General features: G+C 72.4%; 44 protein-coding genes and 1 riboswitch (1 of these 45 running past the window's edge). Of the genes, 13 read left to right on the forward strand and 31 right to left on the reverse strand.

What is annotated here, in order from left to right; genetic code table 11:
* Both M5362_RS04910 and M5362_RS04915 read right to left on the reverse strand, forming a co-directional pair.
* Positions 1–269 carry the 5' end (the start) of an inositol monophosphatase family protein gene (locus M5362_RS04910; protein ID WP_260226052.1) on the reverse strand. It extends 556 nt beyond the left edge of the window, so only the first 269 of its 825 coding nucleotides appear in the window; it begins with the start codon at positions 267–269; its stop codon lies off the left edge, out of view.
* Positions 270–278: 9 nt separating this feature from the next.
* Positions 279–1,406 (reverse strand): ferrochelatase, encoded by a 1,128-nt coding sequence (locus M5362_RS04915; RefSeq protein WP_260226053.1) that lies wholly within the window; start codon positions 1,404–1,406, stop codon positions 279–281.
* 132 nt (positions 1,407–1,538) lie between these two features.
* Between M5362_RS04915 and M5362_RS04920 the strand changes: the two genes are divergently transcribed.
* Entirely contained in the window at positions 1,539–2,801 is a 1,263-nt protein-coding gene (locus M5362_RS04920; RefSeq protein WP_260226054.1) for an MFS transporter, read from the forward strand.
* Entirely contained in the window at positions 2,740–4,080 is a 1,341-nt protein-coding gene (locus tag M5362_RS04925; RefSeq protein WP_260226055.1) for a D-arabinono-1,4-lactone oxidase, read from the forward strand. Before M5362_RS04920 ends, M5362_RS04925 begins: the two co-directional genes overlap by 62 nt.
* A 3-nt stretch (positions 4,081–4,083) precedes the next feature.
* On the opposite strand, the gene M5362_RS04930 is transcribed toward M5362_RS04925, so the two are convergent.
* Entirely contained in the window at positions 4,084–4,938 is an 855-nt protein-coding gene (locus M5362_RS04930) for a hypothetical protein (protein WP_260226056.1), read from the reverse strand.
* A gap of 450 nt (positions 4,939–5,388) precedes the next feature.
* Between M5362_RS04930 and sepH the strand changes: the two genes are divergently transcribed.
* Entirely contained in the window at positions 5,389–6,420 is a 1,032-nt protein-coding gene (sepH, locus tag M5362_RS04935; protein WP_260226057.1) for a septation protein SepH, read from the forward strand.
* Positions 6,421–6,691: 271 nt separating this feature from the next.
* Here sepH and M5362_RS04940 read toward each other — a convergent pair whose 3' ends face one another.
* A complete protein-coding gene (locus M5362_RS04940) occupies positions 6,692–7,540 on the reverse strand; it encodes a sulfurtransferase (RefSeq protein ID WP_260226058.1) in 849 nt (282 codons plus the stop codon).
* A 258-nt stretch (positions 7,541–7,798) separates the two neighbouring features.
* Between M5362_RS04940 and M5362_RS04945 the strand changes: the two genes are divergently transcribed.
* Positions 7,799–8,572 (forward strand): VOC family protein, encoded by a 774-nt coding sequence (locus M5362_RS04945; protein WP_260226059.1) that lies wholly within the window; start codon positions 7,799–7,801, stop codon positions 8,570–8,572.
* Positions 8,573–8,633: 61 nt separating this feature from the next.
* Here M5362_RS04945 and M5362_RS04950 read toward each other — a convergent pair whose 3' ends face one another.
* The 3 genes from M5362_RS04950 to M5362_RS04960 all read right to left on the reverse strand — a co-directional run bounded on the left by M5362_RS04950 (position 8,634) and on the right by M5362_RS04960 (position 13,777).
* Complete coding sequence (locus M5362_RS04950) at positions 8,634–10,037, reverse strand: alpha-2,8-polysialyltransferase family protein (RefSeq protein WP_260226060.1); 1,404 nt, start codon at positions 10,035–10,037, stop codon at positions 8,634–8,636.
* 2 nt (positions 10,038–10,039) lie between these two features.
* Positions 10,040–11,005 (reverse strand): glycosyltransferase family 2 protein, encoded by a 966-nt coding sequence (locus M5362_RS04955; protein WP_260226061.1) that lies wholly within the window; start codon positions 11,003–11,005, stop codon positions 10,040–10,042.
* Positions 11,006–11,116: 111 nt separating this feature from the next.
* Positions 11,117–13,777 carry a YfhO family protein gene (locus tag M5362_RS04960; protein WP_260226062.1) on the reverse strand — a complete coding sequence of 887 codons (2,661 nt, stop codon included), beginning with the start codon at positions 13,775–13,777 and terminating at the stop codon, positions 11,117–11,119.
* Between the two features lie 285 nt (positions 13,778–14,062).
* Here M5362_RS04960 and M5362_RS04965 point away from each other — a divergent pair, with 285 nt between their 5' ends.
* Together M5362_RS04965 and M5362_RS04970 are read left to right on the forward strand one after the other, a co-directional pair.
* Positions 14,063–15,361: an MFS transporter gene (locus tag M5362_RS04965; protein ID WP_260226063.1), complete on the forward strand. Its 1,299-nt coding sequence runs from the start codon at positions 14,063–14,065 to the stop codon at positions 15,359–15,361.
* Between the two features lie 55 nt (positions 15,362–15,416).
* Entirely contained in the window at positions 15,417–15,851 is a 435-nt protein-coding gene (locus tag M5362_RS04970; RefSeq protein ID WP_260226064.1) for a heme-binding protein, read from the forward strand.
* 44 nt (positions 15,852–15,895) lie between these two features.
* Here M5362_RS04970 and M5362_RS04975 read toward each other — a convergent pair whose 3' ends face one another.
* The 4 genes from M5362_RS04975 to M5362_RS04990 form a co-directional block, all read right to left on the reverse strand.
* Complete coding sequence (locus tag M5362_RS04975) at positions 15,896–16,543, reverse strand: thymidine kinase (protein ID WP_260226065.1); 648 nt, start codon at positions 16,541–16,543, stop codon at positions 15,896–15,898.
* A 56-nt stretch (positions 16,544–16,599) separates the two neighbouring features.
* The gene (locus M5362_RS04980; protein WP_260226066.1) at positions 16,600–17,805 is read right to left on the reverse strand and encodes an alkaline phosphatase family protein; all 1,206 of its coding nucleotides are present in this window, start codon (positions 17,803–17,805) and stop codon (positions 16,600–16,602) included.
* A complete protein-coding gene (locus M5362_RS04985) occupies positions 17,805–18,389 on the reverse strand; it encodes a DUF5998 family protein (protein ID WP_260226067.1) in 585 nt (194 codons plus the stop codon). The genes M5362_RS04980 and M5362_RS04985 overlap by 1 nt, the downstream gene beginning before the upstream one ends.
* 65 nt (positions 18,390–18,454) lie before the next feature.
* Positions 18,455–21,526: a GNAT family N-acetyltransferase gene (locus M5362_RS04990; protein ID WP_260226068.1), complete on the reverse strand. Its 3,072-nt coding sequence runs from the start codon at positions 21,524–21,526 to the stop codon at positions 18,455–18,457.
* A gap of 174 nt (positions 21,527–21,700) precedes the next feature.
* Between M5362_RS04990 and M5362_RS04995 the strand changes: the two genes are divergently transcribed.
* A complete protein-coding gene (locus M5362_RS04995; protein WP_260226069.1) occupies positions 21,701–21,982 on the forward strand; it encodes an HPr family phosphocarrier protein in 282 nt (93 codons plus the stop codon).
* Between the two features lie 123 nt (positions 21,983–22,105).
* On the opposite strand, the gene M5362_RS05000 is transcribed toward M5362_RS04995, so the two are convergent.
* From M5362_RS05000 to M5362_RS05015, 4 genes are all read right to left on the reverse strand, one after another.
* Entirely contained in the window at positions 22,106–22,798 is a 693-nt protein-coding gene (locus tag M5362_RS05000; RefSeq protein ID WP_260226070.1) for a GntR family transcriptional regulator, read from the reverse strand.
* A 169-nt stretch (positions 22,799–22,967) separates the two neighbouring features.
* On the reverse strand, positions 22,968–23,738 hold the full coding sequence (locus M5362_RS05005; protein ID WP_260226071.1) for a M23 family metallopeptidase: 771 nt from the start codon (positions 23,736–23,738) through the stop codon (positions 22,968–22,970).
* Between the two features lie 12 nt (positions 23,739–23,750).
* A riboswitch (cyclic di-AMP (ydaO/yuaA leader) is annotated at positions 23,751–23,917 on the reverse strand.
* A 234-nt stretch (positions 23,918–24,151) separates the two neighbouring features.
* Positions 24,152–25,519, reverse strand: coding sequence for a pitrilysin family protein (locus M5362_RS05010; protein ID WP_260226172.1), 1,368 nt, complete (start codon positions 25,517–25,519; stop codon positions 24,152–24,154).
* 26 nt (positions 25,520–25,545) lie between these two features.
* Positions 25,546–26,907: a pitrilysin family protein gene (locus M5362_RS05015; protein WP_260226072.1), complete on the reverse strand. Its 1,362-nt coding sequence runs from the start codon at positions 26,905–26,907 to the stop codon at positions 25,546–25,548.
* Positions 26,908–27,222: 315 nt separating this feature from the next.
* On the opposite strand from M5362_RS05015, the gene M5362_RS05020 reads away from it, so the two are divergent.
* Entirely contained in the window at positions 27,223–29,679 is a 2,457-nt protein-coding gene (locus M5362_RS05020; RefSeq protein WP_260226073.1) for a DNA topoisomerase (ATP-hydrolyzing) subunit A, read from the forward strand.
* On the opposite strand, the gene M5362_RS05025 is transcribed toward M5362_RS05020, so the two are convergent.
* Complete coding sequence (locus M5362_RS05025) at positions 29,676–30,725, reverse strand: GTP-binding protein (protein WP_260226074.1); 1,050 nt, start codon at positions 30,723–30,725, stop codon at positions 29,676–29,678. The genes M5362_RS05020 and M5362_RS05025 overlap by 4 nt on opposite strands.
* A gap of 317 nt (positions 30,726–31,042) precedes the next feature.
* Here M5362_RS05025 and M5362_RS05030 point away from each other — a divergent pair, with 317 nt between their 5' ends.
* Complete coding sequence (locus M5362_RS05030) at positions 31,043–32,707, forward strand: sensor histidine kinase (protein WP_260226075.1); 1,665 nt, start codon at positions 31,043–31,045, stop codon at positions 32,705–32,707.
* Entirely contained in the window at positions 32,704–33,387 is a 684-nt protein-coding gene (locus tag M5362_RS05035; protein ID WP_260226076.1) for a response regulator, read from the forward strand. The genes M5362_RS05030 and M5362_RS05035 overlap by 4 nt, the downstream gene beginning before the upstream one ends.
* Before the next feature lie 43 nt (positions 33,388–33,430).
* Here the strand turns inward: M5362_RS05035 and M5362_RS05040 are convergent, their stop codons facing one another.
* The 5 genes from M5362_RS05040 to M5362_RS05060 form a co-directional block, all read right to left on the reverse strand.
* Complete coding sequence (locus tag M5362_RS05040; RefSeq protein ID WP_260226077.1) at positions 33,431–35,029, reverse strand: cation acetate symporter; 1,599 nt, start codon at positions 35,027–35,029, stop codon at positions 33,431–33,433.
* Positions 35,026–35,538 (reverse strand): DUF485 domain-containing protein, encoded by a 513-nt coding sequence (locus M5362_RS05045; protein WP_374214406.1) that lies wholly within the window; start codon positions 35,536–35,538, stop codon positions 35,026–35,028. The genes M5362_RS05040 and M5362_RS05045 overlap by 4 nt, the downstream gene beginning before the upstream one ends.
* Before the next feature lie 98 nt (positions 35,539–35,636).
* Positions 35,637–36,374: a response regulator transcription factor gene (locus M5362_RS05050; RefSeq protein ID WP_260226078.1), complete on the reverse strand. Its 738-nt coding sequence runs from the start codon at positions 36,372–36,374 to the stop codon at positions 35,637–35,639.
* Positions 36,371–37,582, reverse strand: a complete 1,212-nt coding sequence (locus M5362_RS05055; protein WP_260226079.1) for a sensor histidine kinase — start codon at positions 37,580–37,582, stop codon at positions 36,371–36,373. Before M5362_RS05055 ends, M5362_RS05050 begins: the two co-directional genes overlap by 4 nt.
* A gap of 99 nt (positions 37,583–37,681) precedes the next feature.
* The gene (locus M5362_RS05060) at positions 37,682–39,799 is read right to left on the reverse strand and encodes a type IIA DNA topoisomerase subunit B (RefSeq protein WP_260226080.1); all 2,118 of its coding nucleotides are present in this window, start codon (positions 39,797–39,799) and stop codon (positions 37,682–37,684) included.
* A gap of 432 nt (positions 39,800–40,231) precedes the next feature.
* On the opposite strand from M5362_RS05060, the gene M5362_RS05065 reads away from it, so the two are divergent.
* Positions 40,232–40,462 carry a hypothetical protein gene (locus M5362_RS05065; RefSeq protein WP_137992866.1) on the forward strand — a complete coding sequence of 77 codons (231 nt, stop codon included), beginning with the start codon at positions 40,232–40,234 and terminating at the stop codon, positions 40,460–40,462.
* A 101-nt stretch (positions 40,463–40,563) separates the two neighbouring features.
* Here M5362_RS05065 and M5362_RS05070 read toward each other — a convergent pair whose 3' ends face one another.
* From M5362_RS05070 to M5362_RS05100, 7 genes are all read right to left on the reverse strand, one after another.
* Positions 40,564–41,382: a serine protease gene (locus M5362_RS05070; protein WP_260226081.1), complete on the reverse strand. Its 819-nt coding sequence runs from the start codon at positions 41,380–41,382 to the stop codon at positions 40,564–40,566.
* Positions 41,383–41,514: 132 nt separating this feature from the next.
* Positions 41,515–43,062, reverse strand: a complete 1,548-nt coding sequence (locus M5362_RS05075) for an RNA polymerase sigma factor (RefSeq protein WP_260226082.1) — start codon at positions 43,060–43,062, stop codon at positions 41,515–41,517.
* Between the two features lie 376 nt (positions 43,063–43,438).
* Positions 43,439–44,326 (reverse strand): FadR/GntR family transcriptional regulator, encoded by an 888-nt coding sequence (locus M5362_RS05080; protein WP_260226083.1) that lies wholly within the window; start codon positions 44,324–44,326, stop codon positions 43,439–43,441.
* Positions 44,327–44,486: 160 nt separating this feature from the next.
* A complete protein-coding gene (locus tag M5362_RS05085; protein ID WP_260226084.1) occupies positions 44,487–46,244 on the reverse strand; it encodes an ATP-binding cassette domain-containing protein in 1,758 nt (585 codons plus the stop codon).
* Between the two features lie 119 nt (positions 46,245–46,363).
* Positions 46,364–47,131, reverse strand: a complete 768-nt coding sequence (locus M5362_RS05090) for an NUDIX hydrolase (protein WP_260226085.1) — start codon at positions 47,129–47,131, stop codon at positions 46,364–46,366.
* Between the two features lie 109 nt (positions 47,132–47,240).
* Positions 47,241–49,292 carry a glycogen debranching N-terminal domain-containing protein gene (locus tag M5362_RS05095; protein WP_260226086.1) on the reverse strand — a complete coding sequence of 684 codons (2,052 nt, stop codon included), beginning with the start codon at positions 49,290–49,292 and terminating at the stop codon, positions 47,241–47,243.
* A 115-nt stretch (positions 49,293–49,407) separates the two neighbouring features.
* Positions 49,408–50,814 carry a DUF4192 domain-containing protein gene (locus M5362_RS05100; RefSeq protein WP_260226087.1) on the reverse strand — a complete coding sequence of 469 codons (1,407 nt, stop codon included), beginning with the start codon at positions 50,812–50,814 and terminating at the stop codon, positions 49,408–49,410.
* A 134-nt stretch (positions 50,815–50,948) separates the two neighbouring features.
* Between M5362_RS05100 and M5362_RS05105 the strand changes: the two genes are divergently transcribed.
* Complete coding sequence (locus tag M5362_RS05105; RefSeq protein ID WP_260226088.1) at positions 50,949–53,132, forward strand: RecQ family ATP-dependent DNA helicase; 2,184 nt, start codon at positions 50,949–50,951, stop codon at positions 53,130–53,132.
* A gap of 216 nt (positions 53,133–53,348) precedes the next feature.
* Positions 53,349–53,978, forward strand: coding sequence for a hypothetical protein (locus M5362_RS05110; RefSeq protein WP_260226089.1), 630 nt, complete (start codon positions 53,349–53,351; stop codon positions 53,976–53,978).
* A gap of 81 nt (positions 53,979–54,059) precedes the next feature.
* Here the strand turns inward: M5362_RS05110 and M5362_RS05115 are convergent, their stop codons facing one another.
* The 3 genes from M5362_RS05115 to M5362_RS05125 all read right to left on the reverse strand — a co-directional run bounded on the left by M5362_RS05115 (position 54,060) and on the right by M5362_RS05125 (position 57,510).
* Positions 54,060–54,689 carry a hypothetical protein gene (locus M5362_RS05115; protein ID WP_260226090.1) on the reverse strand — a complete coding sequence of 210 codons (630 nt, stop codon included), beginning with the start codon at positions 54,687–54,689 and terminating at the stop codon, positions 54,060–54,062.
* 91 nt (positions 54,690–54,780) lie between these two features.
* Entirely contained in the window at positions 54,781–55,491 is a 711-nt protein-coding gene (locus M5362_RS05120) for a ribonuclease HII (RefSeq protein ID WP_260226091.1), read from the reverse strand.
* Between the two features lie 249 nt (positions 55,492–55,740).
* On the reverse strand, positions 55,741–57,510 hold the full coding sequence (locus tag M5362_RS05125; protein ID WP_260226092.1) for a DUF4173 domain-containing protein: 1,770 nt from the start codon (positions 57,508–57,510) through the stop codon (positions 55,741–55,743).
* Between the last annotated feature and the right edge of the window lie 161 nt (positions 57,511–57,671).

Consider the following 57,671-nt stretch of genomic DNA (forward strand, 5'->3'; position numbering starts at 1 on the left):
CCGCTGGTGCCGGGGGTGGCGGCGCCCTCCTCGCCGAGGAGGCCGTCGTCCGGCCGGTGCTCGCCGAGGAAGCCGGTGATCAGCTTCTCCGCGGCGATGTCCATCTCGGTGACGACGTCGATGGGGCTGGACTTGGTCCTGGCCACCGTCAGGTCGTCCGGTCGGCCGTCACGCAGCAGCGCGCCGGCCCGGCGTCCGGCCTCCAGGGCGAGGTCGAGCAGTTCGGTCAGCAGGGCGTCGGACGGCTCGGGGTTCACGGAGTGGGTCACGGGGGCTCCTCAGGCGTACGGGCTGTCGGCGCCGGCCGCCGCGGGCCGCTCCGCCCGGGCGGGGCAGCAGCCGATCGGGCAGAGGTCGTGGGAGGGGCCGAGGGCGCCGAGGGCGCATCGCTCGGCCCGGGCACCGCGCTCGCTCGCCGCGCGCTCCAGGACGAGGTCCCGCACGGCCGCGGCGAAGCGGGGGTCGGCCCCGACGGTCGCGGAGCGGCGCACCGGGAGGCCCAGCTCGGCGGCCTTGGCGGCGGCCTCGGTGTCGAGGTCGTAGAGGACCTCCATGTGGTCCGAGACGAAGCCGATCGGCACCATCACGGCGGCCGGGACCCCGGCGCCGTGCAGCTCCTCCAGGTGCTCGCAGATGTCCGGTTCCAGCCACGGGATGTGGGGGGCGCCGCTGCGGGACTGGTAGACGAGCTGCCAGGGGTGCTCGACGCCGGTCTTCCTGCGGACCTCCTCGACGATCACCCGGGCCACGTCCAGGTGCTGCTTCACGTACGCCCCGCCCTCGCCGTGCTCGCCGAGGGGCCCCGAGGAGTCGGCGGCCGAGTCGGGGATGGAGTGGGTCGTGAAGGCGAGGTGGGCGCCGGCGCGGACGGACTCGTCGAACTCGGCCAGCGAGGCGAGCACCCCCTCGACCATGGGCTCGACGAAACCGGGGTGGTTGAAGTAGTGCCGGAGCTTGTCGACCCGGGGCAGCGGGAGCCCTTCCGCCTCCAGCTCGGAGAGCGCGTCGGCGAGGTTCTCGCGGTACTGCCGGCAGCCGGAGTACGAGGCGTAGGCGCTGGTGGTGAGGACGGCGATGTGACGCCTGCCGTCGGTGACCATCTCCCGCAGGGTGTCGGTGAGGTACGGCGCCCAGTTCCGGTTGCCCCAGTAGACCGGCAGGTCGAGGCCGGTCTCCGCGAAGTCCCTGCGCAGGGCGTCGAGCAGCGCGCGGTTCTGGTCGTTGATCGGGCTGACACCGCCGAAGAGGAAGTAGTGCTGCCCCACCTCCTTCAGCCGCTCCTTGGGGATGCCTCGGCCGCGGGTGACGTTCTCCAGGAACGGGACGACGTCGTCCGGGCCCTCGGGGCCGCCGAAGGAGAGCAGCAGAAGGGCGTCGTACGGTGCGGGATCGTGCTGATCGGACATGGCACCGATCCTCCCACCCGCCCCTGACGGCCGACGGCCCGCCCCGACCGGAAAAGATGCTGCGGCATTCAGTTCAACACCGTAGGCTTTAGCTATTAATTACACGTGTTGAGCAGACGCCCGGAGATCCCCTTGCCCAGTCCCTATCGCGCGATCTTCGCGGCACCCGGCACCCGGTCGTTCTCGGTCGCCGGCTTCATCGGCCGGATGCCGCTGTCCATGATGGGCATCGGCATCGTCACGATGATCTCCCAGGTCACGGGGCGGTACGGCCTCGCGGGCGCGCTCTCGGCGACGATGGCCATGGCGGCCGCGGTGCTGGGCCCCCAGGTCTCCCGGCTGGTCGACCGGTACGGCCAGCGCCGCGTGCTGCGTCCGGTGACCCTCGTCTCGGTGGCGGCCGCGGCCGGGCTGCTGATCTGCGTCCAGCAGGGCCTCCCGGACTGGACCCTCTTCGTCTTCACCGCCGTCATCGGCTGTGTGCCGAGCCTCGGCGCGATGACCCGGGCCCGCTGGGCGCAGATCTACCACGGCGAGGCCCGCCGGCTGCACACCGCGTACTCCTGGGAGTCGATCGTCGACGAGGTGTGCTTCATCTTCGGCCCGATCATCTCGATCGGTCTGTCGACGATCTGGTTCCCCGAGGCGGGACCGCTCTTCGCCGCCGTCTTCCTCGCCGTCGGCGTCTTCTGGCTGACCTCGCTGACCGCCACCGAGCCGACGCCGCATCCGCACGACGGGAACTCCGGCGGCTCGGCGCTCCGCTCCCCCGGGCTGCAGGTCCTGGCCCTGGCCTTCGTCGCCACCGGCGCGATCTTCGGCTCCATCGACGTGGTGACCGTGGCCTTCGCCGAGGAGCAGGGCAGCAAGGCCGCCGCCAGCCTGGTCCTCGCGGTCTACGCGCTGGGCTCCTGCCTGGCCGGCGCGGTCTTCGGTCTGCTGCACCTCAAGGGCGAGCCGTCGCGCACCTGGCTGGTGGGTGTCTGCGCGATGGCCGTGAGTATGATCCCCCTCCTACTGGCCGGGAACCTGCCGTTGCTGGCCGTGGCGCTCTTTGTCGCGGGCCTCTCCATCGCACCGACGATGGTGACCACCATGGCCCTCGTCGAAGCGCACGTACCTCGCACCAAGCTGACCGAGGGCATGACCTGGACAGGGACCGGGCTGGCCGTCGGGGTGGCGCTCGGCTCCTCGGCCGCCGGCTGGGTGGTCGACGCGTCGGGCGCGGAAGCGGCGTACGTGGTGCCCGTCGTCTCGGGCGCGCTCGCGGTGGCGGTGGGTCTCCTGGGGTATCGCCGGCTGCGCAGGCCGGTGCCGACACGGGAGGGGCAGCGTGAGCAGTACGCCGACGAAGCGGTGGACGAGCACGAGGGCGGCGAGCAGCCCGTGGCGTAACTGGGCGGGGAACGTCACCTCCCGTCCCGCGCGGGAGGTGAGCCCCGCCTCGGCCGAGGAGCTGGCCGACGCGGTCAGGAGCGCGGCCGCGGACGGCCTGCGGGTGAAGACGGTCGGCACCGGTCACTCCTTCACCTCGATCGCCGCCACGGACGGCGTGCTGATCCGCCCCGATCTGCTGACGGGCATCCGGCGGATCGACCGCGACGCGATGACCGTGACCGTGGAGTCCGGCACTCCGCTCAAGCGGCTCAACCTGGCGCTCGCCCGCGAGGGGCTCTCGCTCACGAACATGGGCGACATCATGGAGCAGACGGTCGCCGGGGCCACCTCCACCGGAACGCACGGCACCGGACGCGACTCGGCGTCGATCGCCGCGCAGATCCGGGAGCTGGAGCTGGTCACCGCGGACGGACAGCTGCTGACCTGTTCGGAGAAGGAGAATCCCGAGGTCTTCGCGGCCGCCCGGATAGGCCTGGGCGCGCTCGGCGTGGTCACGGCGATCACCTTCGCCGTGGAGCCGATCTTCCTGCTCACCGCGCGGGAGGAGCCGATGACCTTCGACAAGGTCACCTCGGAGTTCGACGCGCTGCACGCGGAGAACGAGCACTTCGAGTTCTACTGGTTCCCCCACACGGACAACTGCAACACCAAGCGCAACAACCGGAGCGCCGGCCCCGCCGCCCCGCCCGGGAAGGTCAGCGCCTGGATCGACGACGAGCTGCTCTCCAACGGGGTCTTCCAGCTCGCCTGTTCGCTGGGCCGCGCGGTCCCTCCGGTGATCCCGTCGATCGCCAAGGTCTCCAGCCGCGCGCTGTCGGCCCGTACGTACACCGACATCCCGTACCAGGTCTTCACCTCCCCGCGCCGGGTCCGCTTCCTGGAGATGGAGTACGCCCTGCCGCGCGAGGCCGCCGTCGCGGCGCTGCGCGAGGTGAAGGCGATGGTCGAACGCTCGCCGCTGAAGGTGAGCTTCCCGGTGGAGGTGCGGACGGCGCCCGCCGACGACATCGCGCTCTCCACGGCCTCGGGCCGCGAGACGGCGTACATCGCCGTGCACCTCTACAAGGGCACGCCCCACCGCGCGTACTTCACCGCGGTGGAGCGCATCATGACCGCGCACGGCGGCCGGCCGCACTGGGGCAAGGTGCACACCCGGGACGCCGCGTACTTCTCCGAGGTCTATCCGCGCTTCGCGGAGTTCACGGCGCTGCGCGACCGGCTCGACCCCGGCCGGCTGTTCGCCAACGACTATCTGCGGCGTGTGCTGGGCGACTGACGGTCATTCGGCGGGCGGGTCCTCCTGCCCGCCGGCACCGGCGTCCGTTCCGGTCGACGGGGTGCCCGTGGGGGGCGTCGGTGTCGGCGTCCCGCCGGAAGGCGTGGTCGTCGGGGGCGAGGTGGGGGTCGGCGTCGGTGTGGGCGCCGGATCTCCGCCACCGGACCGCGAGGGGGTCGGAGCGGGGTCGGGGGTGTTCCCGCCCGTCCCCGGGGAGTTCCCCTCGGACGGGTCGCCGCCCTGCTGTCCGCGTCGCTCCTGCTGTTCCTGCTGTTCCTGCTGCCGCGAGGGCTCGTCCTCGGCCGGCGGACGCTCGCTCTTCGCCTCGCCGCCGCGGACGACCGAGCCGAAGGTCGTGCTCCCCTTGGTGCCGCTGAAGTCCTGATCCGAGATCAGTTCGTAGGAGGTGATGCCTCCCATGGCCACCAGGAAGACGAGCGCGGCACCGACGGCGGAGCGCTTCCAGCCCCGGACGCGCGTGCCGTGCGTGGTGGCCGCGCCGAACTCCGCGCCGAACTCCTCGCCGGACTCCGCTCCGTACGGCGGTGGGGCGGGCGGCCCGCCGACGGTGGTGAGCACCTGGGTGCGTTCGGGGGCGCGCCGCCCGGCCGGCCCCTTCGACGGCTCGGTGTGGACGGTGACTTCCCGTATCTGCTCTCCCGTGCGCGTGAAGAGGTGGTGGAAGATCGAGCCGCCGCAGGTCGCGATGACGCTGATCACACCCGCGCCCAGGATCGTGCCGTACACACCGAGCGTGGAGGCGAGTTTGGCCGCCACGACGGCGGCGACCGCGGAGCCCGACACCTGAGCGATGCTCAGATCGAGCTTCTTCTTCTCACCGTTCTTCTCGTGATCCATACCCACAAGGGACAGATGGGCGAAGTGAAAAGTTCCGTTTCTGCTGTTTCTGTGAAGAGCGACACGCGGCGGCGGAGATCGTGGAGACTCAACTCCCGTACCCCCGGTGAAGTTGGGCGGCGCGCCGGTCCACCCAGGTGGCCCGAATGGAGTACTGTGGCGATCCCTGGGTCCGGGCTCCCTCATGGGTGCCGGGGCGCGGGGAGGGGGCCGAAAGCGGCACTCCAACCGGCGGCGCCAAGGCATCGCGCGGTCGCCCGCTGCGGAGCGTGACCGTCGGTCACTCTGCGTCGCAGACAGGTAACCGTGCCATAACGGCGTTCCAGGGTCCAGGCCCGACACGCCGGGCAACTCGGCAAGGTTGTGGCAGGCTGCACCCGGGCAGGCCACACTCGACTAGCGGAAGCAGCGACGCACGTGACGTCGGCAGGCACCACCCGGGAGGTTCCCATGCCCGAACTGCGTGTCGTGGCCGTCTCCAACGACGGCACACGACTGGTGCTGAAGGCTGCTGACAGCACGGAGTACACGCTTCCGATCGACGAGCGCCTGCGCGCCGCCGTGCGCAACGACCGCGCGCGGCTCGGTCAGATCGAGATCGAGGTGGAGAGCCACCTCCGCCCGCGCGACATCCAGGCGCGGATACGAGCCGGTGCCTCCGCGGAGGAGGTCGCCCAGCTCGCCGGGATCCCCGTCGACCGCGTACGGCGCTTCGAGGGTCCCGTGCTCGCGGAGCGGGCGTTCATGGCCGAGCGGGCCCGCAAGACACCCGTACGCCGCCCCGGCGAGAACACCGGACCGCAGCTCGGCGAGGCGGTGCAGGAGCGGCTGCTGCTGCGCGGCGCCGAGAAGGACACCGTGCAGTGGGACTCCTGGCGCCGTGACGACGGCACCTGGGAGGTGCTGCTCGTCTACCGGGTGGCGGGCGAGGTGCACACCGCGAGCTGGACGTACGACCCGCCCCGGCGGCTCGTCCAGGCCGTGGACGACGAGGCGCGCGCGCTGATCGGCGAGACGGACGACACGATCGCCGCCGCGCCCGAGCCGAGCTTCCCGTTCGTGCCCCGGATCGCCCGGCTGCCGCGGGACCGCCCGCTGGACCGCGCGCTCGACCGCCAGATGGAGCGGCCGGCGCCGGTCGTCGAGCCGGAGGAGGAGCGGGACTCGCTGACCAGCCTGCTGGAGGCGGTGCCGAGCTTCCGCGGCGACATGGTCGTCCCGGACCGGAACTCCGAGCCGTCCTCCACGGAGCCGGGCGAGGAGCCCGAAGCCGAGGAGCCTCCGGCCCCCGCGGCCTCGGCCGGCGCGGGCTCGGCGTACGCCGACGTCCTGATGCCCCGGGCCGTCTCGGGCCACCGCGACCGGCTGACCGGCACGACGGACCGCCAGGCAGAGGCGGACGGCGTCCGCCCGGGCCGCCGTGCGGCGGTCCCGAGCTGGGACGAGATCGTCTTCGGCACGCGAAGGAAGAAGCAGGACTGACGCCCGTACGAAGAGGGGGCCCGCACCGGGAACGGTACGGGCCCCCTTTCATGTGCCGGGGCGGGCGCGAGCCGCTGGGTGGCGCTTCTGGCGGAGCGCCCGGCGGGTCGGTCACGCGCCGCTGGGTGCCGCCTCCGACGGAGCGGCCGGGGGACGGCGGCGAGCCGGCTGCGTGCCGCCCCCCGGCGGGACGGGCCCGGTGGGCGCGAGCCGCTGGGTGCCGCCTCCGACGGGGCGGCCGGCGGCGTGCGTGCCCGCGGGGCGGGCGCGGCTACTGCGGGTCCGGGCCCTTGGCGACCGGGCGGGCGGGGTCGTTCGACCATTCGGACCAGGAGCCGGCGTAGAGCGCGGACGGGATGCCCGCGATCGCCAGGGCGAGGATCTCGTGCGCGCCCGAGACGCCCGAGCCGCAGTAGACACCGACCGCGCCGTCCTCGTGGGCACCCAGCGCGGCGAAGCGGGCCGCCAGCGCGGGCGCCGGGAGGAAGCGGCCGTCCTCGTCCACGTTCTCCGTCGTCGGGGCCGAGACCGCGCCCGGGATGTGGCCGCCGACCGGGTCGATCGGCTCCACGTCGCCCCGGTAGCGCTCCGCCGCCCGCGCGTCGAGCAGCAGGCCGGTGCGGGCCAGGGCCGCCGCCCCGTCCGCGTCCAGCAGCCCGACCTCGCTGGGGTGCGGGGCGAAGTCGCCCGGCTCCGGGCTCGGGATCTCCTTCGACAGCTCGTACCCGGCCGCCGTCCACGCCGCGAGGCCCCCGTCCAGGACCCGTACGTCCGTGTGCCCCGTCCAGCGAAGCAGCCACCACGCCCGGGCGGCACCCCACCCGAGGCCGCCGTCGTGGACGACGACCGGCGTGTCCGCCGAGACACCCGCCCGGCGCATCGCCGCTCCGAAGAGTTCCGGGTCCGGCAGCGGATGCCGGCCGCCACGACCGGGCGGACCCGCCAGTTCCGTGTCCAGGTCGACGTAGACCGCTCCGGGGATGTGCCCGGCCTCGTACTCGGGCAGCCCCGGCGGGCCGCCGAGCTGCCAGCGGACGTCCAGGAGGACCGGGCGACGGGCGCCGGCCGGCTCGCGCGCGAGTTCGCCCGCGAGTTCGCTTGCGGTGATGATGGGCTTCATGGGTGCCATCCTCGCGCAGTCGGCGCCGGAGGGGACAACGCCGTAGCGGCGGAGGACGGCGCGGCCGGGGCGCACGAAGCGCCCGGTGGTGCGAGCATCTGCACGGGGCGCGCGACCGAGGCGCGTGTACGGCAGGTGGACGGCGGGCAGGTACCCGCTGCGGAACCCGAGGGCGCCGCTCCCACCCGTCCGTACGAGCTCGTGCGCACGCTCAGTCCCCCCGCACGGCCACGACGATGGTCCGAGGAGAGAGTGACGATGACCGAGGCGACTCGGCGCACACCCGGCACGCCCAGTTGGGTGAGCCTGATGGTGCATGGACTTGACGCGACGCAGGAGTTCTACGGCGCGCTCTTCGGCTGGGAGTTCGCCCCCGGCCCGCAGCAGCTCGGGCCGTACGTCCGCGCCCTCCTCGACGGCCAGGAGGTGGCGGGCATCGGCCAGCTGCCGCCCGACCGGCACCTGCCGGTCGCGTGGACCACCTACCTGGCCACCGACGACGCCGACGAGACCGCGGAGGCCATCCGCTGCTGCGGCGGCACGGTCGCCGTCGGCCCGCTCGACGCGGGCGACGCGGGCCGGCTGGCGATCTGCTCGGACCCGGTCGGGGCGGTGTTCGGCGTCTGGCAGGCCGGGATCCACCACGGTACGGCGGCCGCGGGCCCGCCCGGGACGCCGGTCTGGAACGAACTCCTGACGTACGAGACGTCGGCGGTCGGCAAGTTCTACCGGACGGTGTTCCGGTACGAGGCCGAGCCGGTCGTCTCCGCCGACTTCGACTATCTGACCCTCCACCTGGACGGACGACCGGTGGCCGCCTTGCAGGGCCTCGGCACCGCGCTCCCCCGCGACCGGGGCGCGCACTGGCTGACGTACTTCGAGGTCACCGACACCGACGCCGCGGCCCGGCTCGTCACCGAGCTGGGCGGCCACGTCCTGCGACCGCCCCGGGAGGGCTCGGCGGGCCGGGTCGCGCTGGTGGCGGACCCGGAGGGAGCGGTCTTCTCCATCGTCCACTCCACGACCGGCTGACCGGCGGCTCCCCGCCTGCCCGATCGTCCGGCGGCACTCGTGCCGCCCCTCCCGACAGGGCCTAGCTCCTGCCGCTCCGGGTCAGGGTCCGGCGCAGCCGGGAGCCGCCGGCGCGGGGGGCCGCCTGGCCGCCCGGCAGTCCGAGCCGCCCCAGCCGCTCCACGTCGAAGTACCGCGCCATGTCCACGTCCCCCTGGTACTCCTCCAGGAACCGGACGGTCTCCTCGCGCAGCAGCGGGTGGAGCTTGGCCTGCATGCAGAAGCCCACGGCGCGGACCAGCGGGGTCAGGGTCTGCGGCCCGGCTCCCGGTACGGCCGGGCCGGTGCCGGTCTCCAGGTCGGGCACGATGTGGTCGACGACGGTCAGCGGCACGCGGTTGCTGTTCTCGTACGGCGTGAGCCGCGCCAGGACCGCGTCGGTGCCCACCCGGGCGACGGGGACACCGTAGTAGACGGACGCGGTGACCATCGCGGTCGAGAAGCAGCCGACCACGAGCGTGGGCCGGCAGCGCTCGTAGAAGGTCTCGGCGAGCAGCGGGCCGTCCAGGACCGTCAGCCGTACGCCGGCCTGGTCGGCCGCCTCGTTCAGCGCGGTCGAGTAGCGGGCGGGCGCGGTCGGGTGCGGCTTGAAGATCACCGACGTGTGTCCGGCCGCCGCGGCTCCGCGCAGCATCCGGATGTGCAGCTCCTCCTCCTCGTCGGCGGTGAGGATGCCGAGCGAGGCGAGGTACTGCCCGAGGAGAAGGGCCGTCGGCTCGGCGTCGACCGCCGCCGTGACCTGCCGGTCGCCCTCGGCGGCCTCGGCGATCTCCGTCAGGACGGCGCGGAACGCGTCGTCGGGTACGAGCTCGGGCTCGACGCCGTACTCGGAGAGCAGCAGGGGGCGCAGGCCGGGCACCAGGTCGAGGTGGAGCAGGCGTCCGACCCGGCAGGCGATCGACTGGGGCAGCTCCTCGCGCGTCGGACCGTAGCTCATCAGGCCGTCGGCGTAGACGTCGACGGTGCTCTCGGCGAAGACCGCCGCGAGCGCCCTGGCCGGGTTGACCTGGATGGATTCGACGACCAACTCGACCGGGGCGGTGCCCAGTGCCCACGCCGTCCGGAACACCCGCTGCCACAGCGGGGCCTCCTCCGGGCGCGGGGCCCAGGTCGCGGGGTGGTGCGGGTGGATGGCCTCGTTCCAGTCGATCACGTCGTGGAAGCGGGTGGCGATCCGGTCGTAGCCGGTCATCGCGTCCAGGCGCAGCGAGGTCTCCGGGATGGCGGCGTTGTTCGACACCAGCAGGATCCGGCGGGCGTCCTCGGGGGCGCCGAACTGTCCGGCGTCGATCGCCGCCGCGAGCGTGGCCGCGCCGTAGAGCGTGGACACCTCGAAGATCTGGACACGTGCGTGGCCGGTCGGCCTGCCGGTGGCGGTGGGCGCGGTCGTCGCGGTGGGCGCGGTCTTCGCGGTCTTCGCGGTCATGGTCAGGCGGTCCTTCCGGTGGCGCGCAGGCGGCGGAGCAGGGTGCTGCGCGCGGTGTCCATGGTCGCCAGCGTCTCGTCGAGCACCTGCTGCGGCATGCGGCGCAGGGCGTCCGTCACGTTCTGCTTGAGGCGCCTGGTGACGGCCGGCTCGTACTGGTCGGCCTTGCCCATGTGGAAGGCGATCATGGCGCAGTAGGTGCGCACCGCCTTGGGCAGGAAGCGGTCGGCGTCGCGGTCGGCGGACACCTCGTCGAGCAGGAGGTCGTACGACGGGATGAAGTCGAGCTGGCGGTTGTCGGTGATCTGGGTGAGCGAGGTGGTGACGCCGCGCCGGTAGAAGACTCCGTGCAGGTTGAGGGCCGCGTAGCTGGTGGCGTTCAGGTGGAGGCGCCAGATCCAGAGGCGGTCCTCGGCGGTGCGCAGCCTGGTCTCGAAGCGCGAGCCGCCGTTCTCGAAGAGCCGGCCGCTGTAGATGCCGAAGGGGACGAAGGGGTAGTCGACCATCGTGACCATGCTGGCGGGCGCGATGCCGTCGCGCGGGTCCATGACCGTCTCGCGTCGCTTGGCGGGCGCGTACCGGATGGCGCGCTTCGTGCCGGTCGACAGCACGTGGTCGGTGCGGGCGAAGTCGCAGCCGAGGGACTCGATGCCGCGGACCATGCTGTGCAGATGGCCCGGGGCGTACCAGTCGTCGCCGTCGAGGAAGGTGACGTAGTCACCGATGGCCGCGTCCAGTCCGGTGTTGCGCGCCTGGGCCACGCCCAGGTTGGTCTCGTGACGGATGACCGTGGCGTTCGGGATCCGGCTCCGCCAGCGGTCGAGGACATGGGGCGTCTCGTCCGTCGAGCAGTCGTCGATCAGCAGGAACTCGAAATCGGGGTCCGCGTTGTTCGCGAGGCTGCGCATGGTGTCGGACGCGTAGACCCCGACGTTGTGGAACGGCACGATGACGGACAACTTCGGCACTCGGAATTCCCATCCCAACCAGACGTACAGACAGGCGATCGATCACTCGGGCGAGAGTGCTCGCGGCGTTCACAGGGGCGGACGCCGGCCAGGCGGGCAGCGTATCCACCGTCATCTCCCGCCGGACGAGGCCGATGCGGACTCCAGATGAACTCTTGTCACCCTGCGCGCGAACCGGCGCCGGAAGACCGGCGCGAGCAGCACGATCAGCGCTACGGCGGCGATCGCGCCGCCGAGGCGCAGCCCCGGCGGCCGGAAGGTGCAGCGGACCGAGGCCGTGGTGGAGTCGATCGGGACGGCCAGGAGGCCGAGGTACCGCTGGGCGGGGGCCGGATCGTCGTCCCCGGCGGCGCAGTGCCAGCCGGAGATGCGCGGTGCGGCGACGACGGCGGTTCCCGTGCTCCCGGCGGGGAGTTCGGCGGTGAGCGTGTGGCCGGAGACGTGTACGGAGGTGGCGCCGGTCGCCGTCAGCTGCCGTACGGCGGTGTCGAGGCGCTCCCGTTCCAGACAGCCGACGGGCTGCCGGGGCAGGTCGGGCAGGGGCCCGGACTGGCTTGCGGAGCCGTGCAGTTCGATCCGTACGGCGCCGGAGGCCGGGACGGTGCCGAGCGTTTGCATCGGTCCCTGGACGGACGGCAGCCCGCCGAAGAAGGACACGGGCGGCCCGCCGTCCAGGCTCGCGGTGCCCTTGAGTTCGGGCGCCCAGAGCCAGAGCTGCGTGCCCGCGGGGCAGGAGGCCGTCAGCGTGGTGACTCCCCCGGGGCCGTCCGTACGCCGGAGCCGGTCCGGGATCGCGTACACGGTCGTGCCGAGCAGCAACTCCTGGTTGGCGAAAGGGGAATCGCCGAAGGCGGTCGCGCGCGCGGGCAGCCGGACGTCCGGGCGGACGGTGACGAGCGGCGGGACGGGGGTGCCGGTGACGGTGATCGCGGCCTCGGGCGGGGTGTCCGTCGTGAGGGGCGCGGTGGGCGTGGACCGCATCCGGGTGCCGATGGAGAAGATCGCGTCGGTGACCGGGTTGTCCAGGGTGACCGGGTGGCGGCCCTTGGCCCAGTAGCCGAAGCCGAGGGCGGACAGGGTGCGTGAGTACGTCTCCGAGGTGAGGCTGGAGTAGTACTCGGCGCCTTGGCCGCCGACGAGCAGGACGTCGTTGCCGCCCGGCAGCTCGCCGGGGTCCGTACGCTGCCGTGGCCAGGCGTTCTTCGCCTCGACGGCGCGTGCCATGTCCTCCTGCCAGGGCCCGAGGCGCGGGTTCCACTGGACCTTGGTCAGCTCCTGCTCGGCGATCCTGCCGCCCGTGACGGCGGTCTCCCCCGCCTGGGCCAGGACGAGGAGGACGACGGCCAGGGCGGGCAGGGCCCGGGCGCCGACCGCGTACCGCCGAGCGATCAGGACGGCCGTGGCGGCGAGCACCGCGAGGGCGAGGGCGGCGGCGAAGGCGGGGTAGGTCCAGCGGTCGACGACGAGGCTGCCCCGGGCGCCGAAGGCCAGGGCGGCGAGGAGCGCCGCGGCGCCGAGGAGCGCGGGCAGCGGGGGCAGTCCGCGGGCCGTGGAGAGCCAGGCCGCGATCAGCAGCAGCCCGCAGAGTACGAAGGTCTGACGGTACGGGAGCCCGTTGGGCGAGCTGCCGGCGTGCCAGAGCAGATGGGTGGGCCCCCACTGGAGCGAGAGGGCGACCAGGCAGACCGCGGCCGTCCAGGCGATGCGGATGCGGGGGGCCACGGCCGAGTTGAACGGCAGCGTCAGCGCGAGCGCGAGCGCCGGGGTGCCGATGAAGAGGGCCGGGGTGGCGACGCTCGCCGTGGCGGGGAGCAGCCGGGCGAACACCTCGGTCCAGGGGACGGCGGTGAACGTCACCTCGGGGGTCGGGTCGGCGACCCGGGTCGCCAGGAAGATCACCAGGACGAGCGGGGTCGCGAGACCGATGCCGAGGAGTACGGAACGGGCGGCGCGCAGCAGTCCGGCCAGACGCCGCCGGGCCGTCGTGCCGGCCGTGAGCAGACGGACCGTCAGGACGACGGCCGCGCCGAGGGTCGCCATGTACGCGGTGTAGAAGTTGGCGAACCAGGCCAGGGCGACGACGAGCGGTCCGAGGAGGGGGCGGCGGGCGGTGCGCGCCCACTCCCCCACCAGGCAGAGCAGCGGGAAGGCGAGCAGCCCGTCGAGCCACATCGGCACGGTGGCGCCGTAGTTGAGGGTCCATCCGCACAGCGCGTACGCGGCGCCCAGGACGGCGGCCACCTGCCAGGGGCCGCGGCGCAGCCTCAGGAGCAGCACCGCCATCGCCGCACCGGCGGTGGTGATCTTGGCCGCGGTGACGACGTAGAGGGCGAGCTCGATCCGGTCGGCCGGGAAGAGGACGACCATCAGGTCGAAGGGGCTGCTCAGGTACGTGCCGTAGTCGCCGAGGAAGTTCGACCCGAAGCCCGCGCTCCAGTTGAGGAACAGGTCGCCGTCGGCCCGGCCGAGCAGGAGCCTGCGCCAGTGGGCGTGGTACGGCAGGTACTGCTGGCCGAGGTCGACGGTGTTGCGGGTGGTGGGCCCGAACGGATGACTGCCGGCGAACATCCCCACCGCGCAGAGGACGAGGCAGGTCAGCAGGGCCGCCGCTCCGGCCGCGCGCACACGGACGCTGCGCCGGGCCCGGGCCAGGAGCCGCGCCGGACCGCCCTCCGGCCCGTCCGCCGCGCCGGGCCGCTCGCCCTCGGGGCGGTCACCCTCGGCGTGCGCGCCTTCGCCCTGGTCGGGCACGGTCTCGGCAGCAGGGGGCACACGTCCTCCGGGGTCTGTCGTGCGGCGCGCGGTTGCGCGTAGGCCCGGTGTTCACGTCCACGTCACGGGCAGAGCCCCATTACCCCCGAGGCGGGCGTCTCGCATCCGATCAGCAGACGGTCTTCCGGCACACCGGAGGTGAACACGAGGTGCCCCCGCCCCAGGTCGCTGCAGGCAGGGGTAGCCGCCGCACGCAATATCCACCGTTTGCACTTAGCCAGCGTGTGCAACTATTGTCGAAGCCAGCAAGACCCCCCTGCAATCATTTCTGGAAGGTGCTTCGCCATGCCTCTCGCGCTCCTGGCCCTGGCCATCGGGGCCTTCGGGATCGGCACCACCGAGTTCGTGATCATGGGCGTGCTGCCCCAGGTCGCCGGCGACTTCGGTGTCACCATCCCCACGGCCGGCTGGCTGGTGACCGGCTACGCCCTCGGTGTCGTCTTCGGCGCCCCGCTCCTGACGGTGCTCGGCACCAAGGTGTCCCGGAAGAAGATGCTCCTCTTCCTGATGGGCCTGTTCATCGTCGGCAACCTGCTCTCCGCCGTCGCCCCGTCCTTCGGCATGATGCTGATAGGCCGGATCGTGGCCTCCCTCGCCCACGGCGCGTTCTTCGGCATCGGCTCGGTCGTCGCCGCGGGCCTGGTCGCCCCGGAGAAGAAGGCCTCCGCGATCTCGCTGATGTTCATGGGGCTGACCGTCGCCAACATCGTCGGAGTCCCGCTCGGCACCTCCATCGGCCAGTCGGCCGGCTGGCGCGTCACCTTCACCCTCGTCGCCGCTCTCGGTGTCATCGGCTTCCTCGGCGTGGCCAGGCTCGTGCCCGAGACGGGCCGGGCCGGGACACAGAACGTCCGCACCGAGTTCGCCGCGTTCAAGAACGTCCAGGTCTGGCTCGCCATGGCGATGACCGTCCTCGGCTACGGAGGCGTGTTCGCGGCCGTCACGTACATCACCCCGATGATGACCGAGGTCGCCGGCTACAGCGAGGGGGCCGTGACCTGGCTGCTCGTCCTCTTCGGCATCGGGATGTTCCTCGGGAACCTGCTCGGCGGAAAGTTCGCCGACCGCGCCCTGATGCCCATGCTCTTCGTGTCGCTCGGCGCCCTGTCGCTCGCCCTGCTGGCCTTCACGGCCACCGCCCACCACAAGGTGCTCGCCGCGATCACGCTCACCCTGATCGGCGCGCTCGGCTTCGCCACCGTGCCCCCGCTCCAGAAGTGGGTGCTGGACCAGGCGAAGCATGCCCCGACGCTCGCCTCGGCCGCCAACATCGGCGCCTTCAACCTCGGCAACGCGCTGGCCGCCTGGCTCGGCGGGGTCGTCATCGCGACGGGCCTCGGCTTCACCGCCCCGAACTGGGTCGGCGCGCTGCTCTCCGGAACCGCCCTGCTCCTGGCCTTCCTGGCCGCGTTCCTGGACCGGCGCACCAGGGCCGCCGCGTCGGCCGGGAGCGAGGCCGCGGAAGCCGGGGCCGGGGGCGGAGGCGAAGCAGGGGCCGGAGCCCCCGAGGCCACCGAAGCCGCCGGGAACGCCGGGACCGACCGGGTCCCCGCCTCCCCGCCCGTCCCGGCCGGGCTGCGCTGACTCCCGTAACCCCTCTGTGCCCCGGACCCCACCCCCGACGAAGGAAGACACCACCGTGAGCACCACCACGACCGCCACCGCCGTCACCCCGCTGAGCACTCAGGACGCCGAGACGCTGCTCACCGCGGCCCGGCGCGCCGCCGAGGCCGCCGGAGTCACCGTCAGCGTCACCGTCCTGGACGCGGGCGGCCACCCGCTGGCCTTCCGCCGCGACGACCGCGCCGTCCTGATCTCCGGCGAGACCAGCACCCGCAAGGCGTACACGGCCCTCCAGCTGAACGCCCCGACCGCCGACCTCGTCGACCTGGTCAAGCCCGACGGCCCGTTCCACACCCTCACCACGGCCCTCGACCGTCCGCTGCTCTTCATCGCCGGTGGACTCCCGGTGCACCGGGAGGGCCGGCTGATCGGTGCCATCGGGGTCGGCGGCGGCGCCCCTGAGCAGGACCATTCCTTCGCCACCGCGGCCGTCGAGACCCTCCGCCCCTGAGGCCGACGCGAGGCTGACCCGCGAGGCCCGAGCTCCGCGAAACCTCAGCCCTGGCTGACCGGCAGCACGTCGGGGGACAGAGCCGCCGCGTGCGCCGCCGCCGCCGTCATACGACGGCGGTGGTGGCGTCGGCACAGCACTTCGTAACCGATCTCGTCACCGGCGTTCACATCGCCCACCACGACCTGCGCACCCTCGACGACCATCGCGCCGCCGACGGTGCGCGCGTTGTGTGTCGCCCGGGCCCCGCACCAGCACAGCGCCTCGACCTGGAGCACCTCGACCCGGTCGGCGAGCTCCACCAGCCGCTGCGAGCCGGGGAACAGCTTGGAGCGGAAGTCGGTGGTGATCCCGAAGGCGAAGACGTCGAGTTCGAGATCGTCCACGACCCGGGCGAGCTGGTCGATCTGCTCGGGCGACAGGAACTGCGCCTCGTCCGCGATGACGTAGTCGCAACGGCCGCCCTTGGAGAGATGGGCGACGAGGTACGCGTAGAAGTCGAAGCCCTCGGCCGCCTCCACGGCGTCCGTGACGAGCCCCAGCCGCGAGGAGAGCTTGCCCTCGCCCGCCCGGTCGTCCCGCGTGAAGATCATGCCCTGGAGCCCGCGGGTGGAGCGGTTGTGCTCGATCTGAAGAGCGAGGGTGCTCTTTCCGCAGTCCATCGTTCCGGAGAAGAACACCAGCTCGGGCATGGGAGGTCGAGGACCTTTCAGGTCGTGGGTGAGTGAACGGAGTACGGAGTGCCGGGTCAGGAACGGACTTCGAGGAGCGGTACGAGCTGCTCCGCGGGCGTCATCGATCCGTGCATGCCGACCATCGCCGACTCGTGGGGCTCGTTGACCGAGGCGGTGATGACGACGTCGTCGTGGGCCGCGGCGACGACATCGCCGATCCTGCCGTACACCCGCTCGTCGATCTCGTCGCCGAACCAGCCGAGTTCGAGGGCCTCGTCCCGGCTCGCCACCCAGAACTGCTCGCCGAGCACCTCGCGCCAGCACGTCAGCACGTCGGCCTCGGCTCCCGGCACCGCGTAGACGTGGCGGGCCCGGCCCTCGCCGCCGAGGAGGGCGACACCGGCGCGCAGCTCCCAGTCCTCGTCGAAGTCGATCCGGTGCCGGTCGTCGAAGGGGATGTCGACCATGCCGTGGTCGGCCGTGACGTACAGCGCCGAGCGGGGCGGCAGCTGCTCGGCGAGGCGCTGGACGAGCCGGTCGACGAACATCAGCTGGCCGCGCCAGGCGTCTGAGTCGATGCCGAAGCGGTGTCCGGCCCCGTCGAGCTCGCTGTAGTACGTGTAGACCAGCGAGCGGTCGCCCGCGGCGAGCTGCTCGGCGGCGAAGTCCATCCTCTCCTCACCGGAGAGCCGGCCGTGGAACGTTCCGCCGCTCAGCGCGATCTTGGTGAGCGGGGTGTCCTGGAAGATCGGCGAGGAGACCTGGGCGGTGTGGACTCCCGCCTCGTGGGCGAGCTGGAAGACGGTGGGGTACGGCTGCCAGACCTGCGGCGACGTCCACGGCTTCCAGCGGAGCTGGTTCATCAGCTCGCCGGTCTCGGGGTTGCGGACGGTGTAGCCGGGCAGGCCGTGCGCGCCGGGAAAGAGCCCGGTGCCCACGGAGGCGAGCGAGGTCGCGGTGGTGGCGGGGAAGCCGGCGGTGATCGGACGTCCCGTGCCGCCGCGCGAGCTGCCGAGCAGCGAGGTGAGGTACGGGGCCTCGTCGGGATGGGCCTTGATCTGCTCCCAGCCGAGCCCGTCGACCAGGAAGACGCAGTTCCGGTCGGCGGGGGTCAGCTCGGCGATCCGGGCTTCGAAACCGGGGGCGCCCTGTGCCGCGACGAGCGTCGGCAGCAGGTCGGCGAGCGAACCGGTGCCGTACTGGGGGACCGGGGCCGTCGCGAGGTCGAGCGGGACGGGGTCGTCCGGCCAGCCGGAGGTGACTGCCGTGGGCTGGACCATCAGCGGGTCGCCGCGGTGGCTTCGGAGAGCGACTGCGCGAAGGCGAGGGTCTGGCGCACGGTGTCCGGACCGTCCCCGGCGTCGCTGACGCGCAGGCTCAGATCGTCGGCGGTGGCGTTACCGGTGTAGCCGTGGTCGGCGTCGCAGTTGGGGTCGCCGCAGGCGGCCGGCTCCAGGTCGATCCGCGAGACCGCGCCCCAGCCGATGGTGAGGACGACCTCGCGGGGCAGGGTGCCCGGGGTGTACGACTCGGGGTTGGCGACGACGCGGCTGACGACGACGGAGGAGATCCGGTCGAGCTTGACCGACTCGGTGGACGTCGTGGCGTACGGCGTCGGAGAGCTGTTGTCCGCGGTCTGCTCGTCCGTGTGGCTGACGATGAAACGGTTGGCCGTCAGGACGAGCACCGTGACATGCCGACGGACCTCGTTGGAGTCGAAGGTGGTCTCCTGGTGCACCAGGTACGACGCGATCGCCTCGCCACCGACGGCGGCCTCCACCGCCTCGGCCACGAGGGCCGGGTAGTAGCCGCTGCGCTCGATCGCCGCGCGCAGCCCCTGGGTCGTCGTACCGGTCTTCGCCATGGACTCCATCCTAATCCGTCCAGGAGGGCGCTCCGGGCCGCTCCCGGGCCGGGTCGGGGGTGGCTTCAGTAGCTCGGAAGGCTGCGGGGACCGAGGTCCGTACGGGGCGGGGGCGGGGCGAGGCGGACCGTCGCCCCGAGCACGGAGAGACCGTGGGGGGCGACGACGACGGGCTCCAGCGTGATCGCCACGACCTCGGGGTGGTCGTCGACCAGCCGGGACACCCGCAGCAGCAGCTCCTCCAGGGCGGGGGTGTCGACGGGGGCGGAGCCGCGCCAGCCGAAGAGGAGAGGGGCGGTGCGGATGGAGCGGACGAGCTCGGAGGCGTCGCGGTCGGTGGCCGGGACGAGCCGGTGTGACATGTCCCCGAGCAGCTCGGAGGCGGCGCCGGCGAGCCCGAAGGAGAGTACGGCGCCGACGGCCGGGTCGATGGCCGAGCGGACGACGGTGTCGACTCCGCGCGGCACCATCGCCTGGACCACCGGCAGGAGCTCGGCGGGTTTCCCGAGAGCCTCGGTCAGTTCGGCGTACGCGGTACGGAGTTGTTCCTCGCCGGCCAGGTCGAGCCGTACGCCTCCGAGGTCGGGGCGGTGGCGCAGGTGGGGGGCGGTCGTCTTGAGGGCGACGGGGTAGCCGAGCCGGGCGGCGGCGAGGACGGCGTCGTCGGGGGTGGGCGCGGGCAGGGTGGGCCGCACGTCGATCCCGTACCGGGCGAGCAGCTCGCGTGCGGCGTCGGCGTCGAGGGTCGCTCCCCGGGCGTCCACGTCCTCGCCGAGCACGCGCTCGATCTGCGCGGCCGCCCCGCCCTCGTCGATGTCCTCGAACTCGGGCACGCGCCCGGGCTCGGCGGCCTGCCGCCGCCACTGCCCGTACCGCACGGCCTCGGCCAGTGCCCGCACGGCCCGCTCGGCGGCGGGGTAGGCGGGAATGCCTCCGGCGGGGGAGGTCGCGGCGGGAGGGGTGCCGGCGGAGCCGGGAGGGGTGCCGGCGGAGCCGGGAGGGGTGCCGGCGGGCGAGGCGCCGCCTTCGGGCGCCTGCCCGGGGGCGGGCGCCTGCCCGGGGGCCGGGTGGCCCCTGCCGGGGCCGGACGGTCCGGCGGCGGTTGTCGGCTCGGGCGCGCCCAGCGGGGCGGCGGAGGCCACGGGCGCGGGTGGTGAGCCGGCGGCCGGGGTGTCCGGGGCCGGGGGCGCGACGGGGGCGGCGTCGCGCAGTGGGCGGCGCGAGGGCGGGCGTGTGCTGGTCGCCGCCGAGAGGGCTTCCGCCAGGCCGCCCATCTCCACGTGGACGACGACCACCGGCTTCGCCGGGGCGGGGGCGGAGGCGACGGCCTCGCGGAGGTGGGTCGCGAGGACCTCGCCGTCGCCGGATTCGACCGCGCCGTTCTCGCCGACCCAGGGGATCGCGGTGACGACGACCGCGTCGCACGCGTCGTCGGCGAGCGCCGCCGTCAGCGCGGCGCGGAACTCCGCGGGGGTCGCGCCCGTCGTGAGGTCCAGCGGGCGGTGCGGGCGGAGCCCCTCCGTCAGGCAGGCGTCGTACGTCAGCAGCCCGAGCGACTCGGAGTTGCCGAGGATCGCCACGCGCGGCCCGGCCGGCAGCGGCTGGCCCGCCAGGAGGAGCCCCGCGTCGACGAGTTCGGTCACCGTGTCGACGCGGATGACTCCGGACTGCCGGAGCAGCGCGGAGACCGTGGCGTGCGGGATCCGGGTGACCGGCACCCGATGTCCGGGCGGCGCGCTTCCGCTGTGCCGGGCGCCCTTGACCACCACGACCGGCTTGACGGCCGCCGTGCGCCGGGCGAGCCGGGTGAACTTCCGCGGGTTGCCGATGGACTCCAGGTACAGCAGGACGACGTCCGTCTCCGGGTCGTCGTACCAGTGCTGGAGGAAGTCGTTGCCCGAGACGTCCGCCCGGTTGCCCGCCGAGATGAAGGAGGAGATCCCGGCGCCGTGCCGGTGCAGTCCGGCGAGGAGCGCGATTCCGATCGCGCCGGACTGGGTGAAGAGCCCGATCCGGCCGGCGGCCGGGGTCTGCGGCGCGAGCGAGGCGTTCAGCCGGACGTCCGCCGAGGTGTTGATGATCCCGAAGGCGTTGGGTCCGATGATCCGCATCCCGTACGAGCGGGCCTGCCGCACCAGCTCACGCTGCCGGTCCCGCCCCTCCTCCGACCCCGTCTCCGCGTAGCCCGCGGAGAGCACGACGAGCCCGCGCACGCCGCTCTGCCCGCAGTCGGCGACCGCCTCCGGCACCCGCTCGGCGGGCACGGCGACGACCGCGAGGTCCACCGGCTCCCCGATGTCCCCGACGGAGCGGAAGGCCGGTACTCCGTCGAGCGTCCCGGTCTCCTCGGGCAGCGCGCGGTTCACCGCGTACGTACGCCCGCTGAAACCGCCGTCCAGGAGGTTGCGCAGGACCGTGCGGCCGACCCCGCCCGGGTGGCGTCCGGCCCCGACGACGGCGACCGAGCCGGGTGTGAGGAGCCGCTGCACCGAGCGGGCCTCGGCCCGCTGCTCCCGCGCGCGCTGCACGGCGAGCGAGCGGTCGGTGGGCTCCAGGTCGAGGTGGAGGCGGACGGAGCCGTCCTCGAAGCTCCGCTTCTGGGTGTACCCGGCGTCGGTGAAGACCTTGATCATCTTGGTGTTCGCGGGCAGCACCTCCGCCGCGAAACGCCGGATGTCCCGCTCACGGGCGACCGCCGCGATGTGCTCGAGCAGCGCGGAGGCGACGCCCCGGCCCTGGTGGGCGTCCTGGACCAGGAAGGCGACCTCGGCCTCGTCGGCCGGCGCGGAGGCCGGCATGCCCCGGTCGTCGATGCGGTCGTACCGCACGGTGGCGATGAACTCTCCGCCGACCGTCGCGGCGAGCCCCACCCGGTCCACGAAGTCGTGGTGGGTGAAGCGGTGCACGTCCTTGGCGGAGAGCCGCGGGTACGGCGCGAAGAAGCGGTAGTACTTCGACTCGTCCGAGACCTGCTCGTAGAAGCTGACCAGCCGTTCGGCGTCGTCGGCGGTGATCGGCCTGATGCGCGCGGTGCCGCCGTCACGGAGGACCACGTCCGCTTCCCAGTGGTCGGGGTAGGCGTGTTCCGGCTGCTCCGACCGCTGCGACTGCTCCGGCTGTTCCGACGGGCTCTGCATGGGGCAAGCGTAAGGCCGGGGTCCGACAGGAGCACCGGTCGCGCGGCGCTTGTGCACCATGCAAGGTAAGGAGGACCGACGGCCCCGCCAGGGGGCCGGAGGTCGGCCACGAGCACCCCGGCACCCGTGAGAGACTGGTCTAGACAACCCGCTTGAGACTTGAAGGGCAACACCATGGCTGAGCGCCGCGTCAACGTCGGCTGGGCCGAGGGCCTGCACGCCCGCCCCGCCTCCATCTTCGTCCGTGCCACCACGGCCTCCGGCGTCCCCGTGACGATCGCCAAGGCCGATGGCAACCCGGTGAACGCCGCGTCGATGCTCGCGGTGCTCGGTCTGGGCGCGCAGGGCGGCGAGGAGATCGTGCTCGCGTCGGACGCCGAGGGCGCCGAGGTCGCGCTCGACCGTCTCGCGAAGCTGGTTGCCGAGGGGCTCGACGAACTCCCCGAGACCGTCTGACCCGTATTCGAATAAAGCCGCGCACGCCGGAATGACGGCGGGGCGCGGCTTTTTCGTTCTCCTCGATTTCGAGCAGCGCGAAGAAGGCCCCGCAATTCTCTTTCTTTGTATACGGCCCGCTCGTTAATTCCGGCCGCTCACGGTGTTTACGACGTGTTGCGAAACCCTCACACGCCCCCGCTCGGGACGGCCCGGGCGCTTCAGCCGGTGCAGCTCGAGAGAGCGCTCGGCGTGCATCACGGTCAGGGCGCGGGCGCGCTCGGCGTCCCCGCGCGCCACGGCGTCCACGATCGCCCCGTGCTCGGCCCACGCCTCGACCGGCTGGGCGGGGAGCTCGACCGCGTACATCCAGGCGATCTTGTGCCGCAGCTGGGTGAGCAGGGCGGTGAGGGCCGGGCTGCCCGAGGCCTGCGCCAGCGTCTCGTGGAACCAGCCGTCCAGCGAGCGCAGGTCCTCGCCCTGACCGCGCCTGGCCCGGTCCTGCCCCAGCCTGACCAGACCCCGCAGCACTTTGAGGTGCGCCTCGGTGCGGCGCTGCGCGGCGCGCGCCGCGCCCAGTGGCTCCAGCAGCGACCGGACGTCCAGCAGGTCCGCCGCCTCCTGCTCGGTGGGTTCGGCGACCTGGGCGCCCGCGTGGCGGCGGGTGATCACGAAGCCCTCGGACTCCAGGGTGCGCAGCGCCTCGCGGACGGGGACGCGGGAGACTCCGTAACGGCGGGCCAGCTGTTCTTCGGTCAGCCGGCTGCCGCACTCGAAGATCCCCGTCACGATGTCGTCCCGGATCGCCGTGCATACAGAGTGCGCGGGAATGCGCATGTTCGACCTCCGCCTTAATCCGCGCGAAACCGGTTGTCCGGCGACTCTATTGCAGCAGGGCGCTATTTCCGACAGGTCTCCTGGAACGATGGATATATTTTGGCCAGCGAAAAGCCCCGGCTCAGTACGAGCCGGGGCTTTTCTGACGTGCTGTGGGAGACCGGGAAGGTCAGACGTTCACGCCGCGGGCGCGCAGGTACGCGACCGGGTTGATGTCGGAGCCGTACTCGGCGGTGGTGCGGGCCTCGAAGTGGAGGTGGGGGCCGGTCGAGTTGCCCGTCGAGCCCGAGACGCCTATCTGCTGGCCCGGGGTGACGGACTGGCCGACCGAGACACTGATGGACGAGAGGTGACCGTACTGGGTGTACGTGCCGTCGTTCATCCGGATGACGATGTTGTTGCCGTACGCACCGCCCCAGCCGGCCTCGACGACGGTGCCGGAACCGACGGAGACGACCTTGCTGCCGTAGGCGGCGTGGAAGTCGACGCCGGAGTGGCTGCCGGAGGACCAGAGGGAGCCGCCGGTCTGGTAGCCGGTGCTGACGTACGAGCCGGCGACGGGGAGCTGGAAGGAGTTCAGGCGCTTGCGCTCGGCCTCGCGGGCGGCACGCTCCTTGGCCTCGCGGATCTCCTTGGCGCGGGCCTCGGCCTTGCGCTTCGCCTCCGCCTTCGCGCGGGCCTGGGCCTCTGCCTCGGCGGCCTCGCGCTCCTGGGCCGCGGCCTGGGCGTCGACGGTGTCCGCGAGGGAGTCGGCGGCGACGACCTGGGTCAGCCCGGTGTCCTCGAAGGAGGGGGCGTCCGTGTCGGCGGCGAGTGCCGGGGAGGCGAGGGTTCCGATGACGCCGGCGGTGGCGAAGGTCGCGACGCCTGCGATGCCCGCGCTGCGGCGCGCCAGACGGCTCGGACCACGATGCTTCCCGGTGGCACGGGTGAACGCCATGTAGGGGCTGTTCCTTTCCTTCCTTCTCGCCTACCGGGTTAGCTGACGGGTTCGGAGCAGGAAGGTCTCCTACGGGCCCCTCCGCACGGGTGCGAAGGCGTCCGATTCACCCCAGGGACTTCGTGTGGGTCCCCGGCTCCCCAGGCTCGCGCCTGACGGGGACTCGGCGATGACTGTCCGATGCCGCGGGCGCGGCGGGTGCAACTGGCGAACAGCCGGACCGACGCTAAGCGGACCGTCTTTCAATCACCAAACAGACACGCCAGTTTGTAAGACATGCCACAGGTCATACAGTCACCCTCCGCTGCAATACGGACAAAGAGGAGGACCCCGACGTACTGTGACGTCGGGGTCCTCAAGCGGTTCCGATACCGCCGGACGCGGTGGCGGCGGGTCCGGTCAGGTCGGCTCAATCAGCCGGTGACGACGGTCACTTCACCGATGCCGAGGGCGCGCACCGGCTCCTCGATCTCCGACGCGTCACCGACGAGGACGGTGACGAGACGGTCCACGGGGAAGGCGTTGACGACCGCGGCCGTCGCCTCCACCGTGCCGGTCTCGGCGAGCCGCGCGTACAACTGCGCCTGGAAGTCGTCCGGCAGGTGCTGCTCGACCTGGTCGGCGAGCGTCCCGGCGACCGAGGCGGCCGTCTCGTACTTGAGCGGCGCCACGCCGACCAGGTTCTGCACGGCCACATCGCGCTCGGCGTCCGTCAGACCCTCCGCGGCGAGGGTGCGCAGCACCTTCCACAGGTCGTCAAGTGCCGGGCCGGTGTTGGGCGTGTCGATGGAGCCGCTGATGGCGAGCATCGAGGCGCCGTTGCCCTTGCCGTCGGAGCGCAGCACCTGACCGAAGGCCCTGACACCGTAGGTGTAGCCCTTCTCCTCGCGCAGGACGCGGTCCAGCCGCGAGGTGAGCGTGCCGCCGAGGCAGTACGTGCCGAGGACCTGGGCCGGCCAGACGCGGTCGTGCCGGTCGGCGCCGACCCGGCCGATCAGGAGCTGGGTCTGGACGGCACCGGGGCGGTCGACGATGACCACGCGGCCGGTGTCGTCCGCCGTGATCGGCGGGACGGGGCGGGGGTCCGCGGTGTTCCCCGTCCAGGCCCCCAGCGTCTCGGCGAGGATCTTGTCGAGGTCCACGTCGGTCAGGTCGCCGACGACCACGGCCGTGGCCGTGGCGGGCCGCACGTGCGCCTCGAAGAAGGCGCGGACGGCGGCGGCGTCGATCGCCTCCACCGTCTCCTCGGTGCCCTGGCGCGGCCGGGACATGCGCGAGTCGGCCGGGAAGAGCTCCTTGGAGAGCTGCTTGGCCGCCCGGCGGGCCGGGTTGGCCGTCTCGTGCGGGATCTCGTCCAGCCGGTTGCGCACCAGGCGCTCGACCTCGGTGTCGAGGAAGGCCGGCGCGATCAGCGCCTCGGAGAGCAGCCCGAGCGCCTTGGGCAGCCGGGAGACGGGGACCTCGAGGGAGACCCGTACGCCCGGGTGGTCGGCGTGCGCGTCGAGCGTGGCGCCGCAGCGCTCCAGCTCGGCCGCGAACTCCTCGGCGGTGTGCTGGTCCGTGCCCTCGGAGAGCGCGCGGGCCATGATCGTGGCGACCCCGTCGAGGCCCGCGGGCTCGGCCTCCAGCGGGGCCTCCAGGAAGATCTCGACGGCGACGACCTGCTGGCCGGGGCGGTGGCAGCGCAGCACGGTCAGGCCGTTGTCCAGCGCTCCCCGGTCCGGGGCCGGGAACGCCCAGGGCCGGGCCGTGCCCGGCTCCGGCTGCGGGTGGAAGTCCATGCTCGTCAAAGACGCGGCAGCGTCGGTCACTGGTCCGCTCCCTCTTCCTCGTCGCTGTCGCCCTGCTCGGCGTCGTTCTGTTCGGTGCCGACCGGCTCGTAGACCAGCACCGCGCGGTTGTCCGGGCGCAGCCGCGCCTCGGCGACCGCCCGCACCTCCTCGGCGGTGACGTCCAGGACACGGTTGACGGCGGTCAGGGCGAGCTGCGGGTCGCCGAACAGCACCGCGTAGCGGCAGAGTTCGTCGGCGCGGCCCGCGACCGTGCCGAGCCGGTCCAGCCACTCGCGCTCCAACTGGGCCTGGGCGCGCTCCATCTCCTCGGGCGTCGGGCCCTCGGCGGCGAACCGGGCCAGCTCCTCGTCGACGGCGGACTCGATCCCGGGCACCTCGACCCCGCCGGACGTCTTGACGTCCAGCCAGCCCAGCGAAGGTGCGCCGGCCAGGCGGAGCAGGCCGAAACCGGCGGCCACGGCCGTGCGGTCGCGGCGGACCAGACGGTTGTGGAGCCGGGAGGACTCGCCGCCGCCGAGGACGGTCAGGGCGAGGTCGGCGGCGTCGCACTCGCGCGTGCCGTCGTGCGGGAGGCGGTAGGCGGCCATCAGCGCGCGGGCCGGGACCTCCTCCTCGACGACCTCGCGCAGCTGCTCCCCGATGGTGTCGGGCAGCGTGCCGTCGCGCGGCGGCAGCTTGCCGTCGTGGGACGGGATCGAGCCGAAGTACTTCTCGATCCAGGCCAGGGTCTGCGCGGGGTCGATGTCGCCGACGACCGAGAGCACCGCGTTGTTCGGCGCGTAGTACGTGCGGAAGAAGGCCCGCGCGTCCTCCAGCGTCGCCGCGTCCAGGTCGGCCATGGAGCCGATCGGCGTGTGGTGGTAGGGGTGGCCGTCGGGGTAGGCCAGCGCGGTGAGCCTCTCGAAGGCAGTGCCGTACGGCACGTTGTCGTACCGCTGGCGGCGCTCGTTCTTGACGACGTCCCGCTGGTTCTCCATGGACTCGTCGTCCAGGGCGGCGAGCAGCGAGCCCATGCGGTCCGCCTCCAGCCAGAGCGCGAGCTCCAGCTGGTGCGTGGGCATCGTCTCGAAGTAGTTGGTGCGCTCGAAGCTCGTCGTGCCGTTGAGCGAACCGCCCGCGCCCTGCACCAGCTCGAAGTGGCCGTTGCCGTGGACCTGCTTCGAGCCCTGGAACATCAGGTGCTCGAAGAGGTGGGCGAGGCCCGTGCGACCCGCGACCTCGTGACGGGAACCGACGTCGTACCAGAGGCACACCGCGGCGACCGGGGTCAGGTGGTCCTCGGAGAGCACCACACGCAGGCCGTTGGCCAGCCGGTGCTCGGTCGCTGTCAGGCCGCCGGAGCCGGCCTCTGCCGTGGCCGTGTGACCCATGGGCATGTACGTCCCTTCGATCGCGATATGGAAAAGTCCTGCCACCCTATGCAAGCGCACTGACACCTGGCGAAGTTCCCGCAGGTTCCGGGCGTCCCTCTTCCGGGTCGCTCGGTGTCGCGTACGGCTGACGCAGGGTCCGGCACACGACCGCGGTACGGCCGGAGGACGGTCCGGCGAGGGGCTCCCGGGCGGTTCGGCGTACGGCTCCCGTACGGTCCTCGGCGGGCCAGTACCCGGGTCGCGGTCGGCGTTGTCGGTGGGACGGTCCACAATGGTCCGCGTCAGATCAACCTTGTTGGTGAAGGAGCCGCAGCCGCGATGGCCCGCCGCAGCACGAAGACACCGCCGCCGGACGACGCGTTCGAGGAGAGGATCCTCGACATCGACGTCGTCGACGAGATGCAGGGCTCCTTCCTCGAGTACGCGTACTCGGTGATCTACTCCCGCGCGCTGCCGGACGCCCGCGACGGCATGAAGCCCGTCCAGCGCCGCATCGTCTACCAGATGAACGAGATGGGACTGCGCCCCGACCGCGGCTATGTGAAGTGCGCGCGCGTCGTCGGCGAGGTCATGGGCAAGCTGCACCCGCACGGCGACGCGTCGATCTACGACGCGATGGTGCGCATGGCCCAGCCGTTCTCCATGCGCCTCCCGCTGGTCGACGGCCACGGCAACTTCGGCTCGCTGGGCAACGACGACCCGCCGGCCGCCATGCGGTACACCGAGTCCAAGATGGCCGCCGCGGCGCTGATGATGACGGAGTCGATCGACGAGGACACGGTCGACTTCTCGCCGAACTACGACGGCCAGGAGCAGGAGCCGGTCGCCCTGCCCGCCGCCTATCCGAACCTGCTGGTGAACGGCGCGTCCGGCATCGCCGTCGGCATGGCGACGAACATGCCCCCGCACAACCTGGGCGAGGTCATCGCCGCCGCCCGGCATCTGATCCGGTACCCGAACGCGGACCTCGAGGCGCTGATGCGCTTCGTTCCCGGTCCCGACCTGCCCACCGGCGGCCGGATCGTCGGCCTGTCCGGCATCAAGGACGCGTACGAGAACGGCCGCGGCACGTTCAAGATCCGCGCCACGGCCACCGTGGAGAACGTGACGGCCCGCCGCAAGGGCATCGTCGTCACCGAGCTGCCCTTCACCGTCGGCCCCGAGAAGGTCATCTCCAAGATCAAGGACCTGGTCGGTTCCAAGAAGCTGCAGGGCATCGCCGACGTCAAGGACCTCACCGACCGCAACCACGGTCTGCGCCTGGTCATCGAGGTCAAGAACGGCTTCGTGCCGGAGGCGGTCCTGGAGCAGCTCTACAAGCTGACGCCGATGGAGGAGTCCTTCGGCATCAACAACGTGGCGCTGGTCGACGGCCAGCCGCTCACGCTGGGCCTCAAGGAGCTCCTGGAGGTCTATCTCGACCACCGCTTCAACGTCGTACGCCGGCGCTCCGAGTTCCGCCGCGGCAAGAAGCGCGACCGGCTGCACCTGGTCGAGGGCCTGCTCGTCGCCCTGATCGACATCGACGAGGTCATCCGCCTCATCCGCTCCAGCGAGAACTCGGCGCAGGCCAAGGAGCGGCTCATCGAGCGTTTCTCGCTGAGTGAGGTCCAGACGCAGTACATCCTGGACACCCCGCTGCGCCGGCTCACCAAGTTCGACCGGATCGAGCTGGAGACCGAGCGCGACCGGCTCAACGGCGAGATCGACGAGCTGACCGGGATCCTGGACTCCGACAGCGAGCTGCGCAAGCTGGTCTCGGCGGAACTGGCCGCGGTGGCCAAGAAGTTCGGCACCGACCGGCGTACGGTCCTGCTGGAGTCGGCGGGCGCGCCGGTCGCCGCCGTCTCCCTGGAGGTCGCGGACGACCCGTGCCGGGTCCTGCTGTCCTCGACGGGCCTGCTGGCCCGTACGGCGACGGCCGAGGTCCCGGCCGCGGAGGAGGGCCGGCGGGCCAAGCACGACGTGATCGTCTCGGCGGTCCCGGCGACGCAGCGCGGCGACATCGGCGCCGTGACCTCGTCCGGACGGCTCCTGCGCCTCGCGGTGATCGACCTGCCCCAGCTGCCCGACACCGCCGCCGCGCCGAACCTGGCGGGCGGGGCGCCGCTGGCGGAGTTCCTCACCCTGGAGGACGGCGAGACGGTGGTCTGTCTGACCACGCTCGACGAGTCCTCGCCGGGGCTGGCCCTCGGCACGCTCCAGGGCGTGGTGAAGCGCGTGGTGCCGGACTACCCGGCGAACAAGGACGAGCTGGAGGTCATCACCCTCAGGGAGGGCGACCGGATCGTCGGCGCGACCGAGCTGCGGACGGGCGAGGAGGACCTGGTCTTCATCACCTCCGACGCCCAGCTGCTGCGCTACCAGGCCGCGCAGGTACGGCCCCAGGGCCGCCCCGCGGGCGGTATGGCGGGCATCAAGCTCACCGACGGCGCCGAGGTGATCTCGTTCACGGCGGTGGACCCGGCGGCGGACGCGGTGGTGTTCACCATCGCGGGCTCCACGGGCACCCTGGACGACTCGGCCGGTACGTCGGCGAAGCTGACGCCGTTCGACCAGTACCCCCGCAAGGGGCGTGCGACCGGCGGCGTGCGCTGCCAGCGGTTCCTGAAGGGCGAGGACGTGCTGATCCTGGCCTGGGCGGGCGTGACCCCGGCGTACGCGGCGCAGAAGACCGGCCTGCCGGTGGAGCTGCCCGAGGTCGACCCGCGGCGCGACGGCTCGGGGACCCCGCTGCCGAAGCCCGTCGCGGTCGTGGCGGGCCCGGCGAGCTAGGACTCCTCGGCCGGCTCGTCCGGCTGCTGTACGTACCGCAGGACGCCCCACATGCTGTGCTCGTCGGGGGCGTCCTGCGGGCCGTTCGCGCGGCAGCCGTCGAGCTCCTTGCGCAGCTTGCCGCCGTCGACGCCGGAGCCGATGAGGACGAGCTGGGTGAGCCGCTCCTGGCCGGGCGCCCAGGGCTCGGGGTAGAAGCGCAGGAACCTTCCGACGGCGTGCACGCCGTAGCGGTTGGCGGGGTCCGCGGCGCCGAAGTCGACGAATCCCTTGATCCGGTAGAGCCCGTCGGGGCGGGAGTCCAGGAACTCCATGAGCCTGCGCGGATGCAGCGCGGTGTCCGAGGCCAGGGAGAGGGTCTCGTAGGAGGCGTGCGGATGGTCGTGCGCGTCGGGGTCCCCGTACAGCAGGTCCTCGATCGACATCTGCCCCTCGATCTCCCCGTCGGGGACGACCCGGTCGAAGAGGAGCTCGGGATCGATCCGGCCGTAGGCGGCACGGACCACCGCGGCGGGACCCGCGAGCCCGGCCACCGCCTCGTGGACGGCGTCCAGCTCCGGCTCCGCCACCCGGTCGGCCTTGTTGAGGACGACCAGGTCGGCGAGGGCGAGGTGCCGGTCGGTCTCGGGGTGCCGGGCCCTGGTGCCTGCGAACTCCGCGGCGTCGACGACCTGCACGAGCCCGCCGTAGACGATCCGCTCGTTGTCGCTGGCGAGCACCATCCGGACCAGCTCCTGGGGCTCGGCGAGGCCGCTCGCCTCGATGACGATCACATCGAGACGCAGCTCGGGCCGGGTGAGCACCTCCAGGTACTCGTCCAGCTCGCTCGCGTCGACGGCGCAGCACAGGCAGCCGTTGCCGAGCGAGACGGTGGAGCCGACCTGTCCGGCGACGGTCATGGCGTCGATCCCGATGTCGCCGAAGTCGTTGACCATGACACCGATCCGGGTGCCCCGGGCGCTGCGCAGCAGGTGGTTGAGCAGCGTCGTCTTGCCCGATCCGAGGAACCCGGAGAGGACGACGACGGGGATCTGCTGCTTGGTCAAGGGAAACCCCTCCGACGACTCGACACCGATCAAAGCCCCCAGAATAGGCAGTCCCTCCAGGAACCCCCCACACGCCCGCGCCGCGCACCGGACCCGCAGCCGCCGGCGGCGACGGCGACGGCGACGGCGACGGGGGCAGGCGGCAGGCGGCGGCCGGCCGCGGCGGCGAGCCTCCCGCGGGTGGACCTGCATCGCCGCCGCCACCTGCAGACCGACCCGCCCACCACGTGCTCGCCCCACTCGCCCCCACCGCCGCCGCCCGCCCCAGGGCCCCGCACATTTCCGGTCCCCGCCCCCGCCCCCGTACCGTTCCTGCCATGTCCCCCGCACCGACCACCCCCACGCCGCCCGCCGCGCGACGCAGGCGGTTCGGCTGGCCGCGCCGGGTCTTCGCCCAGGTCCTCCTGATGCAGCTGGCCATCGCCACCGGCGTCACCGTGCTGGCCACCGGCCTCTTCCTCGCCCCGCTGAGCGACCAGCTCGACGACCAGGCCATGCGGCAGGCCCTCGCCATCGCCGAGACGACCGCCTCCCCGCAGGTCGCCACCGCGCTGCGGACCTCCGTCCCGTCCGCCCGGGGGCCCGTGCAGGCCGAGGCCGAGCGGATCCGCCGGTCCACCGGCGCCGAGTACGTCGTCGTCATGGACACCTGGGGCGTGCGCTGGTCCCACACCGACCCCGCCCAGATCGGCAGGACCGTCTCCACGGACCCCAGCGCCGCGCTCTCCGGGCAGGAGGTCATGGAGATCGACAGCGGCACCCTCGGCCGCTCCGCGCGCGGCAAGGCCCCGCTACGGGACGCGGAAGGGGCCATCATCGGCGCGGTCTCCGTCGGCATCGAGTACGACAGCGTCCACGACCGGCTCCTCGGGGCGATCCCCGGCCTCCTCGCGTACGCCGGTGGAGCCCTGGCCGCCGGCGCCCTCGCCGCCTACCTCATCTCCCGCAGGCTCCAGCGACAGACCCACGACCTGGCGTTCTCGGACATCTCCGCTCTGCTCGCCGAACGCGAGGCCATGCTCCACGGCATCCGCGAGGGCGTGGTGGCCCTCGACCGCACCGGGCGCATCCGGCTCCTGAACGACGAGGCCCAGCGTCTGCTCGGGATAGGCCCCGAGGCCACCGGGAGCCCCCTGGAGGAGGCGCTCGGCGCCGGGCGGACAGCCGATGTGCTGGCAGGCCGTGTCACGGGCGAGGACCTGGTGACCGTCCGTGGCCATCGTGTGCTGATCGCCAACCGGATGCCGACCGACGACGGCGGTGCCGTCGCCACCCTGCGTGACCGTACCGAACTGGAGCGGCTCGGCCGTGAGCTCGACTCCACCCGCGGACTCATCGACGCCCTCCGCGCCCAGGACCACGAACACGCCAACCGGCTCCACACCCTCCTGGGCCTGCTCGAACTGGAGATGCACGACGAGGCGGTGGAGTTCGTCACCGAGGTCGTCGGCGTCCACCGGGCCACCGCCGAGCAGGTCACCGAGAAGATCCACGACCCGCTGGTCGCGGCGCTCCTGGTCGGCAAGGCCACGGTCGCCGCCGAGCGGGGCGTGTCCCTGCGGATCTCGGCCGGCTCGCTGCTCCCCGACCGGCTGGTCGACCCCCGCGAGCTGGTCACCGTCGTCGGCAACCTCGTCGACAACGCTCTGGACGCCACCGCCGGCACTCTCGACGCGCGGGTCGAGATCGCCCTGCGGGCCGAGGGCCGCACCGCCGTCCTGCGGGTCACCGACAGCGGCCCCGGCGTCCCGGACGAGAGCCGCGAACTCATCTTCACCGAGGGGTGGACGACCAAGGAGCTGCCCTCCCACGGCAAGCGGGGCCTGGGACTGGCTCTGGTACGCCGGCTCGCCGAACGCCAGGGCGGCAGCGCCCGGGTCGGCACGGGCCCGGACGGCGGCGCCGAGTTCGCGGTCGTCCTCCCGGAGGCGCTGGACGAGCCCGAACCGGCGGTGCGCGCGACCGTGGGAGAGCCCCGGTGATCGACGTCCTGGTCGTGGAGGACGACCGACGCGTCGCTCAGATCAACGCGGCCTATGTGACGAAGGTGCCCGGCTTCCGGGTCGTCGCCACCGCCCACTCGACGGCGGAGGCGCTCGCCCGGCTCGCCGAGGTCCCGGTCGACCTGATCCTCCTCGACCACTATCTGCCGGACGAGAACGGACTCGCGGTCGTACGGGAGCTGCGCCGGCTGGGCCACCAGACCGACGTGATCATGGTGACCGCGGCCCGCGACGTGGCGACCGTGCAGGCGGCGATGCGCCACGGAGCCCTGCAGTACCTGGTCAAGCCCTTCGCCTTCGCCGGGCTCCGCGCCAGACTGGAGGCGTACGCCGCCCTGCGCCACACCCTCGACGGCGGCGGCGAGGCGGAACAGGCCGAGGTCGACCGCTTCTTCGGCGCCCTCTCCGCGGGCGCGGTGGCACCCGACCTGCCCAAGGGGCACTCCCCCACCACCGCGGAGCTGGTGCGCCAAGTGCTGCTCGCCGCCGACGGAGCCCTGTCCGCGCACGAGATCGCCGAGCGGGCGGGGGTCAGCCGGCAGACCGCCCAGCGCTACCTCAAGCTGCTCGAACGCGCCGGGCGGGTGCGGCTGTCGCTGAAGTACGGCGAGACGGGCCGCCCCGAGCACCGGTACGTCTGGGCGAAGTCCGGGAGCTGAGCGCTCCTCAGACCGGGCCCCAAGCCCGGGAGCTGAGCGCTCCTCAGACCGCCCCGGCCCCGGTGAGGGCCCTGACCTCCGTCTCGGCGTGCTTGGCCTCGTCGGCCGGCTCGGAGGAGGTGACGGTACCGATCCAGCCGGCCAGGAAGCCGAGCGGAATGGAGACCACCCCCGGGTTCTGGAGCGGGAAGACGTGGAAGTCGACACCCGGGAAGAGCGCGTCGGGGCTGCCGGAGACGACCGGTGAGACCACGACGAGCAGCACCGAGGGGACGAGCCCTCCGTAGACCGACCACACGGCGCCGCGCGTGGTGAAGTTCCGCCAGAACAGCGAGTACAGCAGCACCGGAAGGTTGGCCGAGGCGGCGACCGCGAAGGCGAGCCCGACCAGGAACGCCACGTTGAGATCGCGGGCGAGCAGCCCGAGTCCGATCGCGGCCACGCCGATCCCGGCCGCCGCGATCCGCGCCACGGTGACCTCGCTGTACGGCTTCGCTCGCTTGCCCCGGCGGCGCAGCGAGGCGTACAGGTCGTGGGCGACGGAGGCGGAGGAGGCGAGGGTGATGCCGGCGACGACGGCCAGGATCGTCGCGAAGGCGACGGCGGCGACGATCGCGAAGAGCACCGTGCCTCCGGTCGAGCCCGCTCCCCCGCCGAGATCGAGGGCGAGCAGCGGTACGGCCGTGTTCCCGGAGGCGTTGGAGGAGCGGACGGCGTCGGGGCCGATGATCGCGGCGGCGCCGAAGCCGAGGACGATCGTCATCAGGTAGAAGCCGCCGATGAGCCCGATGGCCCAGACGACGGACCGGCGGGCGGCCCGCGCGGTCGGCACGGTGTAGAACCGCGACAGGATGTGCGGCAGGCCCGCGGTGCCCAGGACGAGCGCGATTCCCAGGCTGATGAAGTCGAGGCGCGAGGTCCACTCGCCGCCGTAGCGCAGCCCGGGTGCGAGGAAGTCCCGCCCGTGGCCGCTGCGTTCCGCGGCTGCCGCGAGCAGCTGGTCGAAGTCGCCGTGGAAGCGGAGCAGGACGAGCACGGTGAGGGTGATCGTGCCGGCCATCAGCAGCACGGCCTTCACGATCTGGATCCAGGTCGTGGCCCGCATGCCGCCGAGCGACACGTAGATCACCATCAGGGCGCCGACACCGATCACGGTCCATGAGCGGGCGGCTTCGCTGGTTCCCCCGAGGAGCAGGGCGACGAGACTGCCGGCCCCGACCATCTGGGCCACCAGATAGAGCACGGAGACGGTGACGGAGGACGTTCCGGCGGCGATCCGGACGGGGCGCTCCGCCATCCTGGCCGCGACGACGTCGGCGAGTGTGAACCGTCCGCAGTTGCGCACCAGTTCGGCGACCAGGAGGAGGACGACCAGCCAGGCGACGAGGAATCCGACGGAGTACAGCATGCCGTCGTAGCCGAAGAGGGCGATGAGGCCGGAGATGCCGAGGAAGGAAGCGGCGGACATGTAGTCGCCCGCGATGGCGAAACCGTTCTCCAGTGGGGAGAAGAGCCGTCCGCCGGCGTAGAACTCCTCTGCCGAGCCATGCCGGTTGCGGCTCACCCAGGTGGTGATCGCGAGCGTCACCGCGATGAACGCGCTGAACAGCAGCAGCGCGAGCGTCTGATGGTCGCCGGTCACCGTCGGCCTCCCCGCGAGATCTCCTGTGCCCGCGTCTCGTCGAACACCGTCCAGCGCAGCTCCAGGGCCGCCCGGTCCCGCCGCAGCCGGGCATGCCGGGCATAGGCCCAGGTCAGCAGGAAGGTGGTGAGGAACTGCCCGAGCCCGGCGAGCAACGCCACGTTCACCATCCCGAAGACGGGCCGGGCCATGAGCCCGGGCGCCGCCGTCGCCGCGACGACGTAGGCGAGGTACCAGGCGAGGAAGGCGAGGGCCGCGGGGATGACGAACCGCCGGTAGCGGCTGCGCACCTCCTGGAAGGCAGCGCTCCGCTGGACCTCCAGATAGATGTCGGCGGCGCCGCGGCCCGGCTGCTGCCGCGGTACGGCTCCGGCCGTCGGAACGCCCTGCCCGGCCTCGGCGGCCGCCGTCTCCGGGTCGGCCGACTCGCCCCAGCCGGAGGCGAGTGCGTCGTACCACGGGTCGTCGATCCGCATCGCGGGGACGCCCGACCCTTCGTCCTTCTCCACCGGTGAACTCTCCTTGTCAGCGGACCGTTTCGGCCGCGTGCCCAAGGATGGACAGAGCGGGAAGATCCAGGACTCTTCTCCCTCCTCACTTCACCCCATCAGGTGATGGTTCTCCCAGGTGGTGCGACGATCCCGTGCTGATATGCGTACCGGACGGCCTGAGCCCGATCGCGCACCCCCGCCTTGGCGAAGAGGTTGTTGATGTGGGTCTTCACGGTGGCGGTCGAGATGGACAGCCGGGCGCCGATCTCCTGGTTGGACAGGCCGTCCGCGACCAGCGTGAGCACCTCGGCCTCACGCTCGGTGAGCCCGTCGGGCAGCGGGTCCGCCTGCCGCCGCGGGCCCCTCGGCCCCTCACCGGAGGGCCCTGGGCGCCTCTCGGGCTGGGCCATCAGCTGTTCCAGGAGGCGCCGTTGGACGGCGGGGGCGAGTCCGGCCCTGCCGTCGAGCACGTCGTGCACGGCCCGTACGATCTCCTCCCCGCCGGCGTCCTTGGTGAGATAGCCGCGCGCCCCGGCTCGTAGCGCCGGGAAGAGCGAGTCGTCATCGGCGTACGTGGTGAGGACGACGATCTCGGTGCCGGGGTGTTCGGCGCGAATCCGCCGGGTCGCCTCCACTCCGTCGCAGCGCGGCATCCGCAGGTCCATCAGCACCACGTCGGGGGCGAGTTCGGCGGTCAGGGCGACCGCCTCCTCGCCGTCCCGGGCGGCCCCGACGACCTCGATGCCGGGCAGCAGGCCCAGGACGAGCACGATTCCCTCCCTCACCATGGACTGGTCGTCGGCGACGATCACCCGCGCCGGCTCGCGGTCGCGCCGGCCCCCGGGGCCGCTCATGCCGGCACCCTCAGCCGCACCGCGAAGCCGTCGCCCTCGGGTCCCGCCTCCAGCGTCCCGCCGAGCAGTTCGGCGCGCTCCCGCATGCCGAGCAGCCCGTAACCCGAGCCGGAGGCGCTCAGCCCCGCCCCCTCGGCAGCGGCGGGGCCGCCGCCCGCGCCAGGGGCGTGGGGCGCTCCGGGCGCGCCCGAGTCCCGTACCTCCAACGCGACCTCCCCCGTCTCGTAGGTGAGCAGCAACCGCGTCCTGGCCCCGGGTGCGTGCTTGCGGACGTTGGTGAGGGCTTCCTGAGCCACTCGCCGTACGGCCTGTGACGCTTCCGCCGGGAGGTGTCTGCGTGTGCCGGCCACGTGGACCTCGGCCCGGTCCTCGTGCGCCAGCTCCCGCAGGTAGTCCTCGACGGGCACCATGTCGCCGCGGAGTGCGGAGAGGGCCTGCCGGGTCTCGGCGAGCCCCTCCCGGGCCATGGCGCGGGCGGCGACCACCCGCTCCAGGATCGTCTCCCGTTCGGCGCCTGCCTCGATCTGGAGCCGGGCCGCCTCCAGGTGGACCATCTGCGCGGAGAGGCTGTGCGCCAGGACGTCATGGATCTCGCGGGCGATCCTCGCCCGCTCGGCCAGGGCCGCGGAGGCGGCCTCGGCTTCGCGTGCGGCGCGTTCCTGTGCCAGCAGCCGGAATCCGGCGCTGCGGGCCTCGGCGTCCAGGCGGAGCGAGTATCCGGTGAGCAGGACGGCGGTGGTGGTGACTCCCGCCCCCAGGATCCCGGTCTCGTCCGCGCCCACGAATCCTCCGGAGAGGACCAGCACGGTCGTCAGGGCGACGGCCAGCGGCAGGCGCTCCATCGCGGTGATGGAGACGACGATCCAGAGCAGGGTGGCGGCTACCGGGGCTCCGGCGATATGCGCCGCGAGGCCGAGGCCGGCGACGACGGCGAGCAGGCCGAGCGAGGGCGCGAGCCGGTTGGCGAGGGTCGTCCGGTGGTAGGCGGCGATCACGGCCGCCGCGAGGGCGAGACCCAGGGGTGGCAGCACTCCGTACCAGCCGGGGAAGGCCCCCGACCGGTGGGCGCCGATCACGATCCCGACGCTGATCGCGACGAGCAGGAGCGCGTCGAGCACGAGGCGGCCGCGCGGCACTCCGACCCTGGTCAGCGCCTGTGGCGCGGGCCATCCGAGCCACCGTCGACCGCTCGTCCTGTTGCTTGTCACGTCCGTCCCCCTCCGTCACGTCGATGCTACGGAGAGGAGGCGGGGCTGTGATCGGCTCAGGGGTGGAGCCCGGTGCTCCACCCCTGGGTGGACGGTCGGCTAGGCGTCGATCCGCGAGCGGTCGAGCGTCGCCGCGGAGCTGGTGATGAACTCCTTGCGGGGGGCCACGTCGTTGCCCATGAGCAGGTCGAAGACCTGCTCGGCCGAGTCCAGGTCGCCGATGTTGATCCGGCGCAGGGTCCGGTGGCGCGGGTCCATCGTGGTCTCCGCCAGCTGGTCGGCGTCCATCTCACCGAGACCCTTGTAGCGCTGGATGGTGTCCTTGTAGCGGACGCCCTTGCGCTGGTACTCCAGCAGGGTCTGGCGCAGCTCGCTGTCCGAGTACGTGTAGACGTACTTGTCCTGGCCCTTCTTGGGCTGGACGAGCTCGATGCGGTGCAGCGGCGGCACGGCGGCAAAGACCCGGCCCGCCTCCACCATGGGGCGCATGTAGCGCTGGAACAGGGTCAGCAGCAGGCAGCGGATGTGCGCGCCGTCGACGTCGGCGTCGACGAGGAGCACGATCTTGCCGTAGCGGGCCGCGTCGATGTCGAAGGTGCGGCCCGAGCCGGCTCCTATGACCTGGATGATCGCTCCGCACTCGGCGTTCTTGAGCATGTCCGAGACGGAGGACTTCTGGACGTTGAGGATCTTGCCCCGGATCGGCAGGAGCGCCTGGAACTCGCTGTTGCGGGCGAGCTTGGCGGTGCCGAGCGCGGAGTCCCCCTCGACGATGAAGAGCTCGCTGCGCTCGACGTCGTCGCTGCGGCAGTCCGCGAGCTTGGCCGGCAGGGTGGAGGACTCCAGCGCGGTCTTCCTGCGCTGCGCCTCCTTGTGCTGACGGGCGGCGATACGCGTCCTGGCGGCCGCCACGGCCTTCTCCAGGACCGCCCGGGCCTGGGCCTTGGCGTCACGCTTGGTGGACGTGAGGAAGGCCTTCAGCTCCTTGGCGACCACGTTCGCGACGATCCGGCGGGCGGCCGAGGTGCCGAGCACCTCCTTGGTCTGCCCCTCGAACTGCGGCTCGGCGAGGCGGACCGTCACGACGGCCGTGAGCCCCTCCAGGGCGTCGTCCTTGACGACGTCGTCCTCGGCGACGCGCAGCATCTTGGCGGAGCGCAGGACCTCGTTGACCGTCTTGGTGATGGCCTGCTCGAAGCCGGAGACATGGGTGCCGCCCTTGGGGGTGGCGATGATGTTGACGAACGACTTGACCGTGCTGTCGTAGCCGGTGCCCCAGCGCAGCGCCACGTCGACGGCCAGCTCACGGGTGACCTCGGTGGGCGTCATGTGGCCGCGGTCGTCGAGGACCGGGACGGTCTCCTTGAAGGTGCCCTGGCCGGTCAGCCGCAGCACGTCGCAGACGGCCTTGTCCTGGGCGAGGAACTCGCAGAACTCGCTGATGCCGCCATCGAAGCGGAACGTCTCCTCGCTCTTGCCCACCCCCGCCAGGTCGCGCTCGTCCCTGACCACGATGGTCAGGCCGGGCACCAGGAAGGCGGTCTGGCGGGCGCGCTGGTGGAGCGTTTCGAGGGAGAGCTTGGCGTCCTTGAGGAAGATCTGGCGGTCCGCCCAGTAGCGCACGCGGGTGCCGGTGCGGGCCTTGGGGACGCGCTTGCCCTTCAGCAGCCCGTTGCCCGGGTCGAAGGGGCTGTCGGGGCCCTGCTCGGTGAAGATGCCGGGGACGCCCCGGCGGAAGCTGATCGCGTGCGTGGCGCTGTTCCGGTCGACCTCGACGTCGAGCCGGGCCGACAGCGCGTTCACCACGGAGGCGCCCACGCCGTGCAGACCGCCGGAGGCCGCGTACGAGCCGCCGCCGAACTTTCCGCCGGCGTGCAGCTTGGTCATGACGACCTCGACGCCGGAGAGCCCGGTCTTGGGCTCGACGTCGACCGGGATGCCCCGGCCGTTGTCGCACACCTCGACGGAGCCGTCGTCGTGGAGGATCACGTCGATGTGGTCGCAGTAGCCGCCGAGGGCCTCGTCGACCGAGTTGTCGATGATCTCCCAGAGGCAGTGCATCAGGCCGCGGCTGTCGGTGGACCCGATGTACATGCCGGGCCGCTTGCGGACCGCTTCGAGCCCTTCGAGTACGAGCAGGTGCCGCGCGGTGTAGTTGGAACCGTCACGGTCTGCGGTCAGCAGCGCACTGGACGGCACGGACGTTTCGGCGGTCACGCGGTTCGCTCCTCGCTGAATTTGAAAACTGGCCCCGTGGGGTAAGGCCCGGCGTCGGTCACCGGTCAGAGGGTACCGATGCCTGGTAGAGCCGTTGCCACGCCACCCTCCGGAAATCTCATGCTAGTGCAGAGTCGCATGGGTGTTCGATCCCTCGAAGGGGTGACGTGAACATCACGTTCCCTTCCGCGCATGAACCATTTAGGCTCCGGGCACGTCCTCATGAACAACCGGCAACCCAGCCGGGAGGACGAAACCGAGACAAGCAATGCGAAATCCGTAGAGCGACGCAATACGGCTCATTCGCCGCCAACCGGCAGCAGCAGCCACCTCGGGAAGAAGTTTCGAGGAAAAGCCACGAGCGGGAACGTTTTCGGCCTGGTTGGATGTTGACCCTGGTACGACAGCTCGTCGAGCTAGAGAAGAGGCGACGTGACTACTGTTCTGACCCCCGCGAGCCCCCTGACGGCCGCTGACCGCTGCGACCGCTGCGGCGCCCAGGCGTACCTGCGCGTCGTCCTGACCAGCGGCGGTGACTTGCTCTTCTGCGCCCACCACGGTCGCAAGTTCGAGCCGGAACTCAAGAAGATCGCCGCGGAAATACAGGATGAGACCGACCGGCTCACCGACGTGCCGGCCAAGGCAGTAGACGAGGACCGCTGACACCTCGCATCCACGACGAGCCAAGGGCCGGTCGCTGACCGGACGACGGGCGGCCACCCCGCATTCAAGGGGGGTGGCCGCCCGTTCTCGCGCCCGAAGGCTCAGAGATTCGCCGGCAGTACGGCCGAGACGCGGGTGTAGACCCCCGGATTCTGGGCCTCCCCGCAGCCGCTGCCCCAGGACACCAGACCGATGAGGCGCCCACCTGCCACCAGCGGCCCTCCACTGTCTCCCTGGCAGGCGTCCCTGCCTCCCTGCGGATCGCCCGCGCACAGCATCGTGTCGGCGCGGTAGGCGGCCCCGAAGCCGCTCGGGTAGGCCCGCTCGCACGCGGAGTCGGACAGCACCTGGACGCGCGCCGAGCGCAGGGCCGAGGCGTAGGTCCCGCGACCGGTGGTGTCCCCCCATCCGTACACGTCCGCCGCCGTCCCCGGCGTCTCTGCCGCGTCACCGGGCAGGGCGGGCGTGATCACGTACGACTGCGGCAGCGGGCTCGCCAGCGTCAGTACGGCCAGATCGTTGGTGTTGGCGGTCGGGTCGTACTCCGGGCTGATCCACGTGCCGGAGACGCGGATCTCCCGGCCTCCCGGGCCGCCCAGGGCGCTCCGGCCCGCGATGACCTTGAAGTCGGTGAGCTCCCAGGGTTCGCCCCCCAGGACGTCCCTGCCCAGGCAGTGGGCCGCGGTCAGCACCCGCGTGGGCGCGACCACCGCACCCCCGCAGAACTGACCCGCGCGCGTACCTCCGAACCGGTCACGGCTGGAGAGCGCCACGGCCCAGGGAGCGTCCGCGATCCGGGCGGGCTGCCCGCCCACCACGACACTGTCGGCGGCCGCGGGAGCGGCGGCGGCGAACGGACCGGCCGCCGCCGAGATCAGGCCCAGGGCAGCGGTCACTGCTCGGGCGATGGGGCGACGCATAGAGCCTCCTGACTCTCCGATGATGTCGGTTCACCCAGCGTCGTCCACACACCCCCGTACTGCACCCGCGCAAGGCCGAAGGGCCCGGCTCCCTCTCGGGAACCGGGCCCTTCGGCTCGTACGACCGTCCGACTAGTCGAGGTAGTCGCGCAGCACCTGCGAACGGGACGGGTGGCGCAGCTTCGACATGGTCTTCGACTCGATCTGGCGGATGCGCTCACGCGTCACGCCGTAGACCTTGCCGATCTCGTCCAGCGTCTTCGGCTGACCGTCGGTGAGGCCGAAGCGCATGGAGACCACGCCCGCCTCACGCTCGGAGAGCGTGTCGAGGACGGAGTGCAGCTGCTCCTGGAGGAGCGTGAAGCTGACCGCGTCGGCCGGAACGACCGCCTCGGAGTCCTCGATCAGGTCACCGAACTCGCTGTCTCCGTCCTCACCCAGCGGGGTGTGGAGGGAGATCGGCTCGCGACCGTACTTCTGGACCTCGATGACCTTCTCCGGGGTCATGTCGAGTTCCTTGGCCAGCTCCTCCGGGGTGGGCTCGCGGCCCAGGTCCTGGAGCATCTGGCGCTGGACGCGCGCCAGCTTGTTGATGACCTCGACCATGTGCACCGGGATACGGATGGTGCGGGCCTGGTCGGCCATGGCGCGGGTGATCGCCTGACGGATCCACCAGGTGGCGTACGTGGAGAACTTGTAGCCCTTGGTGTAGTCGAACTTCTCGACGGCGCGGATCAGACCCAGGTTGCCCTCCTGGATCAGGTCCAGGAAGAGCATGCCGCGGCCGGTGTAGCGCTTGGCCAGCGAGACCACCAGGCGGAGGTTGGCCTCCAGGAGGTGGTTCTTGGCGCGGCGGCCGTCCTCGGCGATGATCTCCAGCTCGCGCTTGAGCTTGGGCGCCAGCTTGTCGGAGTTGGCCAGCTTGTCCTCGGCGAACAGACCGGCCTCGATGCGCTTGGCGAGCTCGACCTCCTGCTCGGCGTTGAGCAGCGGGACCTTACCGATCTGCTTCAGGTAGTCCTTGACCGGGTCGGCGGTGGCACCGGCCACGGCCACCTGCTGCGCCGGAGCGTCGTCCTCGTCCTCGTCGGACAGCACGAAGCCCTTGTTCTCGCCCTCGGCCTCTTCGTCCTCGCCCTTGCCGGGCGCGACGTCGTCGAGGAGCTCCTCGCCCTCGACAGCCTCGTCGGCGTCCTTCTTCGCGGCGGTCTTCTTGGCCGTCGTCTTCTTCGCGACGGTCTTCTTGGCCACCGTCTTCTTGGCCGCGGTCTTCTTCGCGGCCGCCTTCTTGGCCGGGGCACCGGCCTCGTCGGCCGGGTCCGCGCTCTCGGCCGCCGGGGCCGCCGCGGCGGCCGAGACGGTCTTCGTCACGGTCGTCTTGGCGGTGACGGTCTTGGTGGCGGTGCGCTTGGCCGGGCTCTTCGCTGCGACGCTCTTGCGGGCGCGCTTCGGCGACTCCGCTGCACTGACCATCAGCGTCACACCCTCTTCCTCGAGGATCTGGTTGAGGCTGCGCAGAACATTCTTCCACTGGGTTGGCGGAATCTGGTCAGCCTCGAAGGCCCGACGCACGTCATCGCCGGCGATCTGCCCATCAGCCTTTCCCCGCTCGATGAGCGCCATCACAGACTCGGACTCGGCGATCTCCGGCGGGAGCGTACGGGATGTGCTGGCCGACACGAACAACCTCTCGGAACGATGGAAAACGGCTTCCGGCCCCGCCCAGGATCGGGCCGGAGCCGACGACCGTCGACGGGGAATGTGCCGACGGCGCGGGCTGGACCGGGGAAATGCACAGCGCCTGGGACGGCGGCTGTATTCCTTCCTCGGCTGTCACCTCTTAGGTCATCGCACGGCTTCGAGGAGTGTTACGCCCAATCCGCGTGGCCCGAGTCACACCTCATGTACGACTTATCGGTCAGATCGGGCTTTCGTTACACATTCACGCCGCCGGAGCCCCGCGGCCCCCGGGGTCACCTCAGGATCCCCGGGTGCCGCGCGGGTCCGGCGACACGTGGTGCGCACACCTCCGCCGGACCCGGCCACGGCCTGCGGGTCAGTGCTCGCGCGGAGCGGGCACGACGCGCTCCACCTCCGGGTGGACGGTGAGCAGCTGGCGCATGGCGGCCTCGGCCCCCTGGGCGTCGCCGGCGGCAAGGCAGTCGGCGATACGCGCGTGGTGCGTCAGGCAGGACTCCCCGGGGCGGTCGCAGCCGGTGACAGGGCCGCCCGAGACCTGCAGGGCGGCGGCGACGATGCCGGAGAGGTGCTCCAGCATGCGGTTGCCGGCGAGCTGGATCAGCAGGGAGTGGAACTCGGTGTCGGCCCGGGAGAAGGTGATGCCGTCACCCTGGGCGTAGGCGTGGCCCATGATCTCGACCATGTCGGAGAGTCGCTGCTGGACGTCCTCACGGCCGTGACCCGCCGCGAGCCGGGCGGCGAGGGGCTCGATCGTCCAGCGCAGCTCGTTCAGCTCGCGGCGCTGGTCGTCGCGCTGCGGGCCGAAGGCTCGCCACTCGATGATGTCCGGGTCCAGCAGGTTCCAGTCGCTGACGGGCCTGACCCGGGTGCCGACGTTGGGCCGGGCGCTGACCAGACCCTTCGCCTCCAGGACGCGCAGCGACTCGCGCACGACGGTGCGGGAGACCTCGAAGCGCTGGCCGATCTCCTCCGGGACGAGCGGGCGGTCGGCGCCGAGGTCGCCGGAGACGATCATCTGGCCCAGCTGCTGGACGAGCTGGCCGTGCAGTCCGCGGCCTCGGCTGCCGGCGCTGCGACGACCGACCCGGCCGAGGTCCGTCTCCACCCCCTCCCAGGAGGGCGGGCCCACGCGCTCGGCGACGGGCGTCTCCGCGTACGGGTAGCGGTCGAGATCGCCCGGGGCGCCGAGGCCGGAGTCGACGGAGCGGGCGGCGGTCATCATGGTGTGCGCAAGGGTACTCACGCATCCTTTGTCGGCGTTGCCCCCGTGGCCCTTGAGGTCTTTGGTGAAAAGCACACGAAAGGGTGATCGGCACCCCCTACACAATTGACGATTAATCAGACATTTAGGGGCATTTTCAAGAGAGTTGCCCGAGGACCGGAACCTTTCGATCCGCTCTTGATCACCAACGCGCCTTGCGGTGAATGCCGGTGATCACATACGCGCAGAGCAGGGCAGTCAACGCCAGCGCCAGCGCCACCCCCACGGGCTGCGCCGCCACCCGCAGCGCGCCCAGCAGCCAGCGATCGGCCGCCACCGGCCACTCCACGCTGGCGAATTCACGGAGCCGGGCAGGCAGTCCGGCGATCGACCGGGCCGCGGGCCCCGAGGTCACCAGCCGCAGAAGCGGGGCCAGGACGACGGGCACCGAGAGCACCGCGGCCACGCCCGCCGCGGCGACCCGGAAGACCCCCGCCCCGAGCACCCCGGCCCAGGCGCAGCCCACGATCAGACCGAGCCAACTCGCACACAGCGTCGGCCAGTTTTTCGGTACGGGAATCAACTCTCCGCCGTAGACGAGGCGGAGCGCCTCCAGGTCGGCCACCACGACGAGCACGGCGAGGACCACGCCCACGGCGGTCGCGACCGTGAGCTTGGCCAGCAGCAACCCGAGTCTGCGCGGCACCGCACCACGACCGGTGGTGAGGGCCGGGTAGCGGTACTCGTCGCCGAACGAGAAGGCGCCGAGCAGACCGGCCCCCAGGGCGGCCGGCGGCAGCGGGGAGAGAGCGGGCCACCCGGCGAGGACCGTGGGGAGAGGCGTCCGGCCGGTACGGGCGAGGAGCACCGAGATCACCACGGAGGCGACGAGGACGGCCGCCGCGACCAGCGGTGTCGTCGGAACGCCGAGAAGCCTGCGGACCTCGTACCGCAGCGGCCGCAGCGGCGATCGGGCCGGCCGCCTCCGGGCCTTATGCGGCCCGGGCTCGGACACAGGTGGCACCGGCGCGTCGGCGGAGACCGCCGCTTCGGAGGCGGGACCCGGGCGTTCCGGCGCGCGCAGGGGGCCGGTGTCGCCCACCTCGTCGGCCAGTTGATGGATGAGCACACCGTGCCGGAAGGCGGTCTCGCCGATCGCCGCGCAGTCGCTCCCGTAGACGGACAGACGGTTCCCCCGCTCGGTGATCACTTCGACGGAGCGGCGCGCGGCGCGAGCCTCCTGGGAGACCGCGGCGGCGAGCCGCGCGGCATGGGGTGTTCGTACGGCCACTCGCGGCCTGAGGCGGGTGCGGGCGAAGTCGGCGGCGTCCTGTGCCGCGACGAGCCGCCCCTTGTCGATCGTGACGACCCGGTCCGCGTTGCGGGCCGCGTCCTTCGGATCGGCGGTGGTGTACAGGACCGTGCCGCCGTCGGCGGCGTGCGCGCGCAGCAGTTCGTGCAGCCATGCCTTCTCGCGCGCGGAGAGCCCGGCACCGGGCTCGTCGAGCAGCAGCGTGTGCGGCTCACCCAACAGGGCGGAGGCGAGGCCGAGTCGGCGGTCCATGCCACGGGCCAGCCTGCCGATCCGCTGATCGTGGAGGCCGGTGAGACCTACGAACTCCAGCATCTCGTCCGCCCTGGACGCGGGAACCCCTGCCGCGGCGCACAGCATCCGCAGCTGACTGCGCAGCGTCCGCGACGGATGCCCCGGGACGTCGCCGAACAGCACCCCGACCTCCCCGGCGGGGTGCGCGATGCGCTGGAGGGGACGGCCACGGAAGTACGTGACGCCCCGGCCCGGCTCGAGTTCGAGCATCAGTCGCAGGGTCGTGGTCCTGCCGGATCCGGCGGGGCCGAGAAGGGCGGTGACCTGGCCCGGCCGGGCGTCGAAGGTGAGATCGTCCACGGCGGGCGGCAGGTCGCGGCGGGGGCTGCTGGTGAGTCCGATGGCCTGGAGCATCGCTTCTCTCGCGGTAGGTGAGACCGCTCCGCGGCAGGGCGGCTATCCCAGCAAGATAACGCCACATTTCGGACTTTTGGTGCAGGGTTGGGGCCTCGGGTCGCCCGGAGGCGATGCGGTCAGACCTCGGGACGGAGCATCGGCGGGTTCAGCAACGTCGCCCCGCCCGCACGGAACAGCTGCGCGGGACGGCCTCCCTGACGGGTCGTGGTCCCACCGGCCGGAACCAGAAACCCTGGCGTACCGGTCACCTTCCGATGGAAGTTGCGCGGGTCGAGCGAGACACCCCACACCGCCTCGTACACCCTCCGGAGTTCGCCGACCGTGAACTCCGGAGGGCAGAAGGCGGTCGCCAACGAGGAGTACTCGATCTTCGAGCGGGCCCTCTCGACACCGTCGGCGAGGATCCGCGCGTGGTCAAAGGCGAGCGGCTCGGCCGGCTCCTCACGCTCGACCGATCCGTCCTCGCCGAGCAACTCCTCCACCGGGGCCCAGCGGGCGCTGTTCGCGTCGCCGCCGGCCCGCGGGGCCGGAAGATCCGGGGCAAGCGCCAGGTGGGCGACGCTGACCACCCTCATCCGGGGGTCCCGCTTCGGATCGCCGTAGGTCGCCAACTGCTCCAGGTGGGCACCGTTGCCCGGCATGGGGGCCGGGGCGTCCTGGTCGTGGACGCAGAGCCCGGTCTCCTCCACCAGCTCACGCCGGGCGGCCGCGCCGAGATCCTCGTCGTCCCGGACGAATCCACCAGGCAGCGCCCACCTGCCCTTGAAGGGCGATTCTCCCCGTCGTACCACCAGGGCGCACAGGGCGTGGCGCCGCACGGTGAGCACGACCAGATCGACGGTGACGGCGAAGGGCGGAAAGGCCGACGGGTCGTAGGGAGGCATGCCGTGATCATAGTCGTCTTCCTGACGATAAACACGCCCCTCCCGTGCATCGACCACGACTTCTTCCCGCTCCCCCGGAGCTTCCCTCGCCGTGTCGAGTGGCATCCGATCACACTCCCAGCTGGAGGCCGTCGGCGGCCTCTTCGGCCATGCCCAGACCGAGCCGGCTCACCCGCGCGGAGAAGGGCTCCCCGGCGACCCTGATCTCCGACAGCCGGACCGCGCCGAGGGGAGCCGACCGGACGGGGTACAGCGCCACCGTGCCGCCCGGTGCGTCGGGCCGGACTCCCACGAGGGCGGCCACGAGGTGGACCGCACCGGCCGCTGCGACCGCGGCCGGCCGGCACGCCGCCGGATGCGGAGCCGGCACCGCCCCCGCCGTCCGCCGGCTTCCGGCGTACATCTCCGGCAGCCGGTACCCGAAGGCCTCCGCCGCGTCGAGAACCCCCTTGAGCAGGGACACCGCCTCCTTCTCGTACCCCGCCGCGGCGAGACCGGCCACGGCCACCACCGTCTCGTGCACCCGCACGGCACCGGCCCGGTGCCCGAAGGGATTGTGGCCGGGCTCCTTGACGCCAAGACTGCGCAGACCCCAGCCGGAGTCGAGCGCGGGGGCGCCGAGCAGCCGCGCCAGCTGCTCGGTCCCGGCCTTGTCCAGCAGACCCGGGGCGTACCGGCCGCCGCCCAGGAGTCCGGTGTCGAGGAGGTGCGCCGCCCAGCCACCCAGCTGGGTCCACGGACGGCCGCCCGGCGCGAGGGCGACGGCGGGCCTGCCCCCGGACCGGTCGTCCAGCCAGAACTCCGCCCGGAACCGCTCGCGCAGAGCACCCGCCCAGTCCCGCCAGCCGTCTCCCCCGGGCCGACCGCAGGCGTCGAGCAGATCGGCGCCGAGCACGGCGGCACGATGGGCGTGGGCCTGCGTCTCGGCCCGCCACGGACCGGCGGGGCCCGGGTCCGGGACGAATCCGTGGGGGTCGGCCGCGGCACGGAGCCAGTCGAGGCAGCGCTCCGCCGTGGGAAGCAGTTCCACGAGGTCCTGCTCGGGCAGTCCCCAGCGCCTGGCCTCGGACAGGACGGTGGGGAAGGCGAGCGTCGCCTCGATGCCCGTGCAACGGGGCGGGAGGAACGGGCCCGCGTCCCTGAGAGGGCCTGGGATGCGCCCGGACTCCGGTCCTGGTCCGTCGAGCTGGGTGCGGCCCAGGGCTCGGAGCGTCGTGACGACGAGCCGGGTGCCGAGCGGGAGCGCCATCCGCGCGGCCCAGAGCGCCTCGGCCGTGGCCGGTCCGCAGCGCCAGGGCACGCCGGCGGCGAGATGGACGTCGGCCGGGTGTTCCTGGTCGCGTCGGAGGAGCGCCCGCAGGTCGTCGACGGCCACCCGCAGCAGCTCTCCGATCCGAGGGTCGTCACCTTCGGCACGCGCCTCCGCCAGTCCCACGCCACCGGGCCGGCCGGCGCCGGGCCCCGGCAGGCCGGGGAGTCCCGGAGGCCGGTCCCCCCGCACTCTGAGCTCGATGGTCCGGGCGGATCCGGGCGCCACCTCGATCTCCCAGCGCAGGAGCCCGGCCGCCGCCAGGGAGTCCATCGGCGGCGGGTCGGCGGTGACGGACGCGGACCGGCCGTCGCCCGCGGTCCAGCGCATGCCGGTGCCGTGGACGCTCGCGGAGAGTTCGGGTCCCGCGCGTCCGGCCGCGACGGCGCCCAGGTCCGCGAGATCCGTGCCCAGAGAGATTTCCACCGGGATCCGGAGGTGCCTGCCGACGGAGCTGCGCAGGGTGATCCGCTCCGTTCCGTCGGCGCTCCGTGAGCGCTCGACGGTGAGGCCGGGGTCGGGCCCGGTGTCTCCCGCCGTACGGACGACGGAGAGGAAGACGGCACGGTCCGCGGCCGCCTGCCGGGCTTGGAGGGCGAGCGGTTCGCGCCCTGCCACCCGCAGTACACAGCGGGCGAGGAGGCGTCGGCCGGAGGCGTAGACCCCTTCGAGGCCGTGTCCGGTGAGCTGGCCGTGCTCGGGGCAGACGGCGAGGGCGGGCAGGGCGACGCAGAGGAGCGCGTCGTGCACCGACGGCAGCTCCCCCGGGCGGAGGGCACCGGAAGTTCTGAGGCCCGCGGCGGGCGCTTGGCCGACCGGGAGTCCGGGGGGCGGGGCGGAACGGGAGGCCATGGGTGGTGTGCGGTGCTCTCTGTGTGATCCGGGGTGCCGGTGGGGTGTCGGCGCCACGGGTCGTCGGGCTCCGCCACAGACGTGAACGCCGCTGCGGGCGGCCGGGTCACGGGCGTCATCGCCCGCTCCTCGTCCCACGCTGTCCGCCGCGCCGGACCGTCGCGCCCCGCGGAGGCCTGGGCGCGACCTTGCCGGGGCGGGTGCCGGCACCCCTCACCCCCTTCCTGACAGGCCTGACCGGCTTCGTGACCTTCACGGTGTCGACCGCAGGTGGACGGGGGCCGCGCGTTTCCACCGGACAGGCCGCTGTGTGTGTCTCCACGGCCGTGGCGGCCCTCGACCCGCGTTCCTCCCTCAGGCAGGTGCGCAGCGATTCGGGGTCGAGCCCCTCGTTGCAGGCCTGGTGCAGCAGGCGGGCGAAGACGTAGTCGGGGTCGGCGTCCAGGGCGAGCCCCAGGGCGACCCGGGCTGCCGGTTCGTCCCCGGTGGACCAGGCCACCCAGCCGGCGAGAGTGAGCGGAGCAGCCGCGTGTTCGTCGAAGGGGGCGACACAGCGCCGGGCCAGCGCCCGCCACAGCCGCAGGGCGGCCGCGCCGTCGCGGCCCTCCATCCACTCGGCGGCCTGGTCCCGCGTCACGCGGTCCTGAAGGCCGAGGATCAGCGCCGCGGCCTCGTCGGTCCCGAGCGCCGCGTCGTCGGCCGCGTCCTGCTCGGTGGTACCCGCCCCACGGGCCCGGCCCGTTCCCGGCGTCTTCTCCATGGCTCCCGCTCCGACGGAGGGAGTGTCGAACCGCCGGAGCATCTCCCGGGTGAGCCTGAGCGTCGTCTCCCTGACTTCGGTCCGCCCGGCGCCGGGCGGACCGTCGAAGATCTTGGGGACGATCAGGGCCGCGGCCTCGTTCAGGGCCTTGCGCTGCTGTTCCTCGTCGCACGAGGACGCATGCGGCTTGAGCCGTGCCTCCATGTCCCGCAGAGATCCCCGTACCTGGATTCCGGCGTAGGCGGCCGAGGCCGCCATGACCGACGTGCCGGCCAGCCCGAGGGGTGTGCCGTCGGGCGGGCAGCAGCGGGTGTCGGGACAGCAGTAGGAGAAGTGCAGGCCGTCGGAGATGCAGAGGACTTCGTAGACGGGAATGTCGAGTGCGCCGCAGGCGGTGCGCAGGCGCTGGGCGAAGGGTCGCAGCCGCTCCATCACATGGCGGCCCGTCTCGCCCGGTGGGGGGTCCTGGCAGAGGAAGACGACGATGCCGTCCGGGCGGGTGCCGCGCCGGGCGCAGCCGTCTACGAGGCACTCCGCGAGGTGCTCGGCGGTCGAGGGCCACTCCTTCGGCGATCGCGGGATGCCGAGCCTGACCCGGCCGCCGAACCGGCCGAGTTCGCCGTGGAGCGCGACGAGGACGACGGAGTCGCTGGGGTGGAAGCCGAGCATGAAGGGAAGGGCGTCGGCCAGTTCGGCGGGGCCGCGCAGGGTGATCTGCTGAGTTTCGGTCGTTCCACGGAATTCGTGCGGGTTCGTGTTCATGGTCACGACGGTCTCGCGACAGGTGCCGACTCCGAAAGCCCTGTGGATAACTCGGGCGGAGGGCCTCCACCTGCTTTTCCACAGGATTCGTGGCCCGTTCGCGCATTGTCCGAGTCATCGGGTTGAGTGGGGGCATGACCAACGCAGACCCCCTCTCCGACCGCGCGGCCCTCCGAGCCACCGCCGACGCCGTACTCGCCCGCCTCGTCGGCGACCCCACGGGCACGGCGAGACTGCGCGAGGACCAGTGGCGTGCCATCGAGGCGCTCGTCGCGGACAAGCGGCGCGCGCTGGTCGTCCAGCGGACCGGGTGGGGCAAGTCGGCGGTGTACTTCGTCGCGACGTCACTGCTGCGCGCCTCCGGCAGCGGTCCCACCGTGATCGTTTCCCCCCTCCTGGCGCTGATGCGCAACCAGGTGGAGGCCGCGGCTCGTGCGGGCATCCGCGCCCGCACGATCAACTCGTCGAACACGGAGGAGTGGGAGACGGTCCAGCAGGAGGTGGCGGCCGGCGAGGTCGATGTCCTGCTGGTCAGTCCGGAGCGGCTCAACAACCCCGACTTCCGCGACCAGGTCCTGCCACGGCTCGCTGCCGCGACGGGCCTGCTCGTGGTCGACGAGGCCCACTGCATCTCGGACTGGGGCCATGACTTCCGCCCCGATTACCGACGTCTGCGCACGATGCTGGCCGATCTGCCGGCCGGTGTTCCGGTGCTCGCCACCACGGCGACGGCCAACGCCCGTGTGACGGCGGACGTGGCCGAGCAGCTCGGTACGGGCGTGGGGACCGATGCGCTGGTGCTGCGTGGCCCGCTGGACCGGGAGAGCCTGAGCCTCGCCGTCGTCCGGCTCCCGGACGCCGCGCACCGGCTGGCCTGGCTGGCCGATCATCTGGGCGAACTGCCCGGTTCGGGGATCATCTACACGCTCACGGTGGCCGCCGCGGAGGAGGTCACCGCCTATCTGCGCCAGTGCGGGCACACGGTCTCCTCGTACACCGGCCGCACGGAGAACGCGGACCGGCAGCAGGCGGAGGAGGATCTGCAGGCCAACCGGGTCAAGGCCCTGGTGGCGACCTCGGCTCTGGGCATGGGGTTCGACAAGCCGGACCTGGGCTTCGTGGTGCACCTCGGTTCGCCGTCCTCCCCCATCGCGTACTACCAGCAGGTGGGTCGTGCCGGGCGTGGGGTGGAGCACGCGGAGGTGCTGTTGCTGCCGGGCAAGGAGGACGAGGCGATCTGGCAGTACTTCGCCTCGGTGGCCTTCCCGCCCGAGGAGCAGGTGCGGCGCACGCTCGACGTGCTGGCGCAGGCGGACCGTCCGCTGTCCCTGCCCGCTCTGGAGCCGCTGGTCGAGCTGCGGCGGACCCGGCTGGAGACGATGCTCAAGGTGCTGGACGTGGACGGTGCCGTGCACCGGGTGAAGGGGGGCTGGACGAGTACGGGGCAGCCGTGGGTGTACGACTCGGAGCGCTATGCCTGGGTGGCGCGGCAGCGGTCCGCCGAGCAGCAGGCGATGCGCGAGTACGCGGCGGGGACGGGCTGCCGGATGGAGTTCCTGCGGCGTCAGTTGGACGACGAGGAGGCCGCTCCCTGCGGCCGCTGCGACAACTGCGCGGGGTCCCGGTTCGACCCGAAGGTGAGCGACGCGGCTCTCGACGCCGCCAAGGGGGAGCTGGGCCGGCCGGGTGTGGAGGTGGAGCCGCGCAAGATGTGGCCGACCGGACTCACCGCGGTGGGCGTCGACCTGAAGGGGCGTATTCCCGCGGGCGAGCAGTCGTCCGGCGGGCGGGCGCTGGGCCGGCTGTCGGACATCGGCTGGGGCAACCGGCTGCGTCCGATGCTGTCCGAGCGGGCTCCTGACGGTACGGTTCCGGACGACGTCGTGCAGGCCGTCGTGCGAGTGCTCGCCGACTGGGCGAAGGGGCCCGGGGGTTGGGCCTCCGGGTCGCCGGACGCTCCCGCCCGGCCTGCCGGTGTGGTCACGATCGCCTCGCGCAACAGGCCGCAGCTGGTGGGCTCGCTCGGGCAGCGGATCGCGGAGATCGGCAGGATGCCGCTGCTGGGGGCGGTCGAGTACGCGCCGGAGGCCGAGGAGTTGCGGATCTCCCGGACGAACAGCGCCCAGCGGGTGGTCGGGCTCCACCAGTCGCTCATGGTGGAGCCGGCGCTGGCGGAGAGACTGGCTTCGGCGGGCGGTCCCGTGCTCCTGGTGGACGACCTGTCGGACAGCGGCTGGACGCTCGCGGTGGCGGCGCGGCTGCTGCGTCGGGCGGGCGCCGAGGGGGTGTACCCCCTGGTGCTTGCCGTCCAGGCGTGAAACGGGGAGTGAACAGTGGGTGTCTGGGCAGGGATATGAGTGCCATACCGGCTCATTCCAGTCAGCGGCCTCAATTGCTCGTTGCCGCTCGCGCACAGGCCCGCAAGAATTGGGAAACCGCCCGGCATGGCCCCGCACGCGGTCCGGAAGGACTGTGCCGTGGTGCGCCCTCACTCGACCCTGCCCGCCAGCGGGCGCGTATCCGAAGGGAGGACCGTGACCTTCGGATTCGCTTCGTCCGCAGCCACCTCGATCAGCTCGTCGTCCGAGTCCGCCAGCCGCCTCGCTCGGATGCTGGAACCGGCGGAGTGGACGGCGGCAGGAATTCCGCTGCTCCGTAACCCTCGTGAGGTCGTGGGCGGTCTGCACACCCGCCATCGGCCGACGCCGACGACGGCGGTCGTCGCGGTGCTCGACCACGAGGAACGGCTGACCGCGAGCGCCTCGTTCACGCGTCGCCCCGGCGCGGCGGACGGCTGGGAGTTCCGGAACGCGCTCCTCGCCCATCTGCGTCGTGTGATCCCGCACGACCTGCGGCGCCGTACGCCCGTACGGACAGCCGTGTTGCTCTACTGCCGTGAGGGCGACGAGCGTTGGACGGAGGAGGACGGCGCCTGGATGTGGGGGCTGCGGGACGCCTGCACGCTCCACGGGCTGCGCTGCGGCGCGTACGTCACCCTGACCCGCAGCGGCTGGCAGGTGCTGGGCGAGGGCCGGGGCGGCCGGCACCCGAGTTCGGGATCCCGGCCCGCGGCGCTCGGCGATGTCGCGTCCGAACTGGGCATATTCACCCCACGCACGGCCGGCGGAGCCGCCGAGCCGCTGCGCCGGACCGCGGCACGCTGAGACGGCCGCGCGGATGCGTGGGACCACGGCCCGGCTGCCCACGTGGGGCAGCCGGGTCAGGACCGCGAGAGCCGCTCCGGCTCAGACGCCGGCGCCGAGAACGGCGTTGATGCGCTGCGGGTCGCCGCAGACGACGAGCAGCGCGGTCGCGCGTCCCATCGCCAAGGGCAGCGCACGTGCGGCTGCTTCGTCGGTCGCGCCGTTGACGGCCACGACGACGACGGGCCGCGCGGCGGCGCGCTCCACCGCGGAGGCGTCGGCGAAGAACACGTCGTCGCGGGCGTCGTGCTGGGCCCAGTAGGCGGCCTCGCCGAAGGACAGCTCGTGCTCCGTCCACGGGTGCTGCTCACCGGTGGTGAGCACGAGGATGTCGCCGGGGGCGCGGCCGGCCTCCAGGAGCAGATCGACGGCCTCTTCGGCGGCGTCGAGCGCGCCGTCGACCGGGGCGGGGATCAGCTGAATCTGCGGGCCGGACCGCTGTTCGGAACGGTTTTCCGTGCGGGGCGACGGGGACTGCCCGGCACCGGAGTGCGGGCGGGGTACCGGCGGCCCGGGGCGGGCCGGTCCTGGGCCGGGACGCCCGGGTCGCGGCGAAGCCGCGGAACGCGGACCGGGTACGGGGCGGGGGGTCGGCGCGGGGTGGCCTGCGGCCGTGCCGCGGGGACCCTGGGCACTCTCGTGAATCTGAGGCTCCTCGGGGATGAGAGGCATGAGTGGATGTCTATCAAACGCCGGTGCGCGGAGCTCCGGCGGGTGGGCACAATCGTGCGACCCGGCTGTCGGCATGAGCCTGCCGGGAAGTTCAGAAGTCGAAGCCGAGCTGGCCCCCGCTTTCCAGTGCGACCGCCTCGGCGGAGATCCGGATCTTCTTGAGGTGCCGCCACTGGGGCAGCGCGTCGAGGTAGGCCCAGGAGAGCCGGTGGTACGCGGAGGGCCCCAGCTCCGCCAGCGCGGCCTTGTGGACCGGCGAGGGGTAGCCGGCGTTGGCACCGAAGCCGTATGCCGCGCACTCCCCCGCCTCGCTCGCCAGCTCGGCCATCATCGCGTCGCGTCGTACCTTGGCGATGACAGAGGCCGCCGCCACGGCGATGCAGGACTGGTCGCCCTTGATCACCGTACGGACCTTCCACGGGCTGCCGAGGTAGTCGTGCTTCCCGTCGAGTATCACCGCGTCCGGGCGTACGGGCAGGGCGTCCAACGCGCGTACGGCGGCCAGTCGGAGCGCCGCGGTCATGCCGAGTTCGTCGATCTCTTCGTGAGAGGCGTCACCGAGGGCGTAGGCGGTGACCCATTTCTCCAGCTCCGCGGCCAGGACGGTGCGGCGCTTGGGCGTGATCAGCTTGGAGTCCGTGAGCCCCTCGGGAGGCCGCCGCAGACCGGTGACGGCCGCACAGACGGTGACGGGACCGGCCCATGCCCCGCGTCCGACCTCATCGACCCCGGCGATGATCTTGGCGCCGGTGGTGGCTCGGAGCGAGCGCTCGACGGTGTGGGTGGGTGGTTCGTAGGGCATGGCGCCAGACAGATTACGCCGATCGGCACCGCCCGCGATACCCGGATTCCCGTCTGATGTCCGAAGCGGTCGTGTGAAGCCTCGGGATCGGCGCGATCTGATCGATCATCGCGGTCTTCATCGGCTGCCGCAGTCTCATGCGTGAAGCCGTCTCATGGGCCACCAGGAACGCCCGGACCCCTGCGCCCCGCGTAGGGGAGGGAGCCTGGGGTTCCGGGCGTCTGTTCCGAAGTGCCGTGACGTCCGGGCTCAGGGAGTGTCGTACGGATCGCCGTACCAGGCGTCGTCCGCGTACGGGTCGTACTCGTCCTCCCTGCTCGGCCTTCCGCATTCGGCCGGGGAGCGGTCGACCCCACGCTCCGTCAGGATCGAGCGCGCCCGCGCCTCCGACCAGCTGGTGGCGTACCAGCTGCCGTCGTCCTCGCGCAGACGCTTCTCGATGTCCAGGAGCGCGCAGGAGCGCTGCGGCTCGGGGAGGCGGTCGAGCGCCGGTACGGCGTCGGCCGAGAGCCCGGCAAGGTAGGGGATGTCGATCTTCTTGGAGCTGCTGAACCGCTCGATGTTGCGCTCGGCGACGAGGGCGTCGGGCGAGGCGAGGCCGAAGAGGAGCACGCCCGCGGCGGCGCTCACCGCCACCGCGCGGGGCAGCAGACGGGCACCGAAGATCCCCGCGGCCATGATCAGCAGAATGACCAGACCCAGCCATATCTCCATCGCGGCCACCGAGATGCGCAGCCGTGTGAGCCCGTACTCGTCCACGTACAGGTCCATCCTGCGCAGCGCCGAGGCGACCACGACCAGCGTGAGAACGCACAGGGTGCCGAGGACGGCGCGTACGAGCGTGCGGTCGCGGGTGTCCGCACGCGGTGCCCAGCGCAGGGCGAGGCCGATGACCACGAGGGTGAGCAGCGTGGCCATGAGGAGCTGCCAGAAGCCTTGGCGGGCGTAGTCGGAGTGGGACAGCTCCGTCTCGCTGAGGACCTTCTCGTATCCGCCGAGAAGGACGGCGAGTTGGACCGCGTTGAAAGCCGCGAAGAGCAGGTTCAGCACGATGAGCGGAAGAGCCCACTCCAGTCGTCCTCGGGCCGGGCCGGGGCGGATCGCCATCCGGTCCCAGCGCAGAGGTGCGGCGGCGGTTCGGGCGAGGGCGATGGCGCCGAACAGCCCGAGCAGGAAGAACGAGAGCCGCCACGGGCCCTGCTCCAGTGAGAGGTCGGGAATGAGCGCGCCGAGCAGGTCGGCGAAGGCCGCGTCGGCGCTGGCGAACAGTGCGCCGAAGACGACGAGCAGGACCACGGCCACCGCGACGGTCCGCACGACGGGTCCCCACCGGCCGCGGGAGCCCTCGGCTCGGTCGCGTACGCCGTGCCAGGCCCAGGCGGTGCCGGAGCCGACGGAGTCGAACAGGCCGATGGGCGCGAACAGGACGCTCGGCCACCCCCGGCCGCCGTGCAGGGCCAGCGCCGCCATCGCGAGGGCGGTGACGATGGCGAGGAAGGTCGGCCAGCCGGCGTCACGCAGAGCGGGTACGGCGAGGAGGGCGAAGCCTCCGACCGCCCAGACCAGCGTCCAGGGGCGGAGTCGGCGGCCCACGGCACGTGCGGCGAAGGCTGCCGCGAGGATCGCGGGAACGGCCACGATCATCAGGTTGAGCCCGATTCCCTCGCCGAGGAGCAGAGCGCTGAGCACGGCGGTGGCCAGAACGGCCCAAAGCGTCGCGGCGGTCGCCTGGGTCGGCGGGGTGGGGCGCAGCCGGGCGAGCCAGGGTTCGCTCGCAGGCGCGGGCGGTGCCCACGGGTACGCCGGGCGGCCGCCCGGCCCCGTGACGGCCGCCACGGCCCGGGCCTGCGTCTGCAGCGTCTGCGTGTGTGGCTTCGGCGTCTGCGGCCCTGGCTGCTGCGGCTGTCCTGGTGGCGCGGCGCGAGGCGGTGCCGTACCGGCGGAGCCCTGGCTCCCGGCCTCGGGCTTGGCGGGCAGAGCTCTGTCCTGCGGTGGCGGTTCGGACGGTATGTCGGACACGGGACCCCCTCCCGACCCGGGTCGCGTTCGGTGCCATGACGGCGGAGGGCTGCGGTCCGGGTGTCGCGTCGGCGCGCTCTCGTCATGATCAGCGCTGCGGAGTGGCCGACTCTAACGGCGGTCCGGCCGTTCGCACCCGACCGGGCGGCGCTGTGGCAGGA

The organism is Streptomyces sp. Je 1-79 (assembly GCF_025195125.1).
GTDB lineage: Bacteria > Actinomycetota > Actinomycetes > Streptomycetales > Streptomycetaceae > Streptomyces.

Excerpts from the sequence above, each read along its gene's own strand:
- M5362_RS04915 (WP_260226053.1), bottom strand. The coding sequence starts at position 1,406 with ATGTCCGATCAGCACGATCCCGCACCGTACGACGCCCTTCTGCTGCTC.
- M5362_RS04930 (WP_260226056.1), bottom strand. The coding sequence starts at position 4,938 with ATGGATCACGAGAAGAACGGTGAGAAGAAGAAGCTCGATCTGAGCATC.
- sepH (WP_260226057.1), top strand. The coding sequence starts at position 5,389 with ATGCCCGAACTGCGTGTCGTGGCCGTCTCCAACGACGGCACACGACTG.
- M5362_RS04940 (WP_260226058.1), bottom strand. The coding sequence starts at position 7,540 with ATGAAGCCCATCATCACCGCAAGCGAACTCGCGGGCGAACTCGCGCGC.
- M5362_RS04945 (WP_260226059.1), top strand. The coding sequence starts at position 7,799 with ATGACCGAGGCGACTCGGCGCACACCCGGCACGCCCAGTTGGGTGAGC.
- M5362_RS04950 (WP_260226060.1), bottom strand. The coding sequence starts at position 10,037 with ATGACCGCGAAGACCGCGAAGACCGCGCCCACCGCGACGACCGCGCCC.
- M5362_RS04965 (WP_260226063.1), top strand. The coding sequence starts at position 14,063 with ATGCCTCTCGCGCTCCTGGCCCTGGCCATCGGGGCCTTCGGGATCGGC.
- M5362_RS04975 (WP_260226065.1), bottom strand. The coding sequence starts at position 16,543 with ATGCCCGAGCTGGTGTTCTTCTCCGGAACGATGGACTGCGGAAAGAGC.
- M5362_RS04980 (WP_260226066.1), bottom strand. The coding sequence starts at position 17,805 with ATGGTCCAGCCCACGGCAGTCACCTCCGGCTGGCCGGACGACCCCGTC.
- M5362_RS04985 (WP_260226067.1), bottom strand. The coding sequence starts at position 18,389 with ATGGCGAAGACCGGTACGACGACCCAGGGGCTGCGCGCGGCGATCGAG.
- M5362_RS04990 (WP_260226068.1), bottom strand. The coding sequence starts at position 21,526 with ATGCAGAGCCCGTCGGAACAGCCGGAGCAGTCGCAGCGGTCGGAGCAG.
- M5362_RS04995 (WP_260226069.1), top strand. The coding sequence starts at position 21,701 with ATGGCTGAGCGCCGCGTCAACGTCGGCTGGGCCGAGGGCCTGCACGCC.
- M5362_RS05000 (WP_260226070.1), bottom strand. The coding sequence starts at position 22,798 with ATGCGCATTCCCGCGCACTCTGTATGCACGGCGATCCGGGACGACATC.
- M5362_RS05005 (WP_260226071.1), bottom strand. The coding sequence starts at position 23,738 with ATGGCGTTCACCCGTGCCACCGGGAAGCATCGTGGTCCGAGCCGTCTG.
- M5362_RS05010 (WP_260226172.1), bottom strand. The coding sequence starts at position 25,519 with ATGGACTTCCACCCGCAGCCGGAGCCGGGCACGGCCCGGCCCTGGGCG.
- M5362_RS05015 (WP_260226072.1), bottom strand. The coding sequence starts at position 26,907 with ATGCCCATGGGTCACACGGCCACGGCAGAGGCCGGCTCCGGCGGCCTG.
- M5362_RS05020 (WP_260226073.1), top strand. The coding sequence starts at position 27,223 with ATGGCCCGCCGCAGCACGAAGACACCGCCGCCGGACGACGCGTTCGAG.
- M5362_RS05030 (WP_260226075.1), top strand. The coding sequence starts at position 31,043 with ATGTCCCCCGCACCGACCACCCCCACGCCGCCCGCCGCGCGACGCAGG.
- M5362_RS05050 (WP_260226078.1), bottom strand. The coding sequence starts at position 36,374 with ATGAGCGGCCCCGGGGGCCGGCGCGACCGCGAGCCGGCGCGGGTGATC.
- M5362_RS05070 (WP_260226081.1), bottom strand. The coding sequence starts at position 41,382 with ATGCGTCGCCCCATCGCCCGAGCAGTGACCGCTGCCCTGGGCCTGATC.
- M5362_RS05085 (WP_260226084.1), bottom strand. The coding sequence starts at position 46,244 with ATGCTCCAGGCCATCGGACTCACCAGCAGCCCCCGCCGCGACCTGCCG.
- M5362_RS05090 (WP_260226085.1), bottom strand. The coding sequence starts at position 47,131 with ATGCCTCCCTACGACCCGTCGGCCTTTCCGCCCTTCGCCGTCACCGTC.
- M5362_RS05095 (WP_260226086.1), bottom strand. The coding sequence starts at position 49,292 with ATGGCCTCCCGTTCCGCCCCGCCCCCCGGACTCCCGGTCGGCCAAGCG.
- M5362_RS05100 (WP_260226087.1), bottom strand. The coding sequence starts at position 50,814 with ATGAACACGAACCCGCACGAATTCCGTGGAACGACCGAAACTCAGCAG.
- M5362_RS05105 (WP_260226088.1), top strand. The coding sequence starts at position 50,949 with ATGACCAACGCAGACCCCCTCTCCGACCGCGCGGCCCTCCGAGCCACC.
- M5362_RS05115 (WP_260226090.1), bottom strand. The coding sequence starts at position 54,689 with ATGCCTCTCATCCCCGAGGAGCCTCAGATTCACGAGAGTGCCCAGGGT.
- M5362_RS05120 (WP_260226091.1), bottom strand. The coding sequence starts at position 55,491 with ATGCCCTACGAACCACCCACCCACACCGTCGAGCGCTCGCTCCGAGCC.